The 54,448-nt window shown below is 70.9% G+C and carries 49 protein-coding genes, 4 pseudogenes and 1 riboswitch; of the genes and pseudogenes, 16 read left to right on the top strand and 37 right to left on the bottom strand.

Translation table 11 applies throughout. The annotated features are described in order from the left end of the window. Positions 1-38 precede the first annotated feature (38 nt). Positions 39-791, bottom strand: a complete 753-nt coding sequence (locus KILIM_RS12580) for a cobalt-precorrin-6A reductase (RefSeq protein ID WP_006593078.1) — start codon at positions 789-791, stop codon at positions 39-41. Between the two features lie 201 nt (positions 792-992). Here KILIM_RS12580 and KILIM_RS12575 point away from each other — a divergent pair, with 201 nt between their 5' ends. Next, positions 993-2,183 carry a serine hydrolase domain-containing protein gene (locus tag KILIM_RS12575; RefSeq protein ID WP_006593077.1) on the top strand — a complete coding sequence of 397 codons (1,191 nt, stop codon included), beginning with the start codon at positions 993-995 and terminating at the stop codon, positions 2,181-2,183. A gap of 170 nt (positions 2,184-2,353) precedes the next feature. Beyond that, on the top strand, positions 2,354-3,997 hold the full coding sequence (locus KILIM_RS12570; RefSeq protein ID WP_157551690.1) for a biotin carboxylase: 1,644 nt from the start codon (positions 2,354-2,356) through the stop codon (positions 3,995-3,997). Positions 3,998-4,123: 126 nt separating this feature from the next. Here KILIM_RS12570 and KILIM_RS12565 read toward each other — a convergent pair whose 3' ends face one another. Then, positions 4,124-5,377, bottom strand: coding sequence for a serine hydrolase domain-containing protein (locus KILIM_RS12565; protein ID WP_006593075.1), 1,254 nt, complete (start codon positions 5,375-5,377; stop codon positions 4,124-4,126). A gap of 66 nt (positions 5,378-5,443) precedes the next feature. On the opposite strand from KILIM_RS12565, the gene KILIM_RS12560 reads away from it, so the two are divergent. The 3 genes from KILIM_RS12560 to KILIM_RS12550 all read left to right on the top strand — a co-directional run bounded on the left by KILIM_RS12560 (position 5,444) and on the right by KILIM_RS12550 (position 8,150). Continuing rightward, positions 5,444-6,565: a C45 family autoproteolytic acyltransferase/hydrolase gene (locus KILIM_RS12560; RefSeq protein ID WP_157551689.1), complete on the top strand. Its 1,122-nt coding sequence runs from the start codon at positions 5,444-5,446 to the stop codon at positions 6,563-6,565. Next, a complete protein-coding gene (locus tag KILIM_RS12555) occupies positions 6,544-6,804 on the top strand; it encodes a hypothetical protein (RefSeq protein ID WP_006593073.1) in 261 nt (86 codons plus the stop codon). The genes KILIM_RS12560 and KILIM_RS12555 overlap by 22 nt, the downstream gene beginning before the upstream one ends. Before the next feature lie 98 nt (positions 6,805-6,902). Further along, positions 6,903-8,150, top strand: coding sequence for a cobalt-precorrin-5B (C(1))-methyltransferase (locus tag KILIM_RS12550; protein WP_006593072.1), 1,248 nt, complete (start codon positions 6,903-6,905; stop codon positions 8,148-8,150). 19 nt (positions 8,151-8,169) lie between these two features. Here KILIM_RS12550 and cobM read toward each other — a convergent pair whose 3' ends face one another. The 5 genes from cobM to hisF form a co-directional block, all read right to left on the bottom strand. Then, on the bottom strand, positions 8,170-8,982 hold the full coding sequence (gene cobM / locus KILIM_RS12545; protein ID WP_006593071.1) for a precorrin-4 C(11)-methyltransferase: 813 nt from the start codon (positions 8,980-8,982) through the stop codon (positions 8,170-8,172). Further along, the gene (locus tag KILIM_RS12540; protein ID WP_006593070.1) at positions 8,979-10,364 is read right to left on the bottom strand and encodes a bifunctional cobalt-precorrin-7 (C(5))-methyltransferase/cobalt-precorrin-6B (C(15))-methyltransferase; all 1,386 of its coding nucleotides are present in this window, start codon (positions 10,362-10,364) and stop codon (positions 8,979-8,981) included. Before KILIM_RS12540 ends, cobM begins: the two co-directional genes overlap by 4 nt. A gap of 11 nt (positions 10,365-10,375) precedes the next feature. After that, positions 10,376-11,092, bottom strand: a complete 717-nt coding sequence (locus tag KILIM_RS23330) for a TetR/AcrR family transcriptional regulator (RefSeq protein WP_006593069.1) — start codon at positions 11,090-11,092, stop codon at positions 10,376-10,378. A gap of 56 nt (positions 11,093-11,148) precedes the next feature. Beyond that, positions 11,149-11,937, bottom strand: coding sequence for an SDR family NAD(P)-dependent oxidoreductase (locus tag KILIM_RS12530; protein WP_006593068.1), 789 nt, complete (start codon positions 11,935-11,937; stop codon positions 11,149-11,151). A gap of 259 nt (positions 11,938-12,196) precedes the next feature. Next, the gene (hisF, locus tag KILIM_RS12525; RefSeq protein WP_006593067.1) at positions 12,197-12,970 is read right to left on the bottom strand and encodes an imidazole glycerol phosphate synthase subunit HisF; all 774 of its coding nucleotides are present in this window, start codon (positions 12,968-12,970) and stop codon (positions 12,197-12,199) included. 563 nt (positions 12,971-13,533) lie between these two features. Between hisF and KILIM_RS12520 the strand changes: the two genes are divergently transcribed. Then, positions 13,534-15,051, top strand: a complete 1,518-nt coding sequence (locus KILIM_RS12520; RefSeq protein ID WP_006593066.1) for a uracil-xanthine permease family protein — start codon at positions 13,534-13,536, stop codon at positions 15,049-15,051. A gap of 6 nt (positions 15,052-15,057) precedes the next feature. Here the strand turns inward: KILIM_RS12520 and pflA are convergent, their stop codons facing one another. The 10 genes and pseudogenes from pflA to KILIM_RS12475 form a co-directional block, all read right to left on the bottom strand. Further along, positions 15,058-16,011, bottom strand: coding sequence for a pyruvate formate-lyase-activating protein (gene pflA / locus KILIM_RS12515; RefSeq protein ID WP_006593065.1), 954 nt, complete (start codon positions 16,009-16,011; stop codon positions 15,058-15,060). Next, positions 15,977-18,238, bottom strand: coding sequence for a formate C-acetyltransferase (gene pflB / locus KILIM_RS12510; RefSeq protein ID WP_006593064.1), 2,262 nt, complete (start codon positions 18,236-18,238; stop codon positions 15,977-15,979). The genes pflA and pflB overlap by 35 nt, the downstream gene beginning before the upstream one ends. A gap of 217 nt (positions 18,239-18,455) precedes the next feature. Next, complete coding sequence (locus KILIM_RS12505) at positions 18,456-19,460, bottom strand: SRPBCC family protein (protein ID WP_006593063.1); 1,005 nt, start codon at positions 19,458-19,460, stop codon at positions 18,456-18,458. Continuing rightward, positions 19,460-19,702: a hypothetical protein gene (locus KILIM_RS12500; RefSeq protein ID WP_006593062.1), complete on the bottom strand. Its 243-nt coding sequence runs from the start codon at positions 19,700-19,702 to the stop codon at positions 19,460-19,462. The genes KILIM_RS12505 and KILIM_RS12500 overlap by 1 nt, the downstream gene beginning before the upstream one ends. 79 nt (positions 19,703-19,781) lie before the next feature. Continuing rightward, a complete protein-coding gene (locus KILIM_RS25005; RefSeq protein ID WP_006593061.1) occupies positions 19,782-20,966 on the bottom strand; it encodes an ABC transporter permease family protein in 1,185 nt (394 codons plus the stop codon). A gap of 199 nt (positions 20,967-21,165) precedes the next feature. Then, positions 21,166-22,257 (bottom strand): annotated as a pseudogene (locus tag KILIM_RS25460) (ABC transporter permease); the annotation flags it as partial. A gap of 62 nt (positions 22,258-22,319) precedes the next feature. After that, positions 22,320-23,066 carry an ABC transporter ATP-binding protein gene (locus tag KILIM_RS12490; protein ID WP_051988777.1) on the bottom strand — a complete coding sequence of 249 codons (747 nt, stop codon included), beginning with the start codon at positions 23,064-23,066 and terminating at the stop codon, positions 22,320-22,322. Positions 23,067-23,158: 92 nt separating this feature from the next. After that, positions 23,159-23,824, bottom strand: coding sequence for a response regulator transcription factor (locus tag KILIM_RS12485; RefSeq protein WP_006593057.1), 666 nt, complete (start codon positions 23,822-23,824; stop codon positions 23,159-23,161). Then, entirely contained in the window at positions 23,821-25,002 is a 1,182-nt protein-coding gene (locus tag KILIM_RS12480; protein ID WP_006593056.1) for a sensor histidine kinase, read from the bottom strand. The genes KILIM_RS12485 and KILIM_RS12480 overlap by 4 nt, the downstream gene beginning before the upstream one ends. Positions 25,003-25,075: 73 nt before the next feature. Next, positions 25,076-25,450 carry a hypothetical protein gene (locus tag KILIM_RS12475; protein WP_157551688.1) on the bottom strand — a complete coding sequence of 125 codons (375 nt, stop codon included), beginning with the start codon at positions 25,448-25,450 and terminating at the stop codon, positions 25,076-25,078. 119 nt (positions 25,451-25,569) lie between these two features. Here KILIM_RS12475 and KILIM_RS24995 point away from each other — a divergent pair, with 119 nt between their 5' ends. Then, complete coding sequence (locus KILIM_RS24995; protein ID WP_255247647.1) at positions 25,570-25,704, top strand: hypothetical protein; 135 nt, start codon at positions 25,570-25,572, stop codon at positions 25,702-25,704. A gap of 150 nt (positions 25,705-25,854) precedes the next feature. Then, a complete protein-coding gene (locus tag KILIM_RS12470) occupies positions 25,855-26,790 on the top strand; it encodes a carbamate kinase (RefSeq protein ID WP_040563260.1) in 936 nt (311 codons plus the stop codon). 29 nt (positions 26,791-26,819) lie between these two features. Here KILIM_RS12470 and KILIM_RS12465 read toward each other — a convergent pair whose 3' ends face one another. Next, positions 26,820-27,233: a hypothetical protein gene (locus tag KILIM_RS12465; protein WP_006593053.1), complete on the bottom strand. Its 414-nt coding sequence runs from the start codon at positions 27,231-27,233 to the stop codon at positions 26,820-26,822. Between the two features lie 460 nt (positions 27,234-27,693). Here KILIM_RS12465 and KILIM_RS12460 point away from each other — a divergent pair, with 460 nt between their 5' ends. Both KILIM_RS12460 and KILIM_RS12455 read left to right on the top strand, forming a co-directional pair. Further along, entirely contained in the window at positions 27,694-28,266 is a 573-nt protein-coding gene (locus KILIM_RS12460; RefSeq protein ID WP_006593052.1) for a DUF5655 domain-containing protein, read from the top strand. Between the two features lie 3 nt (positions 28,267-28,269). Continuing rightward, positions 28,270-29,520, top strand: a complete 1,251-nt coding sequence (locus tag KILIM_RS12455; RefSeq protein WP_006593051.1) for an FUSC family protein — start codon at positions 28,270-28,272, stop codon at positions 29,518-29,520. An 11-nt stretch (positions 29,521-29,531) separates the two neighbouring features. Here KILIM_RS12455 and KILIM_RS12450 read toward each other — a convergent pair whose 3' ends face one another. The 7 genes from KILIM_RS12450 to KILIM_RS12420 all read right to left on the bottom strand — a co-directional run bounded on the left by KILIM_RS12450 (position 29,532) and on the right by KILIM_RS12420 (position 37,925). Then, positions 29,532-30,035, bottom strand: a complete 504-nt coding sequence (locus KILIM_RS12450; protein WP_006593050.1) for a PH domain-containing protein — start codon at positions 30,033-30,035, stop codon at positions 29,532-29,534. Then, complete coding sequence (gene hisG / locus KILIM_RS12445) at positions 30,032-30,877, bottom strand: ATP phosphoribosyltransferase (protein ID WP_006593049.1); 846 nt, start codon at positions 30,875-30,877, stop codon at positions 30,032-30,034. Before hisG ends, KILIM_RS12450 begins: the two co-directional genes overlap by 4 nt. A gap of 48 nt (positions 30,878-30,925) precedes the next feature. Further along, a complete protein-coding gene (locus KILIM_RS12440) occupies positions 30,926-31,189 on the bottom strand; it encodes a phosphoribosyl-ATP diphosphatase (protein WP_006593048.1) in 264 nt (87 codons plus the stop codon). A gap of 82 nt (positions 31,190-31,271) precedes the next feature. Then, positions 31,272-33,860 carry a bifunctional FO biosynthesis protein CofGH gene (locus KILIM_RS12435; protein ID WP_006593047.1) on the bottom strand — a complete coding sequence of 863 codons (2,589 nt, stop codon included), beginning with the start codon at positions 33,858-33,860 and terminating at the stop codon, positions 31,272-31,274. Between the two features lie 408 nt (positions 33,861-34,268). Further along, a complete protein-coding gene (locus tag KILIM_RS12430; protein WP_006593046.1) occupies positions 34,269-36,530 on the bottom strand; it encodes an MDR family MFS transporter in 2,262 nt (753 codons plus the stop codon). A gap of 65 nt (positions 36,531-36,595) precedes the next feature. Then, entirely contained in the window at positions 36,596-37,141 is a 546-nt protein-coding gene (locus KILIM_RS22440) for a MarR family winged helix-turn-helix transcriptional regulator (protein WP_051988776.1), read from the bottom strand. A 184-nt stretch (positions 37,142-37,325) separates the two neighbouring features. Further along, entirely contained in the window at positions 37,326-37,925 is a 600-nt protein-coding gene (locus tag KILIM_RS12420; protein WP_255247646.1) for a TetR/AcrR family transcriptional regulator, read from the bottom strand. Between the two features lie 96 nt (positions 37,926-38,021). Between KILIM_RS12420 and KILIM_RS24990 the strand changes: the two are divergent. The 3 genes and pseudogenes from KILIM_RS24990 to KILIM_RS12410 form a co-directional block, all read left to right on the top strand. Beyond that, positions 38,022-38,423 (top strand): annotated as a pseudogene (locus KILIM_RS24990) (MFS transporter); the annotation flags it as partial. Between the two features lie 76 nt (positions 38,424-38,499). Beyond that, a complete protein-coding gene (locus KILIM_RS12415) occupies positions 38,500-39,444 on the top strand; it encodes an MFS transporter (protein ID WP_006593042.1) in 945 nt (314 codons plus the stop codon). A 38-nt stretch (positions 39,445-39,482) separates the two neighbouring features. Continuing rightward, positions 39,483-40,454 (top strand): aldo/keto reductase, encoded by a 972-nt coding sequence (locus KILIM_RS12410; protein ID WP_006593041.1) that lies wholly within the window; start codon positions 39,483-39,485, stop codon positions 40,452-40,454. Between the two features lie 34 nt (positions 40,455-40,488). On the opposite strand, the gene ribH is transcribed toward KILIM_RS12410, so the two are convergent. The 6 genes and pseudogenes from ribH to recQ all read right to left on the bottom strand — a co-directional run bounded on the left by ribH (position 40,489) and on the right by recQ (position 47,272). Further along, a complete protein-coding gene (gene ribH / locus KILIM_RS12405) occupies positions 40,489-40,956 on the bottom strand; it encodes a 6,7-dimethyl-8-ribityllumazine synthase (protein ID WP_006593040.1) in 468 nt (155 codons plus the stop codon). Further along, the gene (gene ribB, locus KILIM_RS12400; protein WP_006593039.1) at positions 40,956-42,386 is read right to left on the bottom strand and encodes a 3,4-dihydroxy-2-butanone-4-phosphate synthase; all 1,431 of its coding nucleotides are present in this window, start codon (positions 42,384-42,386) and stop codon (positions 40,956-40,958) included. Before ribB ends, ribH begins: the two co-directional genes overlap by 1 nt. Next, positions 42,383-43,087 (bottom strand): nicotinamide riboside transporter PnuC, encoded by a 705-nt coding sequence (gene pnuC / locus KILIM_RS12395; RefSeq protein WP_006593038.1) that lies wholly within the window; start codon positions 43,085-43,087, stop codon positions 42,383-42,385. Before pnuC ends, ribB begins: the two co-directional genes overlap by 4 nt. Next, positions 43,084-43,713 (bottom strand): riboflavin synthase, encoded by a 630-nt coding sequence (locus tag KILIM_RS12390; RefSeq protein WP_006593037.1) that lies wholly within the window; start codon positions 43,711-43,713, stop codon positions 43,084-43,086. The genes pnuC and KILIM_RS12390 overlap by 4 nt, the downstream gene beginning before the upstream one ends. A gap of 80 nt (positions 43,714-43,793) precedes the next feature. Beyond that, positions 43,794-44,873, bottom strand: coding sequence for a bifunctional diaminohydroxyphosphoribosylaminopyrimidine deaminase/5-amino-6-(5-phosphoribosylamino)uracil reductase RibD (gene ribD / locus KILIM_RS12385; protein ID WP_246308447.1), 1,080 nt, complete (start codon positions 44,871-44,873; stop codon positions 43,794-43,796). Between the two features lie 155 nt (positions 44,874-45,028). Beyond that, positions 45,029-45,177, bottom strand: a riboswitch (FMN riboswitch). 128 nt (positions 45,178-45,305) lie between these two features. Then, a pseudogene (gene recQ, locus KILIM_RS12380) lies at positions 45,306-47,272 on the bottom strand (DNA helicase RecQ). A 144-nt stretch (positions 47,273-47,416) separates the two neighbouring features. Here recQ and KILIM_RS12375 point away from each other — a divergent pair. Next, positions 47,417-47,872, top strand: a complete 456-nt coding sequence (locus tag KILIM_RS12375) for an SRPBCC family protein (RefSeq protein ID WP_006593033.1) — start codon at positions 47,417-47,419, stop codon at positions 47,870-47,872. 29 nt (positions 47,873-47,901) lie between these two features. Here the strand turns inward: KILIM_RS12375 and rpe are convergent, their stop codons facing one another. Beyond that, positions 47,902-48,585, bottom strand: a complete 684-nt coding sequence (gene rpe / locus KILIM_RS12370; RefSeq protein WP_006593032.1) for a ribulose-phosphate 3-epimerase — start codon at positions 48,583-48,585, stop codon at positions 47,902-47,904. A gap of 65 nt (positions 48,586-48,650) precedes the next feature. Further along, complete coding sequence (locus KILIM_RS12365; protein ID WP_006593031.1) at positions 48,651-49,166, bottom strand: VOC family protein; 516 nt, start codon at positions 49,164-49,166, stop codon at positions 48,651-48,653. A gap of 155 nt (positions 49,167-49,321) precedes the next feature. On the opposite strand from KILIM_RS12365, the gene KILIM_RS12360 reads away from it, so the two are divergent. Both KILIM_RS12360 and KILIM_RS12355 read left to right on the top strand, forming a co-directional pair. Then, positions 49,322-50,101, top strand: a complete 780-nt coding sequence (locus KILIM_RS12360; protein WP_006593030.1) for a helix-turn-helix domain-containing protein — start codon at positions 49,322-49,324, stop codon at positions 50,099-50,101. 112 nt (positions 50,102-50,213) lie between these two features. Next, positions 50,214-50,426: a dodecin gene (locus KILIM_RS12355; RefSeq protein WP_006593029.1), complete on the top strand. Its 213-nt coding sequence runs from the start codon at positions 50,214-50,216 to the stop codon at positions 50,424-50,426. Positions 50,427-50,441: 15 nt separating this feature from the next. Here KILIM_RS12355 and KILIM_RS12350 read toward each other — a convergent pair whose 3' ends face one another. The 4 genes and pseudogenes from KILIM_RS12350 to KILIM_RS12330 all read right to left on the bottom strand — a co-directional run. Then, on the bottom strand, positions 50,442-51,950 hold the full coding sequence (locus tag KILIM_RS12350) for an RsmB/NOP family class I SAM-dependent RNA methyltransferase (protein WP_255247645.1): 1,509 nt from the start codon (positions 51,948-51,950) through the stop codon (positions 50,442-50,444). Between the two features lie 233 nt (positions 51,951-52,183). After that, entirely contained in the window at positions 52,184-53,131 is a 948-nt protein-coding gene (gene fmt, locus KILIM_RS12340; protein WP_006593026.1) for a methionyl-tRNA formyltransferase, read from the bottom strand. Next, positions 53,131-53,676: a peptide deformylase gene (gene def / locus KILIM_RS12335; protein ID WP_006593025.1), complete on the bottom strand. Its 546-nt coding sequence runs from the start codon at positions 53,674-53,676 to the stop codon at positions 53,131-53,133. The genes fmt and def overlap by 1 nt, the downstream gene beginning before the upstream one ends. A 296-nt stretch (positions 53,677-53,972) precedes the next feature. Continuing rightward, positions 53,973-54,448 (bottom strand): annotated as a pseudogene (locus KILIM_RS12330) (hypothetical protein); the annotation flags it as partial.

The raw sequence follows: 54,448 nt of genomic DNA, 5'->3' as shown, positions 1-54,448 counted from the left end.
CGGGGGGCCGGGCGGGGGTCTGGGCGCGGGCGCAGGGATTAGATCGCGGGCAGGGTGGCGGCCACCCAGGCGAGCGCGGCCTCTACGGTGTCGACCACCGGCACGCCCTCGGGTATCGGAGGTCGGTCGACGAGGACGACGGGCAGGTGCAGCTCGCGCGCGGCGGTGAGTTTGGCGGCCGTCGCCTCACCGCCGCTGTCCTTGCTGACTAGGACGTCGACCTGCCACTGCCGCAACGTCTCCCGCTCGCTGGGCAGGTCGAACGGCCCGCGGGCCAGCAACAGCTCGCAGCGGCGCGGCAACGGCGGTTCGGGCGGCTCGATGGCCCGCACCAGGCACCAGGCGTCGACGTCGGCGAAGGCGGCGACCTCCTGGCGACCGATCGTCAGGAACGCCCGCCGCCCCAGCGCGTCGAGCTTCCCGGCTGCTGCGGCGAGGGTCGGCAATCGGTGCCAGACGTCGCCCGCGGCCTGGCTCCAGCCCGGGCGTTGTAGCCGCAGCAGCGGCGTGCCCACACGCGAGCAGGCTTGCGCCGCGTGCTGGCTCATCGTCGCGGCGAACGGATGGGTGGCGTCGACGACCGCGTCCACAGCATGCTCGGTCAGCCACCGGGCCAGACCGCCGACACCGCCGAAGCCGCCGACGCGCACCCGGCCGGGCGGCAGCGCGGGGTCCGCGACTCGACCCGCGAGCGAGGAGGTGACTTCGGGCGGCTGGCCACTCTCGACGAGGGCAAACGCCAGCGCGCGACCCTCTCCGGTGCCACCAAGGATCAGCACGTGCCCGCTCACCCGAGCATCCTCCCAAGGGCCACGCCACCGCCCTGCAGCGCCTCAACGAGCTGCGGCCGGGGGCTGCGGCTCCACGGCAGAGGGCAGCGTCGGCGCGCACCCGGGTCAGCGAGCTCGCCGAGCCCGGTCCCACGCCTTGTCGGTGCACGGCATTAAGTTGCTGATCATGCTCGTGGACGCTCTTGCGACCGGCCGGTCGACGTGACGCCCATCGGCCGGCGCCTGCCGTTCGCCGTCGCGTCGCTGCACCGCCATGCGCCCGAACCCGTCGGCGCCGCCCTGCACGAGGCGCGCGACGACCTGGCAGTGCTCGCCCGCCTCGGCGAGACCGTGCTCGGGCTGCCGGTGCACGGCGTCGACGGGGCCGGCCTACCGCTGCGCCAACGTCTGGAGGCGACCGCCACCGACGCCTTTCTCGTCGTGCACGCGGGCAGCCTCGCCGTGCAGTGGTACCGCGACGGGAGCGTCCCGACCCGGCCGCAGGCGCTGATGTCGATCACCAAGTCGATCGTGGGGTGCCTGGCCGGCTCGCTCATCGGCGCGCGCCAACTCGACCCCGACCGGCTCGCCGCGGATTACGTTCCGGAGTTGCTCGACGGTGGGTACGCGCCGGCCAGCGTGCGTGACTTGCTCGATATGCGTACCGGCGGTCCCGGTTACCGGGAGGACTACGACGACCCCGACGGCGAACTGGCGCACCTGGCGCGCGCCGTCGACGGCACCCCCGGGGCAGCGACCCTGCGCGACCTCATCAGGTTCAACCCGCGGGTGGCCGAGCACGACGGCCCGTTCTGCTACCGGTCGTTGGACACCGACGCCCTCGGCTGGGTGCTCGAACGTGCGTCGGGGGTGGCGATCGCCGACCTCATCGCCTTCTTCCTCGCCCGCCTCGGAGTCACCGGCCCGGTCGACATGGCGATCGACTCCGCCGGCGTGCCGCAGTGTTCGGGTGGGCTGGCGATGACCCCGCTGGACGTCGCCCGTTTCGGGCTCATGGTGCTGCACGGCGGCGCGGTCGGCTCGCGCCAGGTGGTCCCCACGTCGTTCTTCAAGGACACTCGCAGCGGCGGCCCGGACAGCCCCGAGGCGTTCCGGTCGCGGGTTGATCAGCTGCTCGATGAGCAGATCGACACCGATGTCGAGGGCTTGCGCACAGGCCACTATCGCAACCAGTTCTGGGTGCCACGAACCGGCGGACGTGCGCTAATGTGCCTGGGCATCCACGGACAGTGGATTTTGGTCGACCCCGACACCGACGCCGTTGTCGTCAAGCTGTCGAGTTGGCCAGACCCGCAAGACCCGGCGAAGTTCTCCGACGCCGTGGAGGCCGGTCGGGTCGCGACCGCGCATCTTGCCGACAACCAACCACAGGCGGCCCCATGGCTCATCTGACCTGGCTCCACCGACTGCTCTCGAAGCTCACCCGAGCTCGAGTCGGCTCACGTCACGCCGCCCACGCACAGACCGCACTGCCGTCGCGCCACACCACAGCGACCACTACGCTGCTGGCCACCCCGCCCCCCGCCCCGCCCGCATCCTCGACCTCACGGGAGGAACCACCGATGAACCAGCCGCCGGACACGCTCGAGACCACTCACACCGCTACCGACGCCGCCACCGATGCCTCGGGCGACGGCGACAGCCCGACGGGGGCGCGCGCCGAATCCACGCTGCGTGCCGCCGAGGCCGCGCAAGACGGCTCTGCTGAGGCGACCGCCGAGGCCGCTGGCTCGGGCGCGCCTGCCCGCCGCAAGCTCCGCAACATCTCGGAGATCCGGGCGTTCTTCCGCACCAACGAGACCCCGGTGTTCTTCATCGGCGCGACGTCGTTCAACCTGCTGGGCATCGACCGCTGGGTGCGCAACTTCTCCTACATCCCGTTCTACGACAGCTGGGGCGGCTACCACCCGCGCGTGTTCTCACCACCGCTCATCGCGCACGCCGACTTCGAGAGCGGCGAAGACATCAACAACTACCTGCTGGAGCACCCGTCGGTGCAGCAGCACATCGCCCGCCAGATGGAGCGCCACGCCCCCGGCGAGCGGCCCAAGGTCGTGATGGTGTTCTTCGACGAGCGCACCGAGGCGATCTGCGAGCGACTCGGCTACGACCTCATCCTGCCCAGCTTCGAACTGCGCAATCACCTGGACTCCAAGATCACGACGACCCGGCTGGGCAACGAGGCCGGCGCACCGTCGGTGCCGAACGTGCTGACCACCGTCGAGGACTACGACGACCTGCTGGCCCAGGCGCAGGCGGCGGGGCTCGGCGACGACCTCGTGCTGCAGTCGGCCTATGGCGACTCGGGCAAGACGACGTTCTTCGTGGCCTCCCGCGACGACTGGAACAAGTGCTCCACCGACATCGTCGGTGAGCAGGTCAAGGTCATGAAGCGGATCCGTAACCGGGCCACCGCGGTAGAGGCGGTCAACACGCGGCACGGCACGATCGTCGGCCCGTTCATGACCGACCTGACGGGCTACCCCGAGCTGACCCCGTACCGCGGCGGATGGTGCGGTAACGACGTGTACCCCCAGGCGTTGCGTCCCGACCAGCGGGCCCGCGCCATCGAGCACGTCTCCCGGTTGGGCGACCGGCTGCGGGAGGAGGGCTACCGCGGCTTCTTCGAGGTCGACGTGCTCGTCGACCTCGACTCCGACGAGGTGTACCTCGGCGAACTCAACCCCCGCATCTCCGGAGTGAGCTCGCTGACGACGGTGACGGCCGGCGCCTACGCCGACATGCCCTTGTTCCTGTTCCACCTGCTGGAGTACCTCGACGTCGACTACGACATCGAGGTCGAGGAGATCAACGAACGGTGGCGTGAGCTAGCCGCCACCGACGTCTTCAGCCAGCTCATCATGAAGACCTCGAAGTCGGAGCTGCGGCTCATCACCGAGGCCCCCGAGACCGGTATCTACCGGCTGGGAGACGACGGCACCCTGACGTTCGAGCGCAAGACCCTGGACTGGACCTACCTCAACGAACCGGAGGAGGCGTTCTTCCTGCGCGTCTACGGCCCCGGCGAGTACCTGTTCAAGGGCGCCGACCTGGGCATCCTCGTCACGCGGTCGCGGATGCAGACCGAAGAGGGCGAGCTGACCGACGCCGCGCGCGCCTTCATCCAAGGCATCCACAACCGGTACCGCGCCACCCCGGTCGAGACCTCTCCGGCTCCGATGAACTATCTGGCCTACCTCAAGTAAGTCGGCTATTAGCTCGGCCATTAGGTCGGCGCAGCGTTGCGGCCGGGTCGCTCGTTCGGAGCGGCCCGGCCGCCGCGCGGTGACGGCGCCGGGAGGCGGTCGCTGCGGGTGCGCTGTGCCGGGTCGCTACGACTCGCTGTCGAGAACCCGGCCGATCTGGCGCAGGGCCCAGATGGTGCCGAGCAGCTTGGTCGGGTCCTGCGGCAGCTGCCAACTCGACAGCTTGACCGCTACGATGCCGGTGCTGCGCTCGACGAACACCATCTGTCCGTGGATGCCCAGCGCGAGCTGGATCGGCCCGTTGTCGCCGGGCACGAACCAGAACTGGTTGCGGTACCACCCGCCGGTCAGGTACGGCTCGTTGTCGCTGGCCGCGAAGGCTTCCCGCACGTCCGCCGGCGGGTAGCAGGCCGTGTGCATCCACTCGGCGGGCACGACCTGCCGCTCCCCGACGGCGCCGTCGGCGGCGATCATGAGCCCGAAGCGGGCCAGGTCGCGCAGGGTCGTCGACACGCCACCGTCGTGGATGGCGGTGGCCAGCGGGTCGAGTGTCACCTCGGCATCATGGAAGGCGCCGATGGGCTCCCAGATCCGCTCGCTGATGAGGTCGGCCATGCGAGCGTCCGCGGCGCGCTCGCAGATCCAGCCGAGCACGTCGGTGTCGATCGAGCGGTACTCGAAGACACCGCCGCGCTCCTCCTGTGCCGCGATGCTCAGGATGTAGGGGTACATGCCGAGCGGGTCGCCGTGGTTGCGCGGCGCCCAGCCCATCGAGCGCTCCATGACCCGCACCTCCGACATGGGGTCGAGATAGGCCTCACTGAACTGCACCCCGCTGCGCATGTCGAGGATGTCGCGCACGGTGCGGCCGGCGTAGCCGCAGCCGGCGAGCTCGGGCACGTACCGTTCCGCCGGGGCCTCCGGGTCGAGCAGGCCGTCTCCGGCCAGGCTGCCGGCGACGCACGACACGATCGACTTGCTGACCGACATCACGAGGTGGCGGGTGCGGCGCACCATCGGCGGCGTGTACTGCTCGGTGACGATGCGGCCGTGGTGCATCACCAGGAAGCCGTCGGTCTGGGTCGCCCGCAGCAGGTCGGCGACGCTGGGCGCCCACTCCAGCTCGGTCTCCAACCCGTCGAGGTCGAAGTGCCGCTCGGGTAGCGGCCGCGGGTTGTCGTTGCCGTGGATCACCGCGCTGGGCATGAGCTCACGCATGTGCTGAAAGGACCAACGAACATTGTGCGGCTCCTGCCAGTTGGCCAGGGAGACCAGGGGCTCCTTCATGACGAGCAGCGGCTGCCATTGCTCCACTTGGTCCCACGCCGAGCCCGGCTCGGGCTGGTAATAGGGATGCTCGACGTGTGTATCCGGTGCCATGCTCGGCATGTTATGCCCGTCAATTCCAACTTGACGCAGGCCCATCGTCAAGTCACTGTTGACGTCATGGATTGCTTGACGCAGCATCGTTCCGCCCGCCGCCCTGTCGCTCCCGCACGCGCCGATGACTGGGCGGGGTGGATCGCCTACGGCCTGGCCTGGGCCGCCCTCGCTCCTCCCGCTCCGGCGACGGCGACGTCCGGATCGCGCAGACTCACCTTCGTCGGCTACCGCGAGGAGGTGCCGGGCCCCCGCTGGCAAGCGCTCTTCCGGGCGACATGGCCGGCCTACCGTGCCTGGTACCTGAGCCAGGGATGGTCGGCGCTCCCGACGCTCGCCGAGGCCGAAGCGGCCCTGCGCACCCACATGCCGGAGCTGCACGACACCTGGCTAAGCCTGGCCTCCCTCTCCGGTTCTGACCCGGTGGCGGCGCGCATGTTGACGATGTGGCGCATGCCGCTGTTCGCGACCGGCTGTTCGCAGGTCGTCCGAGCCGAGCCCGAGCCACTCCTGATCCGCAACTACGACTATGACCCGCAGCTGTTCGAGGGGGTCGCCGCCTCGACCAACTACTCCGGCTCGCGGCGGGTGCTCGGCACGAGCGACATGCTGTGGGGCCTGCTCGACGGCATGAACGACGCAGGCCTGGCGGTGAGCCTCACGTACGGCGGGCGGCCGACGGGCTCCGACGCCGCACCTGGCTTCGCCATCCCGCTCGTGGTGCGCTACCTGCTGGAGACCTGCAGCGATGTCGCCGAGGCGGCTCGCACGCTGCGTCGCTTGCCCGTGGCGCAGAGCTACAACGTGGCGCTCGTCGATGCCGGTGGGGCGCACGCCTCGGTGTTCGTCGCGCCGGGCTGCGACGCGATCGTCTCCGACCTGGCGGTCACGACCAACCACCGCCTACAAACGGTGGAGCACCCCGAGGTCGCGGGACCGCTGGCCAGCCGCGAACGTCAGCGGTTGCTGCAGAACCACCTGGCCGCTGACAGCGCCGATCTCGTCACGACGTTCCTGCGGGCACCCGTACGCAGCACGGACTACGCGGGCGGCTTCGGCACCCTCTACACCGCGCAGTATCGGCCGGCCGCCGGCACCCTGACCTACCATTGGCCGGATGCGACGTGGAGTCGCGGCTTCGAGGACGGCGAGGGGCAGATCGAGACATGGGTGAGCCAGGGACGGTAAGCGCAGACGAGCCGGGCTCCGCAGACGTGGCGCAGCTGGCGGCGCAGGTCCGGGCGCATCTCGACGAGCTGGCCGCCACCCCCGACCCGGCCGCCTTCCGGGAGCTGCTCGCCATCAGCGAGTACCTCGGCCTGGCCCTGGGCACCTCCGCCCGCACCTTGGCCGCCCAGGGCTCGTGGAGCCGAGTGGCCGAGCAGGCCGGCACCACCAAACAGGCCGCCTGGTCCCGCTGGCACTGACGCCGACCCCCGGCTCTCCCCCTGAGCACCGCCCCCCGTGAGGTGCCGCCGCGTTGGCGACACACGTTGGTGACACGCGTTGGTGACACCATGAGCCGGTGAGCGACTCCGCACGTGGCGACACCCCGACCTCGCACTCGACCCCCGATGCAGCTGCCCCTGCGGCGGGGTCGCACTCGGGAACACCCTCGGGCGCCCCGACGGCTGCGACCCGCGGTGGGCGTTCGGGCCAGCTGGAGCACACCGGTCTGCGCCCCGGGTGGACGACGGGGGCGTGCGCGACCGCCGCCGCCACCAGCGCGTATGCCGCGCTGCTGACCGGCGAGTTCACGGATCCGGTGACGATCACCTTGCCCAAGGGGCAGACCCCGGCGTTCGCGCTGACGACCGAACAGCTCGGCCCGGCCAGCGGGAGCGGCGACCCAGAATGGGCGGCGGCCGCGGTCACCAAAGACGCCGGCGACGACCCGGACGTCACCCACGGCGCGCTCATCGAGGTGCGGGTGCGTGCCGCGACCCCCGGCGCCGGGGTCACCTTCGAGGCCGGCGACGGCGTGGGCACCGTGACCTTGCCAGGGCTGCCGCTGGCGGTCGGCGACCCGGCGATCAACCCGGTGCCGCGGCGCCTGATCACCGAACACCTGCAAGCGGTCGCCGCTGACCACGGCCGCGCCGCCGATGTCGTCGTGCGCATCGGGGTGCGCGACGGCGAGCAGATCGCCCGGGCGACCTGGAACCCGCGGCTCGGCATCCTGGGGGGCCTGTCGATCCTGGGGACCACCGGCGTCGTCGTGCCCTACTCGTGCGCGGCCTGGATCGACTCGATCCACCGCGGCATCGACGTCGCCCGCGCCCTGGGGCACGGGCACGTCGCCGGCTGCACCGGCTCCACCTCCGAGCGGGTCGTCACGCAGCTGTACGACCTGCCTGAAACGTCGCTGCTGGACATGGGCGACTTCGTCGGCGCGGTCCTGAAGCATCTACGCCGGCACCCGGTGGCTCGGTTGACGATCTGCGGCGGGTTCGCCAAGCTCTCCAAGCTCGCGGCCGGCCACCTCGACCTGCACTCTGGCCGCTCCCAGGTCGACCTGGCTCTCCTGGCACGCCTGGCTCGCGAGGCAGGCGCCGACGACGCCCTGACCCGCGCCATCGAGGAGTCCACCACCGGCCTCGGTGCCCTGCAACTGGCCCAAGCCGCCGACATCGCCCTCGGCGACGAGGTGGCGCGTGCCGCCTGCGCGCAGGCCCAAGCGGTCCTGCGCGACGCCCCCGTGACGGTCGATGTCATCTGCATAGACCGAGCCGGCCGCATCGTCGGCCGCCACACCCCGCCTCCACAGCCATAGTTCGCGGCGACATGCGGAGCTACAACTCTGAAGCTGGGCCGAGATCCGAGCTTTCGGCGGGGTGAGGGGTCACCCTTTGCGTGGAGCAGGTGTGGCGCTCGCGGGCGGCGGAGTAGAGGTGGGAATCGGGGAACGTCTCGGCGGCCAGCACGCGACCGACCAGGATGACGGCGCTGCGGACCAGTCCCGCCTCGTGCACCTGGTCGGCGATGTCGGCCAGGGTGCCGCGCAGGACGACCTCGCGGGGTTGACTCGCGTAGGCCACGACGGCTGCCGGGCAGTCCGGGCCGTAGAACGGGGTGAGGCGGGCGACCACGTCGTCGACGGCCTGGGTCGCCAGGTGCAGCACCTGCAGCGCGCCGCTGGCGGCGAAGGCCTCCAGGGTCTCGTTGGCCGGCATCGGGGTGGCGCGCCGGGCGATGCGGGTCAACACCACGGACTGCCCCACGGTCGGCACGGTCAACTCCCGCCCCAACGCGGCCGCGGCCGCCGCGAACGCCGGCACCCCCGGCACCAGCTCGTAGGCGATCCCCAGGGCGTCGAGGCGACGCACCTGCTCGGCGACCGCGCTGAAGATCGACAGGTCCCCCGACTGCAGCCGGGCCACGTCGGCACCGGCGGCATCGGCCTCGGCGATGGTCGCGACGATCTCATCGAGCGTCAGGTTCGCGGTGTCGACGAGCCGGGCCTCGGCGGCGGCCTCGTCGAGCAGTTCGCGCGGCACGAGCGCCCCGGCGTAGAGCACCACCGGGCAGCGGGCGACGAGCCGCTGACCGCGGACGGTGATGAGGTCGGCGGCGCCCGGCCCGGCGCCGATGAAGTAGACGGTCACAGCGCGTCCTCGCCTTCGGGAGTCTCGTCGGTCCAGTCTTCGTGCCGGTGCGGCTTGATGGCGCTCCACTGCGTGACCGGCCGCGCGGGCACCCAGCCGGTGAACCCGCCGATCGCCTCCGCTCGGGCGACCTCGAGGCGCACCAGTCGTCCGCCCAGCCGGGCCTGCAACTGCACGAGCAGCGCCTCCGACTCCAGGGTTACCGTGTTGGCGACGAGCCGGCCACCCGGTCGCAGCGCGGCCCAGCAGGCGTCGACGACGCCGGGCGTGCCCAGGCCCCCGCCGATGAACACGGCGTCGGGTCGGTCGGCGTCGGGTCGGTCGGCGTCGGCAGCCTCGCGCAGGGTCGCCAGCGCTTGCGGCGCAGCTCCCAGCACGACCCGCAGGCCGGGCACGCCGAGCTGTCCGGCGTTGCGGGCGATGCGGGCGGCCCGGTCGCGGCGCCGCTCGAGGGCGATGGCGCGGCAGGAACGGTGGGCGCGCATCCACTCGACGCCGATGGTGCCGGTGCCCCCGCCGATATCCCACAGCAGCTGCCCGGGGGCCGGAGCCAGCGCGGCGAGGGTCAGCGCGCGCACCTCCCACTTGGTGAGCTGCCCGTCGGTGTCATAGGCCTCGTCGGGCAACCCAGGCACCAGGTGCGGACGCGCGGGCGCCTCGGCCGGTGCCCCAGGTGCCGGATCGGCCTGGACGTGCACCGCCACGACATTCAGCGCCGGCACCTGGGTCTGGCCGTCCCAGTCCGCCGCGCCCCCCTCGAACCTCGACTCGTTCGGCGCGCCGAGATCGGCGAGGACCGTCAGCGTGGACGCGCCGTAGCCGCGGTCGCGCAGCAGCCCGGCGACGGCGGCCGGGGTCGTCGCGTCGGCCGAGAGCACGACAATCCGAACGTCCGGATGAAGCACGGCGGCCAGACGCCGCGGGTCGCGTCCCACCGCCGAGACCACCTCGACATCCTCGACGGGCCAGCCCAGCCGCGCGCACGCGAGGGTGATCGACGAGGGGTGGCTGTGCATCTCCAGCCGGTCGGCCCCCAGATGGCGCACGAGCAGCCGGCCGATCCCGTAGTGCATCGGGTCACCGGAGGCCAGCACGCCGATGCGGCGACCCGCGTGCTCGGCCAGCAACCGCGGGACCGCCGGCGGCAGCGGCGACGGCCAGCTCACCCGTTCTGCGGCCAGCTCCTGCGGCAGGAGGTCGAGCTGCCGCCCCGAGCCCAGCAGTACCTCGCAGTCGGCCAGTGCCGCCTGGGCGCTGCTCGTCAGTCCACCCCAGCCGTCGGCCCCGATCCCGACGACCCGCACCAACGGGTCGACGCTCCGGTCCGGTCGCTCGCGCTCACGCGGGAGAACCGGCTGGTCGGGGGCGGTCGCGCTGGTCACGGCCAGCGAGCCTACCCCTCGATCGCGTCGGTCACGGAGCCCACGGCCTCAGCCCGCGACAGCCTCGCCCTCGCCCAGGCACTTCTCGTCCGGATCCTGCTCGCCCTGCTCGTCCAGGAGCGCAGCCGCGGCCAGCCCCTGCTCGGTGAACCACGCCCGTTCGACGGCTCGTCGGTGCTCGGCGAACAGGGCGTCGCCGACGGACGAGCCGCCGAACAGGGAGATTTCGATGGTGACCATGCCGTGCGTCGATGCCCAGATGCTGGTGGCCACCAGCACGAGGGGGCCGGCCGGATGTCGCCGGAGTCGATGAGGTTCGCCACGACGGTCAGCAGGGGCGCGGCCGATTCGGGCATCTGATCCCGTTCGCTCGCCGGGCGGGCGCTGCTCAGCGCCGAGTGCCCGAACATCGCGGCGTAGAACGCCGGATTGGCCAGCGCCCACGCGCGATAGGCCGAGCCCATGCGACGCAGGTCGGCGACGGAATTGGCCTGACCCATCGCCTCCAGCTGCGCCGCCGAGAAGCCGTCGACGGCCTGCTGCAGCACCGCGACGACGAGCTCTGCCTTACCGCCGAACATCGAGTAGACCGCGTTGGTCGAGGTCCCCAAGCTGGCGGCCAGTTCGCGCAGCGACAGGCCGTCGACACCGCCGGCGGCCAGCCGATCGGCCGCGGCACGCAGCAGAGCCCCGCGCAATTGCTCGTCGTACATTTTGGGCCGGGCCACAGTTCGAAGGTAACAGAGGGCAGTTTCGTGCCCCTGACTGTGAACGGGGACGGCGCTCAGACGATCGTGTACCCGCCGTCGATGACGAGGTCGTGCCCGAGCACGAACGCCGCCGCGTCGCTCAGTAAGAACGCGACGGCGGGAGCGATATCGTCGGGCGTACCCAGCCGCCCGATCGGGGTGCGCCGCAGCCACTGCGCGGAGCGCTCCGGCTGCGCCTCGATGACCTGCCGAGTCATGTCGGTCACGACATAGCCCGGTGCCACCGAGTTGACCCGGATGCCGTGCGGCGCCCACTCGATCGCCAGGCTCTTGGTGAGCATCGCGACCCCCGCCTTGCTGGCGTTGTAGGCGGCCTGCGGCTGGGGCAGATTGACGATGTGCCCCGACATCGAGCTGATGTTGACGATGCTGCCCGGGCGCCCCGCGGCCACGAGGCGGCGCCCGAGCTCGCGACACACCAGATACGTGCCGGTGAGGTTGATGTCGATGACCCGCCGGAAAACGGCCGGGTCGGTCTCGTGCGCCGGGGTGTTGTTCGCGATGCCGGCGGCGTTGACGAGCGCGTCCGGTTCGCCGAGCCGATCGGCGACCGTGTCGAAAGCGGCCGCGATGGCGTCGGCATCGGTGACATCGGCGAGCACGCCGGTGCAGCGACGCCCGGTCGACTCCCCCAGCTGATCGGCGACCGCGGCGACGTCCGGCAGGAGGTCGAGCAGCGCGACATCCGCGCCCTGCTGCGCCAGCGTGGTCGCGATCGCGTGGCCGATGCCACGACCGCCGCCGGTCACCACCGCGACGCGGCCCGCCAAGGCCCCCCGCGCCTCCTGCGCTGCGCTACCCACCGAACTTCTCCGTTCTTGTCGAGACCGGCGTCACACCCGAGCTGGGCACTTGACGAAGCCTGTCAGGTCTTTACTGAATGCAGACCAACAGCGAACCATTATGGGGCCGAACGAGACTGGGCCCGCCGATATGGTGAAACCGGTTCGACAGCCTCCCCCCGGCTGAAGGCCACGCGGCCCCGGTCCCCCCCACCGGGGCCGTGATTATTTCCGGGGCGTCAGGCTCTGCGGGGTGTCGGGCAGCGGAGCAACGAGCAGGTCAACGGACGGTGACCCCGGCCGCGCGCATCGCGTCCTTGACCTCACCGATCGTCAGCTCTCCGAAGTGGAAGACGCTTGCGGCGAGCACCGCGTCGGCGCCGGCGTGCACCGCGGGCGCGAAGTGCCCGACGGCCCCGGCGCCGCCACTGGCGATGATCGGGATCGAGACGGCGCCCCGCACGAGCGCGATGAGGTCGGTGTCGAATCCGGCCTTCGTGCCGTCGGCGTCCATGGAGTTCAGCAGGATCTCCCCCGCTCCGCGCCGCGCCGCCTGGGCGCACCACTCGATGGCGTCGATGCCGGTGCCGCGTCGCCCCCCGTGGGTCGTCACCTCGAAGCCGGAGTCGGTGGCCTGCCCGTCGGGACGGCAGCGGCGCACGTCGGCGGAGAGCACGAGGACCTGCGCGCCGAAGCGGTCGGCGACCTCGTCGATGAGCTGGGGGCGGGCGATGGCGGCCGTGTTGACGCCGACCTTGTCGGCCCCGGCGCGCAGCAACCTGTCGACGTCGTCGACCGTGCGCACTCCCCCGCCGACCGTCAACGGGATGAAGACCTCCTCCGCGGTGTGCCGCACGACCTCGTAGGTGGTCTCCCGGTCGCCGCTGCTGGCGGTCACGTCGAGAAAGGTCAACTCGTCGGCGCCCTGCTGCCCGTACCGGCGGGCCAACTCGACGGGGTCACCGGCATCCTGCAGGTTTTCGAAGTTGACGCCCTTGACGACGCGCCCGGCGTCGACGTCCAGGCAAGGGATGACTCGGGTGGCGAGGCTCACCGCGTCAGTCTACGAGCGCCGGTCGCGGGCCTCGAGCCTGCTCGGCCGCCGAGCAGGCACCCACGGCAGACGGTGCGTTCGTGCTCCGCCGCACAGGTCGTTGGGCCCGGGCCCCCCTCCCCTGGGCGCCCGAGCGACAGGCCTGCGCCGACGTAGCGACTTCTCGACGTACTGGGGCGACTTCCGGCGCAGGGCCCAAGTCTCTGACCTGGGGTTATGCAAACCGGCCGCTTCGCGAGTACGTCGAGAATCCGCTACGTCTCAGGTGCCCCGCCCACAGGAGGGGGCCGCGTCCGGGGCTGCGCTTGCAGCCGAGTCGTCACTGTGACGGTCGAGTTGTTCAGTTGCCCTGACCACTCGACCTCGCAACTGACCACTCGGCGATGCCAGCCGCCCACGAACCTGTGTCGTGCGGGCAAGCACTGCCAGGCATGGGGCATGCGCCACGTCGGAATAGGCCGATTCCGGGGACACCGGCTGCGCATAATGTCGAGCGTCAAGGACGCGTACCCGCCGCCGGAGTCGGGCCCGCAGCCACCCCGCACTGACCTAGGAGTGTGCGCATGTCGGCCTTCGGTTGGAAGCTCCACGGAGACGGTAGAACCCCCAAACCCGGCGCGGTCGTTGCCCCCGACGAGCGCCTCAGCTGGGGCAAGACGGTCGGGCTCGGCGCCCAGCACGTCGTGGCGATGTTCGGTGCGACGTTCGTCTTCCCGCTGATCATGGGCCTGAACCCGCAGTTGGCGATCATGATGAGCGGCATCGCGACGATCTGCTTCCTGCTCATCGTCAACGGCAAGGTGCCCAGCTACCTGGGCAGCTCCGCCTCCTTCGTCGGCGGGGTCGCCGCGGTGCACGCCCAGGGCGGCACACCCCAGCAGGTGACCGGCGCGATGCTGGTCGCCGGCCTGGTGCTGGCCCTCGTCGGCCTGTTCATCCACCTCGTGGGGGCCGCCGTCCTGACTCGGGTGCTGCCCCCGGTGGTGACCGGCGCGGTCGTCATGCTCATCGGCTTCAACCTGGCGCCGGTCGTCGCGAACGTCTACTGGCCGCAGGATCAGTGGATCGCGCTGGCCACGATGATCGTCACCATCCTGCTGGCCACCGTGCTGCCCGGCTTCTGGGGTCGCGTCTCGGTGCTGCTCGGCCTGGTCTTCGGCTACCTGGCCTCGTGGCTGGCCGACCTCTTCTTCGGGCAGATCACCGCCTACAACGCCGGCATCGACGCGGTCGACACGCACTACCGGGTCAACTGGGAGGGGGTGGCGAGCGCCCCCTGGTTCGGTCTGCCGCCGGCCACCGACAACGCGACGGGTGTCGTCGGCTGGCACGCCCCCGACATCCAGTTGACGTTCGTGCTGCTCATGCTGCCCGCGGTGGTCGCGCTGGTCGCCGAGAACGTCGGCCACGTCAAAGCCGTCGCGGAGATGACGGGGCAGAATCTCGACCCGTACATGGGTCGCGCGTTGGGCGCCGACGGTGTCGGCACGATGATCGCCACGTCGGTCGGCGGCGCACCCACGACCACCTACGCCGAGAACATCGGGGTGATGGCCTCGACGCGCGTGTATTCGACCGCCGCCTACTACGTCGCCGCGTTGGTCGCGATCGTCTTCGGCCTCTCGCCGAAGTTCGGGGCGTTCGTCTCCGCGGTCCCCGGAGGGGTGCTCGGCGGCATCACCGTCGTTCTCTACGGCATGATCGGGCTGCTCGGCGCCAAGATCTGGGTCGAGAACAAGGTCGACTTCTCCCGCCCGATCAACCTCGTGCCGGTCGCCGCGGGCATCATCATCGCGGTCGGCGACACGTCACTCGACATGGGCGATTTCTCCCTTGCCGGCATCGCCTTCGGCACGATCGTCACGATCCTCGCCTATCACCTCGTGCGCGCGCTCATGCCGCGGTCGATGCGCGAGGAGCAGTTCGGCACTGCGACGCTCGCCGAGCAGCCGGGCACGCAGAACCTCGAGACGCTCGGGCTAGCCGACGACTACGGCCTCTACGGGCACCGCATCCTGGGGCGCACCGAGGAGGGGCACCTCATCGTGGAGGAGCAGCGTTCCACCGGCGGGCGGCCGTAGGCGGCCTCAGTACGCCTGCAGGCCGCGCGACCGGAACACCTCGCGCGCAGCCTGGGTCGCCTCGGGCGTGGGCGGCTCGACATCGCCCAGCCGGTACTCCATCCGCACCTGGCTCCACTTCTCGCGGCCCATCTGGTGGAACGGCAGCACCTCGACCCGCTCTACGACGTTGCTCCAGCGGGCCGCGATGTCGGCGACGCGTTCGATGTTCTCGGGGGCGTCGGTCCAGCCCGGCACGAGCACGAAGCGCACCCAGATCTTCGTGCCCAGCGCCGAAAGGCGGTCGCCGAAGGCGATCGTGGGTGCCAGCTCGCGGCTGGTGACCCGCCGGTAGGTCTCTTCGTCGCCGGACTTGACGTCGAGCAACACGAGGTCGAGGTCGGCCAGGAGCTCGTCGCGGGCGTGCGCCCCGAGGTATCCGGAGGTGTCGAGCGCCGTGTGGATCCCCTGCTCCTTGCACCACGCGGTGACATTCGCGATGAACGGCAGCTGCTGCATCGCCTCCCCGCCGGTGAAGGTGACCCCGCCGCCGCTGGCGGCGAAGATCGACCGGTAGCGCCGCAGCCGCTTGGTGACCTGCTCGAACGTGCGGATCGTGCCGTAGTGGGCCAGCATCGTGTCGGGGTTGTGGCAGAACACGCAGCGCAGCGGGCACCCGGAGAAGAAGATGCTGAGCCGGGTGCCCGGGCCGTCGACGGCGGTCACGAGCTCCCAGGAGTGAACCTGGGCGGCCCGCCCGGCCCGCAGAGCTTCCAGCTCGTCGGACCGGGCACCGAACGGCGCCAGTTCGCCCCGCAACGGCAGCAGGGTAACGTCGCCGAGCGGCTTGACGACCTGCCGCTTCGCCGTCTCGGTCTTGCGCTCGCCGTCGCCGCGGGAGGCGACCGCGGGGTCCGTCGCGGTCGCCTCCCGGTCGAGCGGCTCCTCAGCCTTGATGGAACGTCCGGTTGAGGATGTCAAGCTGCTGCTCCTTGGTCAGCCGCACGAAGTTCACGGCGTAGCCGGAAACCCGCACGGTCAGCTGCGGGTAGTTCTCCGGGTGCTCCATGGCGTCGACGAGCGTCTCTTGGTTGAGCACGTTGACGTTGAGGTGGTAGCCGCCTTCACCGACGTAGGCGTCGAGCAGGCCGACGAGGTTGGTGACGCGCTCGGCCTCGTCGCGCCCCAGGCCGCTGGGCACGACCGTGTTGGTCAGCGAAATGCCGTCCTCGGCGTCGGCGTACGGCAGCTTGGCCACCGACAGCGCGGAGGTCAGCATGCCGTGGGTGTCGCGGCCGTTCATCGGGTTGGCCCCGGGGGCGAACGGCTCGCCGGCGCGGCGGCCGTCGGGGGTGTTGCCGGTGGCCTTGCCGTAGACGACGTTGGAGGTGATCGTCAGCACCGACTGCGTGTGCACGGCCCCGCGGTAGGTCTCGAACTGGCGGATCTTCTCCATGAAGACGCGCACGAGGTCGGCGGCGATGTCGTCGACGCGGTCGTCGTCGTTGCCGAACGTGGGGAACGCGCCCTCGATCGTGTAGTCCACGACGAGGCCGTGGTCGTCGACGACGGGGGTGACCGTGGCGTACTTGATCGCCGACAGCGAGTCGGCCGCGACCGACAGGCCGGCGATGCCGCAGGCCAGGGTGCGTCGCACCTCCCGGTCGTGCAGCGCCATCTCGATGCGCTCGTAGGCGTACTTGTCGTGCATGTAGTGGATGACGTTGAGCGCGTTGACGTAGATCGAGGCCACCCAGTCGAGGGTGCTCAGGTAGCGGGCGTAGACCTCGTCGTAGTCCAGGGGCTTGCTGGGGTCGTTCAGCGGCACCGTCGCCGGCGCGATCTGCTTGCCGCTCATCTCGTCGCGGCCGCCGTTGATCGCGTAGAGCAGCGACTTGGCGATGTTGACTCGGGCGCCGAAGAACTGCATCGCCTTGCCCTGCTTCATCGGCGAGACGCAGCAGGCGATGGCGGCGTCGTCACCGGAGACGCTGCGGATGAGGGTGTCGGATTCGTACTGGATCGCCGAGGTGTCGATGGAGACCTTGGCGCAGAAGCGCTTGAACCCCTCCGGGAGGTCGGTCGCCCAGAACACTGTGAGGTTGGGCTCCGGGGCGGGGCCGAGGTTGTAGAGCGTCTGCAGGAAGCGGAACGAGCTCTTGGTGACCATCGAGCGTCCGTCGTCGCCCATGCCGCCGATCGACTCGGTGACCCAGGTCGGGTCGCCCGCGAAGATCTCGTCGTAGTCCTTGGTGCGCAGGAAGCGCACGATGCGCAGCTTGATGACGAGGTCGTCGATGAGCTCTTGGGCCTGCTCTTCGGTGAGCACGCCGCGGGCCAGGTCGCGCTCGATGTAGACGTCGAGGAAGGTCGAGTTGCGCCCGATCGACATGGCGGCGCCGTTCTGCTCCTTGACGGCCGCGAGGTAGCCGAAGTACAGCCACTGGACGGCCTCGCGGGCGGTGCCGGCGGGCCCGGAGATGTCGTAGCCGTAGCCGGCGGCCATCGACTTCAGCTCTTGCAGGGCGCGGATCTGCTCGGAGTTCTCTTCGCGGTCGCGGATGACGCTCTCGATGGAGGGCTGGGCGTCCAGCTCCATCCGGTCGACCTTCTTGGCGTCGATGAGGGCGTCGACGCCGTAGAGCGCGACGCGGCGGTAGTCGCCGATGATGCGACCGCGACCGTAGGCGTCGGGCAGCCCGGTGATGATGTGGCTGGAGCGGGCGGCTCGAATGGCGTTGGTGTAGGCGTCGAACACGCCGACGTTGTGGGTCTTGCGGTAGGAGGTGAACGTTTCCTTCAGCTCCGGGAGCACCGGGTAGCCGTAGGTGTTCAGCGATTGTTCGACCATGCGCCAGCCGCCGTAAGGCATGATGGCGCGCTTGAGCGGCGCGTCGGTCTGTAGACCGACGATCAGCTCGTTCTCCTGGTCGATGTAACCGGGGGCGTAGGCGTCAATGGCGGAGACAGTTCGATAATCGATGTCGTAGACGCCCTTTTCGCGCTCGACCGGGAACATCTGCGACAGACGATCCCAGATGCCGAGCGTGCGCGAGGTCGGCCCCGCAAGGAACGAATCGTCGCCCGCGTACGGGGTGTAGTTGCACTGGATGAAGTCGCGGACGTCGATCTGGTCCTGCCAGGGTCCGTTGGTGAAATCCGCCCACTGCTGCGCCAAGTGGCCCACTGAAGGCACGGTGCTTGTCATGTTCTGAGGTTCCCTCCACCGATGGCTTGGCGGGCATTGACCGCCGCTGCGCATCAAACGGGTAACGGTGTGATGTGGCTTACATCAGCCTAAACCCGGATTCTCCCTCAGGTGCTGTGGGGTTCAAGGGTGAACGTCACCGTCTCGTACGGCGAACCGACAGGACGCGCCGGGACATTTCGGCTAGGACCATGGCGAGCGCCCAGCGGGCCGGCGATCAGCGGAAGACGCGGCTGATACCGGAGCCGAGCTGGTTGAGCTGGAGCCAGATCACGGCGCGGTGCAGCGGGCGCAGGGCGGGACCGAGCAGGCGTCGGGGCAAGGGGCGGCGGGCGCGGTCGGGGTGGCGCTCGAAGGAGAGCGTGAGGCCGAGGCTGGTGCCGCCGGCCGCGGGTGCGAGGTCGATGCGGACGATCCGCGCGTTGGCCCGGTCGGCGTCCGGGTACGTCAGGCTCCAGGCGATGGTCGTCTGCGGCTCGAAGGCGATCAGCTCGATGCTCAGTCGGCGCCACGCCGGTTTGACCTTCAGCGCCCTGCCGTCGGGGCCGACGCTCGGAGCCAGGGCGCTCCATCGGGCACCCGGCTCAGGCGGCTCAGGCGGCGCGCCGACCAGAACGGAACCCACTCGTTGGTCCCATTCCGGCATCCGGCCGGGGTCGGCCAGCAGGTGCCACACCTGCTCGAGCGAGGCGGGCACGAAGGCTCGCGAGGTGCCCGTCAACGAGTCGGTGTTGGCGCGCGAGGTGTGCACGGGAACGCTCTCGACCTCGTCGAGCCGGGTCAGCACCGCAGCAGGTGAGGAGTCGAGTCGACTCAGGAGGTCTTCGATGAGTCCGCTGGGTTCGGCGACCAACTCGCGCAGCACGGCCGTTGCGTCGCCCCTGCGCCCACCGTCTGCGGAGCGCTTGATGAGGTCGAGCGCTCGCTCGCTCCAGTCGTATCCGTCGGTCTCGTGAAAGACGATGCGGCCCGGTTCGGGCATCGAGGCCTGCACTCCGAGGGCCGCCAGCTGCGCGTCGTGCTGGGCCGACACCGCCGCGCGGGCGGCCGCCAGGGTGATGCCCATGCTGCGCAGCACCTGGCCGGCGCTCTGCTCGTTGACGGTGAGGGCCAGCAGCAGGTGGTCGATGTCGGCGATGCGCTGCCCGGTGCGCGAGGCCTCCTCCATGGCAGCCAACGACAGCGCGTGCGACGTCTTGGCCAGGTCGGTGAACTTGCTCATCAGCTCCTCCTCGGTACGGGGATGGACGGGTCGACCTTCTTGGCGTACTTCTTGTGCACCGCCTGGCGGGTCACCCCCAGGGCGTCGGCGATCTGCTGCCAACTCATCCCGGAGCGCAGCGCCGCCTCCACCTGCCGCAGCTCGAGCACGTCGGTCAAGGTGCGCATCGACGCGACCGCCCGCAACCCCACCCGGGGATCGCTGGTATTAGCCGCAGCCTGCGCCACCTGTGTCGACTCCATGCCGTCAACCTACGTTGCTATTCGGGGCTCGTCAACTTTGGTTGCTATTACGTTGCTCAGTCCGCACCGCAGGGCATGGCTAGGCGCTCGAGCGCCCTCGAATCGTGGCGAGCGATCCGACGACAGCCCACAGCAGACCGGCCGCTCCGACGAGCGACAGCGCCCCCAGCGGATAGGCCCACACCGTCGCCCGTAGGTCGCCGCTCGCCATGGCGAAGGCCATCCACCCCGTGGCCGCCGCGCCGAGCAGCCAGGCGGGTCCGACGGTCAGCGCCATCTCCCACGCGATCATCGAGCGCACCTGCCCCGCGGTGGCATTCAGGCGCCGCAGGGCGCTCACCTCGCCGGTGCGATCAGCAACCGAGAGCCCGAGAGCGTTGGCGGCCGCGAGCACGAGGAAGATGCCGACGAGGACGACGGCGATCGTGCCGAGGTTGTCGACCGCGGCCCGGCGGGTCTCGATGTAGGAGGCGAGGAAGTCCGGCTTGTGCTGCACCGTGACGCTGCCGGGCCCGCCACCCAGGGCGTCCCACAGTGCGTTCTGTAGGGAGTCCTGCTGGGGCTCGCCCTCTCCGGAGACGAGCACATAGTCGAACCAGGCGGCTGCCACGTGCTGCCCAAGGGCCTGCTGCGACACGACCGCACCCTGGTCGCCGCCTTCGGCGCTGAACAGCGCGACGACCTCCAGGGCGACGGGGTGGGCGGCGCCGGGCAGGCGCACCTGCACCGTGTCGCCGAGCGCGACGCCGCCCCTGGCCGCGTTCTCGGCGCCGAGCGCGATTCCGGAGTCGAGTCTGGCCAGGTCGCCCTGAACGTCGCCGAGATCGAGCAGTCTCGCGGCGTCGCCGGTGACGACGCTGCTCCACGTGGCGGTGGCGGGCCCACCGTCCTTTGCGGTCTGCAGCCACGTCTGGCGCAGGCCGGCGGTCGCCACCGCCGGTGTTGCGGAGAGGGCGGCGACGGCCTGCGGTGAGAGGCCGGTGTGGGTGTCGCGCACGATCGGTGTCGTGATCACGTAGTCGGCGTCGAAGCGGTCGGCCACCTGTTGGGCGTTGCTCATGGCGAACAGGGGCAGCCCGGCCAACGCCCAGCCGGCGATCGCGATACCGACGGCCAGGGGTGCCGCCATGCCCGCCAGGCGGCGGTGGGTGAAGCGCACGGTGGCGGCCGCCAGGAAGCCGCCTACCCGAAAGGCTGCCGCGACGGGGCGTTGCAGCAGGCCGGACAGCACCCGGATGGCTGTGGAGCTCAGCAGCGACTCCAAGCATCACGAGCAGGCTCGCGATCATCCCGTAACTGGGCAGCAGCGCCTCCGGCAGGGCCGTGGTCATGCCGGCCAGCTGCAGCGCCCCCGCGCCGAGCAGCAGCACGATTCCAGCGGCGGTCGGGGCCCGCGTGCGGATGGTCGGGCCCGCGCTGAGCTCCCCCTGGCCCGCCAGGGCATCCGCGGGCCGGATGCGCAACGCGTAGCGCGAGGCCCACCATGCGGCCACCTGACCGACCACGACGGTGACCGCCCCGGCGGCCAGCATCGCCGCCAGGCCGACGTGCAGGCGGACGGCAGAGCTGACGACCCCCAACGCTGCGAACCCCTCGATGAGCCCCCACGCCAAAGCGGCACCGAGCAGGGCGCCCGTGACTGCCGCGACCAGCGAGAGCACCAGGGCCTCGCTCTGGCACAACAGCCGGATCTGGTTCGGAGTCGCTCCCACGGCCCGCAGGAGGGCCACCTGCCTGGCTCGGCGGCGCACCGCGGTGATGAGCGCGCCGCCGATGATCGCCACGGCCATGAAGGCCACGATCCACACGAGCATCCGCAGGACTTGCGCGGAGGCTCGATGATCGGGCATCGCCACCTCCAGCTCGCCGCGATCAGTCCCGACGGCGACCCGGTACGACGGTGTCCCCGACGGGACCACCATGTCGCCGCCCAGCGCCCTGGCCACCAGGTCGTGCGCCGCCTGCGCGACCGGGTGCGGGTCGGTGCCCGAGGTCAGCGCCAGGCCCACTGCATCGACTCGGCCCTGCCCACGGCCCGCGACCGCGGCCGCCTGCTGGGGAGCCAGGAAGAGCGCGTGCTGACCCTCGAACGACCCCGCGGCGCGGGCGACTCCGGTCACGACAAGGTGCTCGACGAGTCCGCCGATCTGTACCGGCACCCGCTGCCCGACGCCCGCTCCCGCCCGCTGGGCCAGCGCAGCATCGAGCACTACCTGGCCCGCCTGCGTTGGCGCAGCGCCCTCGACGATCTCGAACGGCGTGAGGGAGGCGCTGGTCCAGGAGTGCGCGAACTGCGCGATCCGCTCCTGCTGCACAAGTGGCGTGCCGTCGGCCCGGAGAACCTGCGCCGGCATGCTCACCTCGCCGATGGCGTGCGCGACCCCTGGGATCGCCTCCAGCTGCGCGACCGTCGCCGGCGTGAACAGGCCCGCGTTGCCGCTGGTCCCGGCAGCGACCACCGGCGCTGCGGCGTAGCGCTCGACCGGCGCGCGGGTCTGCTCCAGCGAGTCGCGCACGAGGAGGAAGGCTGCGATCAATGCGGCACCGACGGTCATCATGACCAGCACCCCGGCCAGCGTGCCGCTCTGGCGACGCACCAGCGCCCAGCCCAGGCCGATCATCGCTGCCGCACCAGGGTCGTCATCGTGCGCGCCACCGACTCGGCGGTGGGGCTGGTCGCCGTGTGGGTGATCGACCCGTCGAGCAGGAAGATCACCTCGTCGGCGTAAGCCGCCACGATCGGGTCGTGAGTCACCAGCACGAGAGTCTGGCCGAAGTCGTCCACCGCCTCCCGGAGCAGGGCCATCACCTGCCGGCCCGACTCCCGGTCGAGGTTGCCGGTGGGTTCGTCCCCGCAGAGCAAACCGGGGCGAGTCAGCAGGGCGCGGCACAGGGCAACCCGTTGCTGCTGGCCTCCGGAGAGCTGGTCGGGCCGATGGTCGAGTCGGTCCTCGATCCCGGCGCGGCGGGTGAGCTGCGCGAACCACTCCTGCTCCGGGGCGCGGCGGGCCAGCCGCAGCGGGAGCGTGATGTTCTCGGCCGCGGTCAACGGCGGCAGCAGGTTGAAATCCTGAAAGACGAACCCCACCTGATCGCGGCGCAGCACGGCGAGTTCACGCTCCGGAAGATCGTCGATCCGCCTCTCCCCGAGGTGCACCTGGCCCCGCGTGGGACTGATGAGCCCGGCGATGGTCTGCAGGAGGGTCGTCTTGCCCGAGCCCGACGGCCCCATGATCGCGGTGAAACTGCCGGCGCGGAACTCACGGCTGATGCCGTCGAGCGCCACGACGGCGGCCTCGTTGCGACCGAAGATCACGGTGACGTTGCTCAGGGCGGCGGCGCAGGCGCAGGTAACGGTCGACATGGGAACAGTCCACGCCGCGCGCGCCCCGCGGCGCAGTAGGGGTTCCCGCCCGAAAGCCGGGTGGAATCCCCCCGGCCGCACTCGTCAGCGGGTCATGGCTCGTCGCGGCGCAGGTAGGCGAGCACGGCCAGGACGCGACGATTGCCCTGCTCACCGCTGAGGTCCAGCTTGTCGAAGACCGCGCTGACGTACTTGACGACCGCGCCTTCGGAGACGTGCAGGGTGCGGGCGATCTGCTGGTTGGTCTCCCCCGCCGACAGCAGCCGCAGCACGTCTCGCTCTCGATCGGTCAGGGCACTCAAGCCGGTGTCTCGTCGGTCCATCAGCGCTGCGACGACCTTGCGGCCCACGACGATGCCGCCGGCCGCGACCGCCTCCACGGCAGCCATGAACTCGCGCACGTGCCCTACGCGATCCTTGAGCAGGTAGCCCACGCCACCGGCGTCGGGGTCGTCGCGAACCGAGTCCATGATCCGTCCGAGGTACTCGTTACCTAGCCATTGCGACAGCAGCAGGATCGGCAGGCGGGGGTGCTCGATGCGGATGGCTACGGCGGCTCGCAGTCCGTCGTCGGTGTTGTCCGGGGGCATGCGGACGTCGGTGACGACGAGGTCCGGCAGATCCGCGCGGTATCGGACCGCTCGGCGCAGCGCGTCTGCGCTGTCGACGGGCGCGACCACGTCGTGACCCGCGCGCTCCAGGAGTGCGGCCAGTCCCTCGCGCATGAGTGCCGAGTCCTCGGCGAGCAGGATTCTCACGGCGCCTCCTTCCACGGAATCCGCACAGTGATCTGTGTGCCTGTGTCGGGAGGTGCTGCTCCGGTCGGGCTGTGCAGGGCGACGGATCCGCCCCACCGCGCGGCCCGTGTGCCGATCCCGAGCAGGCCGGCACCGGTCGGCTTCGCCCCACCGGCTCCGTCGTCGGTGATCGTGAGGGTGACCTGCCGCTCGTCGGCGCGCAGATCGATGGTGGCGCGGGTCGCCCGGGCGTGCTTGACGGTGTTGGTGACCGCTTCGGCAGCGATGAAGTACAGGTCGGCCTCCAGGGCCTCGCCCGCGCGTGGCAGTTCTGCGCGGACGGTCACCGGTAGGGGCAGGTCGCGCACGAGTGCTCGCAGCGCCGGCCCGAGGCCGCGCTCCCGAAGCAGCGGGGGCGACAGGCCCTGGGCCGCGTCGCGGATGGCATCGACGGCGCCGTCCAGGCTCTCGCGCACCTGGGCCAGGGTCGCTAGCACCTGCGGACGATCCTGGTCACCGACTGCGGATTCGAGGTCGTACTCCAGCACCCCCAGTCGCACCCCGGCCACGCTGATCTGCAACTGGGCCCCGTCGTGCAACTGCTGCTGCAGTAGCCGACGTTCGAGCAACAGCTCGTCCTGGGTGCGCACGGCGGCCGCCGCGAGCGCTTGCACCTGCGCCTCCAGCTCCTCGACCCGCGGCGAGAGCAGCCTGGCGGACAGCCACGCGTTGGCGACGGCCGCGGCGCAAAGACCCCACAGGACCAGGGGCGCAGACAGCAGACCCAGCGCGACGGCGACCGGCTGACCGACCGACGCTGCCACCTGCGCGAGGGTGAACCGCTGCGCGCCGGAGACGGGGCTCAGGAGGGTCGAGGCGACCCAGACCGCGAGCGCTCCGGCACCGAGCATCCCGATCGGAGTCAACGACGCCGTCACCAACGCGAGCGCGATCTCCCGCCACGAGACTCCCCCTCCGTGCGGCGCCGGCTCCTGCAAGGCCTCCCGCCCGGCGCACTGCACGAGGCGGCGCTCAACGCGGGCCCATCCCCGGGCCCACAGCGGGAAGAGGATCACGGTGCTGATCGTGATCCAGGTGATCAATCCGCCGAGCAGGTGCGCGAGCAGATACGCCAGGCACAACCAGGGCCATCTGGTGACCAGCAGACGCCACGGCCGTCGCAGCAGGCCAGGGTCCATGGAGCGAGTCTAAAGTCAGCGCGACGATGCGCTGGCGGGTGCGCGCCCGCCCCTGTCACGGGTGCCTCGGGCGTTACGGCGCCCATTCCGCACTGACGCGCCACACCAGGCCCGACTGCTGACTCAACAGCGTGACGCCGGTCGTGAACGGAGTTCCGTCACTGGTGCCGTCGACGACGACGTATTTCATGCTCGGCGTCTCGCCGTCTGCCACGGTGACCCTGGAGATCACCACCGGCGCCGTGCGCACCTGGCCGTGAACGTGCCCGAGGATCTCAGTGGCCGACGTGCCGCCGGGTGAATCGACGACCCCGCTCAGGGCATCCCGGTCCCCCGGCTCGGCAGTCGCGACCACGTACCTCTGCGCGACGGCCGATGGCGAGTTGATCCGCGCGTAGGAGAACATCGCGGCGGCGGCCAGCAGGCCCAGCACGACAACAGCTGCCACTGTTCGTCGCCGCAGTTGTCGCACGCGCGGTCGCTCGATCTGAATCGTTTCCACACCCCAGTGACGCACACCGCAGGCAGTCCTGTGAAGACACTTCGCACGCTCTTGACCAAAAGCGGATGGCGCTGCTCTTGCACCCCGCTCCGCGCGAAAAGATGAACCTGACCCGCCAGGTTCAACTTTTTGCCGAGAAGGGCGAGCACCGTCGCAGCATCCTGCAGCCCAATCCAGCCGGGCCGAAAACGGTTGGGTGATCTAGGCCGGTGACTATCGCTGGCATCTACCCGACCGGCTCAAAGGACCCGATCTCTCTCTTGGCGACGACACTCGCGAGCTGCTCGAATGACTTTCGGCGGGAAGATCGGCAAGAGACGACGAAGCGCAACGCGTCGAAGGAGCAGGACATGAGGATTGTCGTGGCCCTGGGGGGCAACGCGATGAGCGGCCCCGATGGAGCGTCCCGTCCGCAGGATCAGCAGGTGGCGATCGAGTTGGCAGCCGGGCACATTGCGGAGCTCGTCGCGGCCGGTCACGACGTGGTCGTCACGCACGGCAACGGACCGCAGGTCGGCAACATCCTGCTGAAGAACGAGCTGTCGGCACACCTCCTGGCACCGGTGCCCTTGGATTGGTGCGGCGCGCAGACCCAAGGCACTCTCGGGTTCACGCTGGTCAACGCGCTCGAGCGGGGGTTGGCGGCACACGGAGACCACCGGGACGTCGTTGCCCTGGTCACCCGAACCCTCGTCGACCCGGACGACCCGGCGATGTCGACACCGACGAAGGCCATCGGGCCGTACGCCTCCGCCGAACGCGCCGCGCGAGGCACGGCGGACGGGCAGGCGTGGCGCGACGAGGGCGAGCGAGGGTGGCGGCGGATTGTTGGCTCACCCGAGCCGCAGGACATTCTTGAGGGCGCCGCCATTGCTGCGCTCGTGTCCTCGGGCTTCCTGGTCATCGCGGCGGGGGGCGGCGGCATTCCCTGCGCCCCGGATTCCCGCGGCGGCTACCGCGGCATCGAGGCCGTCATCGACAAGGACCTCTCCGCGACGCTCCTGGCGCGCGCCATCGACGCCGACACCCTCATCATCGCCACCGACGTCGAGCACGCCGTGCTCGGCTGGGGCACCGACGACGAACGCCCAATCGGCCGCGTCACCACCGGCGACATGCGCAGATACCTCGACGCCGGCCACTTCGGCGTCGGCTCCATGCTCCCGAAGATGGAGGCCGTGACCCGGTTCGTCGAAAGCGGCGGCCGTCGCGCCGTCGTCACCTCACTGGCCAATATCGCCGCCGCCGTCGACCGCGACGTCGGCACCGTCATCCTCCCGACCTGAGCGCCCCGTCCTCCCGGCGCTGGCACGCGTCAGGGGCTGGTGCGGCGGCGGATCAGGCTCACCACGGCGAGCCCCAGCAGGCAGGCGGCCACCAGCGGCAGGGTCAGGCCGACCTCACCGGTGCCCGCCGAGCCCGGCGATGTAGCCTCGGCGACCCAGAATGTGAACGGCAACGTGACCACGGCGCCGACCGCCGCATTCAGCAAGGCCCACTGGAGAGCGCCTAGCCGGGACGGCAGATAGCCGCGGCGCCGCATGTACCGCGCACCGCACACAAGGGCGAGGCACCAGAGCAGCCAGGGCCCGGCTACCCAGAGGGCAGTTGCCCCATCTGTGTGGTGGAGCACGTCGGTGCGCAGCGCCGGCCGGACGAAGAAGACAGCAAGCGTCAAGAGAATCGGGCACGCCACCGCCAGCAGGTACCGCTCGCTTGCCCCTGCCACGCTAAACCGCCCACCGGCCACGATCGAGTGGCCCCTGTGTGAACGCACCCGCCCCCGTTCAATGATGCGGTCATAGCTGCCGGTTGTGGTCCCCTCCGCAACCGGCTGGCCGGACGTAGCGGATTCTCGACGTACCTGCGGCGGGTCGCCCGCCGACGCGTTTCCTATCGCTGCAGGTCAGCGACTTGAGGCTGCTCGGGGCCGAATCCCCAGTACGTTGAGAATCCGCTACGCCTGCCGGCATCGGTGGGGTGGGTGAGCCACGCGAGATCGTGATCGACCGTCTGCGACCGGGAAGCACCTCGAGGACACCCGCCGGCTCGTCGACCTCTGGCACGCCATGGTCGACAACGGGCGGCACCCTGCGTCTCGAGGGCGGGCAGCTCGACCCAAGGGGATGACTTTCGGCGGGCTGGGCGGGCCGCGCACACGGGCGCCGGTCAGGGGCGAGAATGATCGCATGGAACCGGCGGACATGATGGCGGCCGTGGTGACGGGCCTGAAGCAACGAACCGGACGCGACCTACCCGACTGGTTGGAGGCGGTGAGCGCGGCCGGTCTCGACCCGCTGGATCAGCAGGGGGTGCGCGCCTGGCTGCGGGAGCAGGGGGTGCCGCAGAACTCCCAGTGGGCGATCGCCGACGCGGCGGCTCGGGAGGCCGGCTGGGTGCCGCCGGATGTGCAGGACGCCACCGACTCCCTCTACAGCGGCCCGAAGGCGGCGCTGCGGCCGCTGCACGACGCGATCTTCGAGATGACCCACGCGCTCGGCGAAGACATTCAGGCCCAGTCGCGCGCCACCTACATTCCGTTCGTGCGCCGCACCCAGTTTCTGGCGCTCGCGCCGGGGCCGCGCGGCACCCTGCGGGTCGGGCTGCGCTTTCGCGCAGACGTGCCAGACGACGACCGCCTCTCCCCCGCCAAGGGATTCGCGCAGGCCACGCACTGGGTGCATGTCGAGGCGGACGCCCTCGACGAGGATCTGCTGACCCTCGAGCCGCTCATCGCCACCGCCTACGACCAGAACGGCTGAGGCGTGACCGACTCGCCCTCCCCGTCGCGCACCCCAGTGGAGCGGGCGTGGCGCGGCTTCGCCGCCGAGTTCGCCCCGCGAATGGCCCGCCGGTCGGCCAGCTCACTGCAGGACCGGTGGCGGCGCCTGGCGGACCGGGCGTTCTTCATCGTGCAATGCGGAATCTCCGCGGGCATCGCCTGGTTCGTCGCCGGTCATCTGGTGGGCAACCAAGACCCGTTCTTCGCGCCGATCGCGGCCGTCATCACGTTGGGGATGTCGTTCGGGCAACGGATCGAACGGGCGGTGCAGGTCGTCATCGGCGTCGCGGTCGGCGTGTTCGTCGGCGACCTGTTCATCCACGTCTTCGGGTCCGGGTACTGGCAGGTGGCGCTCATCGTCGTCATCGCGATGTCGCTGGCGACGATGCTCAACGCCGGCGTGCTCATGACGACGCAGGCCGGGGTGCAGGCCATCTTCGTCACGCTGCTGGTGCCCGCCACGGGGGCCGCGTTCTCTCGGTGGACCGACGCGGTGATCGGGGGGCTCGTGGCCCTGGCCGCCGCGACGGTCACCCCGGCCAGCCCGCTGCGCAAGCCGCGCCGGCACGCCGCCCGCATCGTCACCGAGATCGCCGACGTGCTCAGCGTCAGCGCCGCGGCCCTGCGCAGCCGCAACCTGGAGGACGCCGACGCGGCCCTGGAGCGGGCCCGTGCCTCGGAGCAGGCGCTGACGACCTTGCACGACCTGGCCGACGACGGCCTGGCCGTGGTGCGCCAGTCCCCCTTTCGCCGGGGCCACCTGCCGGCGGTGCAGGCGATCGCCGACCTGCTGGTGCCGCTGGACCGCGCGATCCGAAACATCCGAGTGCTGGTGCGGCGCGTCAACGTCGCCATCCGCGAGGGCGAGGACGTGCCCAAGGCCTATCTCGACCTCATCGACGACCTCGCCGCCATCGCTCAGGGCATGGCCGACGAGCTGCAGGAGCGGCACCTGCCGCGCATCTCCCGCGCCGGTCTGGCGGATCTGGCCGAGCGCAGTTGTTATGTGACCGTCCATCCGAGCCTGTCCAGCGAGGTCATCCGCGCCCAGGTGCGCTCGGCGATCGTCGATCTGCTGATGGTGACCGGGCTGACGCACGAGCAGGCGCTGGCGTACCTGCCCGTCTCCTACTCCCTGGAGCCCGAGTACGACGCGGAGCAGGACGACGGCACCGACCTGCCCACCCAGACCCTGCACCGGATGGAGGACACCGACGACGAGGACCCGACCTAGGAGCGCAGGCTCTACTCGGCGGGTTCCGCCGCGGCCTCGCCGCCGTCACCGTCGCCGCCGTCACCATCGTCACCGTGGAACTCGATGAGCGCGGCCAGCCGGGCGGCCTGGGCGCGGCCGTGGGCGCCGTCGGCCTTCTGGATCGCCATGACGGCGACCGTGTCGGTGTCGGTCAGATCGAGACTCACCCACGGGGCGCCGCCGCCGAACTGCATCCGCAGCACCTGCGCCCACTCCAGCCGACGCGTCAGAAACAGGTTGCGGATGACGATGCCTTCGCGGGAAGGGCGCGCCATGATGCGCGAGTAGCGCCACAGCAGGCCGGCGATCATCGCGCCGAGCGCGAAGAAGAAGAACCGGTCGATGATCGACCAGGTCACGCCGGGGATCGTCGCGCCCCCCACTGCGGAGGCGACGAAGATGACGATGGACAGCACCCGCGGCACCCGGTAGCCCCAGCGGGGCCGGAACGGCGCGTACGGGTCGCCCTTGCGCGCGCGGGCGGGGCCGGTCATAGGCGACAGGCCCGGATCTCGGTGACGAGGATGCCGCGGGCGCCCAACTCGTACAGGGCGTCCATGACGCGGTTGACCCCCTGGCGCTTGACCATCGAGCGCACCGCGACGTAGCCGCGGTCGTGCAGCGGGGAGACCGTCGGCGACTCCAGCCCGGGGGTGATGGCGCACGCTTCGTCGACGAGTTCGGCGCGCACGTCGTAGTCGACGAGCACGTAGGTGCGGGCTGTCACCACTCCGCCGAGCCGACGCGCCAGCACCCGCAGCCCGGGCAACTCCGCGTCGTCGTGGCGGGCCACGAGCACCGCCTCGGAGTGCAGGATGGGCGCGCCGAAGGTCTCCAGGCCCTGGTTGCGCAGGGTCGTCCCGGTCTCCACGACGTCGGCGATGACGTCGGCGACACCGAGGGTGATCGAGGTCTCGACGGCGCCGTCGAGCCGCACGACCTCCGCCTCGACGTCGTGCTTGCCCAGGTGCGCCCGCACGAGACCGGGGTAAGAGGTGGCGATGCGCTTGCCGCCGAGGTCGCGTACGTCGGCGGCGGTGTTCGGGCGGGCGGCGAAGCGGAACGTCGAGGAGGCGAAGCCCAGCGGCATGATCTCGATGGCCTCGGCCTGGGAGTCCAGCAGCAGGTCGCGGCCGGTGATGCCGGCGTGCAACGTGCCCGAGCCGACGTAGACGGCGATATCGCGGGGCCGCAGGTAGAAGAACTCGATGTCGTTGTCAACGTCGGTGATGACGAGCTCTTTGGTGTCGCGGCGCACTCGGTAGCCGCACTCCTTGAGCATCGTGACGGCGGACTCCGACAGGGAGCCCTTGTTCGGAATGGCGATCTTCAGCATGGTTCTGGCGGTCCTTCGGCGGGTCGGGGCAGCGGTCGGCGGGCGCGCCTACAGATGCTCGTAGACCTGCTCGAGGGTGATGTCCCGCTCGACCATGAGCACGGCCAGGTGGTAGAGCAGCTGGCTGATCTCCTGCGCGGCGCTCTCGTTGCCCTCGTGCTCGGCGGCCATCCACACCTCGGCAGCCTCCTCGACGATCTTCTTGCCGATGAAGTGCACGCCGGCGTCGAGTTCACGCACCGTGCCCGACCCGTCCGGCCGGTTGACGGCCCGGTCGGCGACGAGCGCGTAGATCTGGTCGAAGCTGTTCACGATGCTCCACTGTAGTCAGCGCGCCCGCAGCGCCCGACTGGCGTCTCGCCGGTGGCCTGCTCCGGCACCGGCTTGCCCGGGCTCAGGCGGCGACCCGTTCATACAGGGTGCCGCGTTGCACGGCGGGTCGGCCGATGCCGGCGGCGATGTGCGCGATCTCCTCCGGGGTCTTGGCCGAGCCGTGTTGCGAGCCGGCCATGCGGCTGATCGTCTCCTCCATGAGGGTGCCGCCGAGATCGTTGGCGCCGCCGCGCAGCATCGTGCGGGTGCCGTCGACGCCGAGCTTGACCCAACTGCACTGGATGTTGTCGATGCGCCCGTGCAGCATGATCCGCGCGAGGGCGTGCACGGCGCGATTGTCGCGCAGCGTCGGCCCGGGCCGGGCGATGCCGGCGAGGTAGACGGGGGCGTTGGTGTGCACGAACGGCAGCGGGACGAACTCGGTGAAGCCGCCGGTCTCGTCCTGCACCGCGGCGAGCGTTCGCAGGTGGGCGACCCAATGCCGAGGGTGGTCGACGTGGCCGTACATCATCGTCGACGTGCTGGGGATGCCGAGGCGGTGCGCCGTGCTGACGACGTCGATCCACGCGCTGGTGGGCAGCTTGCCCTTGGTGAGCACCCAGCGCACGTCGTCGTCGAGGATCTCCGCCGCGGTGCCGGGGATCGAGCCCAACCCCGCCTCCTTCACCTCGCTGAGCCAGTCGGTGATGGAGACACCGGCCTTGGCGGAGGCGGTGACGATCTCCATCGGTGAGAACGCGTGCACGTGAATGCCGGGTGCGCCCTCGCGTACGGCCCGGACGATGCCGGTGTAGGAGTCGCGGCCGAGTTGGGGGTCAATCCCGCCTTGGAGGCACAGTTCGGTGGCGCCGACCGATTGCGCCTCGCGCGCGCGGTCGGTGAGTTGTTGCAGGGAGAGGCGGTAGGCGTCGGCGTCCTGCGCGCGTTGGGCGAACGCGCAGAACCGGCAGCCGACGTAGCAGACGTTGGAGAAGTTGATATTGCGGTTGACGACGTAGGTTACGTCGTCGCCGACCGTGTCCTTGCGCAGGCCGTCGGCCAGCGCGCAGACGGCCTCCAGTCCGGCGCCCTCGGCGGTCATGAGGGTGAGGTAGTCGTCGTCGGAGAGGCCCGCCGGGTTGGCTTCGGCGCGGCGCATGGCCGCCGCAACGTCCGCCTCGACGTACCTGGCGAGGCGGGTGGGGTTGCCTGCGTCCTTACCCGCCGCTTCGGTGCCGATGCGGCGGGAGGCTGCGGCGACCGCCGCCCAGTCGCCGTAGACCGAGTCGAAGTCGCTGCGGCGGTCGTCCGTGCGGCCGGAGGTGTCGACCTCCTGGTGCAGGTCGACCCGACCTGACGCTCCGTCTCCGAAACCACCGTCGGGCTCCTGCCACGGCCGCCCCTGCGGGCGGGCGCCGTCGGCGAGCAGCCCGTCAGGACTGGCGAGGGCGGCGACGTGGGCGTGCAGCCGCGGATCGATCCAGGGACGGGTGCCGTTGAGGCTGTCGCGCACATATCGGGCGTGAGCGGTCAGCCGCGGCTTGAGCTGCAACCCGGCAGCTTGCACTTGGGCGGCGAGGGCGTCGAGCTGGGGCCAGGGCCGCTCGGGATTGACGTGGTCGGCGGTCACCGGGGAGATGCCGCCGAGGTCGTCGACGCCCGCGGCGAGCAGGTCGGGCAGCTGCGCCAGGCCGGAGAGGTTCGGCGGGGCCTGCACCGACACGCTCGGGCCGAGCAGCAGCCGGGTGACCGCGATCGTCGCGAGGTACGCCTCGTGCTCGAGATCAGGCGTGCCGCGCATCGCGGTGTCGCCTTTGGCGCGGAAGTTCTGCACGATGCACTCCTGGATCGCGCCGGACTCGCGGGCGGCGGCACGGATCGCCAGGATCGTCTCGACGCGCTCGGCCGGGGTCTCCCCGATGCCGACGAGCAGTCCGGTCGTGAACGGGATGCCGATGCGCCCGGCGTCGGTCAGCACCCGCAGCCGCACGTCGGGGTCCTTGTCCGGGGAGCCGAAGTGCGCCTGCCCGGGAGTCTCGAACAGCCGGCGCGAGGTCGTCTCCAGCATCATTCCCAGCGAGGGTGCGACGGGCGCGAGGCGGGTCAGCTCGGCCCAGCTCATGACGCCGGGGTTGAGGTGCGGCAGCAGACCGGTCTCCTCGAGCACGAGGATCGCCATGGCGCGCACGTAGGAGAGGGTGTCGTCGTAGCCGTGGGCGTCGAGCCATTCGCGGGCGGGTTTCCAGCGCGTCTCGGGCCGGTCGCCGAGGGTGAACAGCGCCTCGGCGCACCCGGCGGCGGCCCCGGCGCGAGCGATCTGAAGTACCTGCTCGGGGGCGAGGAAGGGCTCCTCGACGCGGCCGGGTGTGGTGGCGAACGTGCAGTAGTGGCACCGGTCTCGGCACAACCGGGTCAGCGGGATGAAGACCTTGGGCGAGTACGTGACGACGCCCGGGCGCCCGGCCGCGACCATCGCGGCGTCCCGCACCCGGGTCGCCGCCGCGCACAGTCGAGCGAGGTCGTCCCCGCGCGCGTGCAGCAGCACCTGCGCCTCACCGGCATCCAGTGCCTTACCGTCCCGCGCCCGCGCCAACGCCCGCCGCATCTCCTGCGGAGTCGGCTCCTCGGGGCGGGCCACCGAACCCGGGGTCAGCCTGCGCTTCCCGGACATTCCGCCTGTTCTCCCGGAATCCACCATGACGCCAGGCTAGGCCGCGCCGTTTGGTGGCTGCCGCAGGGCCTTCAGGCGGGTACGGGCTTTGTCTTTGTGGCGAACTAAGTACGTGCCCCCTCGAGCCGTTTTCCGTCGAGTCGCTGACCTGCAGCGTTGCTGACGCCAGGCAGCTCGGCCCCGGGGGCACGTAATTAGTTCACCACAACTACAAAAACTGGCGACCCACCCTGGGCGCCCGCGGGCCTCCAGCGAGGCGAAAGCCACCAGCCCCGGCAAGCCCGGACCGCCCGAGCCCCAAGAGGCCCACCCAGCCGACCTTTCGACGGTCGAGACACACTGTGCGGCGACGTTCAGAGCAATCACTCTGGACGCCGCCGCACAGTGGTGACTTCGGGAAGGTGGGGGTCAGTGCTCCGAGTGGTCGGGGGCGTCCCGGTGCTCGGCGCACTGCAGGTGTTCCGAGTCGTCACTCTCGGCCCAGGCGGCGGGGACGGCCAGGGTCGTGAGGAATGCACCGAGGCGGCTCGCCTCCTCGTCGGTGAGGTCCTCGGGCAGCGCGAGCCGAGCCTGCAGGCCGGGGCGCAGCGGGAACGGGTAGTCGAGCATGTTGTCGGGCCCGCTGACGGGCTTGTGATCGGCGGACATGGCGCTGCCTTCCGGGAGGGGTGTGGTCAGGGCGGCGGCGGCCCAGGGGTCGCGCGCAAAGAGGTCGGGCGAGGTATCGACATCGCTCTCGTCGGCACCGGGACGGGCCGGCGGCGAGACGATCGGCGCGACGTGGGTGGTCGCCGCGACGGCTGCGGCAGCGTCATTCGCAACAACGCCGTTCGCACCTGCCGCGCCGTTCGCACCTGCCGCGTGGTTCGCACCTGCCGCGTGGTTCGAGCCACCGGCATTGTGTGCAACGGCTGCGTGGGAACCAGTTGCGGCCGACCCATCGGCTTCCGACTCCACCTGCTGGCCCTCCTGGGCACGGGTGGCCAGCGGCCGCTCGGGGATGAAGAGGGTGAGCACGGTGGTCACGAGCAGCACGACGATCGCCATCGTCAGCACGAGGCTGATCGAGTCGGAGAAGCCCGCCTTGAACGGCTCCGTCAGTCGCGGGTCGGCGGTGTTGAGGAATGCGGTGTCCGAGAGCATCGAGCCGCCGGAGCCGCCGCCGTCGAGCATCCCCAGGATCGGCCGGTTGGCCGGGTTGCTCAGCACGGCGGGGTCGTGAATCGCGGCGACGAACTCCGGTGTCGCGGCGGCGGCGCGGTAGGCGTCGGCGATCTTGTCCTGCACCGTGGAGAAGAGCACGGAGAGGAAGACGGCCGTACCGAGCGTGCCACCCATCTGTCGGAAGAACGTCGCGGCGGAGGTGGCGACCCCCATGTCGGTGCGCGCAACGGCGTTCTGCACCGCCAGGGTCAGCGGCTGCATGCAGTTACCGAGACCGAATCCAAAGACGGCCATCGCGACGCAGACGTACCACATCGAGGAGTCGACCTCGACGCGCGAGAGGAGGAAGGCACCCAGCGTCATCAACGCGGTACCGATGATCGGGAACGCCTTGTAGCGCCCGGTGCGCGAGATCAGCTGGCCGGAGATGAGCGAGGCGGTCATGATGCCCGCGGTCAGCGGCAGCATGGCCAGGCCGGACTGGATCGCCGAGTAGCCGTGCACGATCTGCAGCCACAGCGGCAGGGTCATCATCGCGCCGAACATGCCGAAGCCGACGAAGACGCCGACGAGAAGCGGCATCCCGGACGCGGGGTTGGAGAAGAGCCGCATCGGGATGAGCGCCTCGACCCCGGCCGACCGCTCGGCGAGCAGCAGGGCGATGAGGCCGACGACGCCGATGACGTAGCAGGTGATCGCGGCCCCGGAGGTCCAGCCCCATTCGCGGCCCTGCTCGGCGACGATGAGCAGCGGCACCAGCGCGGCGACCAGGGTGACCGCGCCCCACCAGTCGATGCGGTGGTTGACGCGGGTGTGCGAGGTGTGCAGGTTGATGTAGACGCCGATGAACGCAGCGATGCCGATCGGCACGTTGATGAGGAAGACGTAGCGCCAGCCGGCGATGCCCAGGATCGAGCTCTGGTCGGCGAGGAAGCCGCCGACGACCGGGCCGAGCACGCTGGAGGTGCCGAAGACCGCCAGGAAGTAGCCCTGGTAGCGGGCGCGCTCGCGCGGCGGAACGATGTCGCCGATGATCGCCAACGCCAGCGAGAAGAGGCCGCCGGCGCCGATGCCCTGTACCGCGCGGAACGCGGCGAGCATGTACATCGAGGTCGACATCGTGCACAGCGCCGACCCGACGACGAAGACGGCGATGGCGAAGAGGAAGAACCGGCGCCGACCGTAGATGTCGGACAGCTTGCCGTACAGCGGCGTCGCGATCGTCGAGGTGATGAGGTAGGCGGTCGTCGCCCACGCCTGGCGGTCCAGGCCGCCGAGGTCGTCGGCGATCGTGCGGATCGCAGTGGAGACGATCGTCTGGTCGAGCGCGGCCAGGAACATACCCGCCATGAGGGCGAGCAGGATGCGCATGACCTGCGAGTGGTCGGGATAGGTGAAGCTGTCCGCCGCCGGTTCGGGCGGGGCCGAAGGGCGCCCCGCAGCGCGGTGGGCGCCGGCGTCGGCGGTGTGGGCGCCGGCGTCGGCGGTGTGGGCAATGGTGCTCATCGAGGCTCCTCGGAAGGTGGGACGCCGCGGTGTCGAACCCACGGTCGGGCTCGGGCCACCGCGGGTCAGACTGACGGCCCGCTGATGTCGGTCGCGCCGGGAAAACGGGCGTGAACGTCGCTGTTGAGACGCCCGAGGAGGGCGGACAGGGTGCGCAGGTCAGCGACGCTCCAGTCCGCCAAAAGGCCGTTCAGGGTGCTGCCGATGGTCTGCAGGTGCTGCGTGAGCGCCTGTTCGCCGGTGTCGGTCAGATGCACGAGGGAGGCACGGCCGTCGTCCGGGTCGGCGAGTTTCTCGACGTACCCGGAGCGGGTGAGGGTGTCGACCTGACGGCTGACCGTCGAGGGGTCGAGGAAGAGTTTTGCCGCGAGGGCGGTGGTGCGTTGCGGTCCGAGCCAGTGCAGCATGCCGAGCATCGGCAGGCCCGAGGGTCCCAGGTCAGGGTGCGCGGTATTGGCTCGCAGGAGGTTCAGCGTGCGCTTGAACAGCACGAACTGCGAGCGCAGTTCATTGACCGACGCGAGGTGGTCGGCGGAGTCCGCAGGACCCTCCTGCGCGGTGGCGTCTGCTGCAGCCGATGACTGCAGAGACCCCTGTGGAGTGTTCGTCACAAGCAGCGACCATACGGTTGCTTGGCACATGCAACCAAATGTCCGTCGCCCATTCTCAGGGGAGCTTCATCTACGGCCCGACCAGCCGCCGACCGCCCTGCGACACCCGCGTCGTCACTTCCGCCTGGGGCGAGTCGTCACTTTCACACCCGAGACGTCACATAAGAACGACAACTCGGCCCCACTAACGACAACTCGGACTCCCGGCCGGCCGGGCGAACGCGGGCTCGGGCTCGGGCTCGGGAACGCCGAGAAGCGGGAGGAAGACGTCGTCGACGATCTCCTCGATTTCGGAGCGGGGCAGAGGTGCCAACCGCATCATGAGCCCATGGCGCACGAGGTCGATCGGCACGGCGAGTACGCGCGCGCGCACCCGCTGCGGATCGACCTCGCCGCGCTCGACGGCGCGCGCCACCACGGTGCGTAACGGGTGGACGGTGTTGCCGCGCAGAAACCGGTCCCTCAGGTCGGCAGGTGTGACGTCGGTCTGGGAGTACAGGACACCGAGGCGCGCCACGAGCATCGCGGAGAAGTCGGCTCGGGTCTCATTGAGGTCCAGGAGCACCTGGATGACGTCGCCTCGGAGCAACCCCGTGTCCGGAATCGTGCGCCGCACCTGGCGCCCGCCGTGCTCCACGGCGGCCAGTACCAGCTCTTCCTTCGTGGCCCACCGGCGGTAGAGCACAGGCCGACTCGTGCCCGCCCGGGCCGCAACCGAGGCGAACGTGAAGTTGGCGTAACCCTCCTGCGCCAACTGCGCCCAGGCGGCATCGAGGATCGCCACCTCCAGATCGGCCCCACGACGCCTGCGACGGGGGGCATCAACCCTTTGCTCAAGAGTCACTTGTGTATCTTAGCAGCCGAGGCGCATATTAGATACGTGAGTGCATCTAACCCGTCGAGCTCCACGCCGCTCGACCCGGCAACCCGGCACGTGATCGCCACCCTCGTCCTCGGCGGCATCGCTGCGATTCTCGACACCACGGTAGTGACGATCGCACTGCATTCCCTGGTCGTCGACCTGCACAGTTCCGTCGGCGAGATCCAGTGGGTCGCCACCGCCTACCTCCTGGCGTTGACCGGCGTGATCCCGACCGTCGGCTGGCTGGAGGCTCGCGTCGGCGGCAAGCGTCTCTGGATTCTCGCTCTGACGGTCTTCCTCACCGGCTCGGTGCTGTGCTCGTTGGCCTGGAACCCGACGAGCCTCATCTGGTTCCGGGTGCTCCAAGGCCTGGGCGCCGGCGTGCTCATGACCTTGATGCAGACCCTGGCCGTGCGAGCCTCCGGGGGTCGATCGACGGCCCGAGTCACCGCGGCGATCAGCCTGCCGCTGGCCGTCGGACCCGATCCTCGGGCCAGTGCTCGGCGGCATCCTGCTCGCGCTCGGCGACTGGCGCTGGGTGTTTCTCATCAACGTGCCGTTGTGCCTCGTCGGCATCGTCGCGGCGTGGCGGGTGCTTCCCGCGGACCCGGAGGCGACCGGCCCACGGCCCGGCCTGGACGCCCTGGGGTTCGCACTCCTGGTCCCCGGCATCACGGCGGTCGTGTACGGCTTCTCGCAGTTCAGTGAGGCACAGTCCCCGGCGCTGGCCTGGGGCGCGCTGGCGGTGGGGGCGCTGCTCGTCGCCGGATTCGTGCTCTGGGCGCTGCGCCGCGGCGAACGGGCCCTCATCGATCTCACCCTGCTCGCCCGACGCAACATCGGCTCGTCGACGCTCATGATGTTCCTTCTCGGCGTGACCCTGTTCGGCGGCATGTTCCTGCTGCCGCTGTACTGGCAGATGGAGCGCGGCCAAGGTGTGCTCGCCGCCGCCCTCCTGCTCATCCCGCAAGGCATCGGGTCGCTACTGACTCGCCTCGTCATCGCCCGCGTCGTCGAACGCCTCGGAGCGCGGACCACCACGATGGCATCGTTCCTGCTGGTCGGCGTGGCCACGCTCCCCTTCGCGTTCGCCGGCGAACACACCAGCGAGGTGCTGCTCGGAGCCACCCTGCTGGTGCGCGGGCTCGGCCTCGGCGCCCTGATGGTGCCGATCATGGCCAACGCCTTCGAGCAACTGGAGCCCGAAGCGGTCGCGCAAGTGTCGATGCAGACCCGCATCATGCAACAACTCGGCGGAGCGCTCGGCACCGCCGTGGCCGCAGTCATCCTGGCTGCGCTGACCACCTCGGTCGGCCTCGAAACCGCCTTCCGGATCTCGTTCGCGGTCTCGGTCGCCGGCTGCGTCATCGCGGCGGTCGCGAGCCTGACCATGACATCGGGGACCTCCCGCACACCCGCCCACGCATCCGCCGCGGCGTGAAACCGACACCCCACCTCACCTCACCTCGGAGGACACACATGAGCAACCTCATTCGACTCGGCACGTCCGGATTGCGCGTCTCGCCCGTCGCGCTCGGCTGCATGAGCTTCGGCGCCCCACCGGCCGGCGGCACCGGATGGATGATCGGTGAAGACGACGCCGATGCGTTCTTCCGCACCGCCCTGGAGTCGGGAATCACGCTGTGGGACACGGCCAACTCCTACGGGCACGGCGCCAGCGAAGAGATCGTCGGCCGCGCCATCCGACGGCTGACGCGGCGCGAGGAGATCGTCCTGACCACGAAGGTCTTCTTCCCGATGGGCAGTGGGCCGGGCGAGAGCGGGCTCTCCCGTCGCGCAATTTTCGAACAGGTCGAAGCCTCCCTGCGGCGACTCGACACCGATTGGATCGACCTGTACCAGATCCACCGCTTCGACCCGCACACCCCGGTCGAGGAGACGATGCAGGCGTTGCACGACCTCGTGGCCAGCGGCAAAGTGCGCTACCTCGGTGCTTCTTCGATGCACGCGTGGCAGTTCGCCAAGCTCCAGCACGCGGCGCGGCTGCACGGCTGGACTCCGTTCGTCTCCATGCAGAACCAGTACTCGCTGCTGCAACGAGAGGAGGAGCGCGAGATGTTCGGGCTGCTCGCCGACCAGGGCGTCGGCAGCCTGCCGTGGAGCCCGCTCGCTCGCGGCCGCGTCGCCCGCCCCTACGGCACGACGACCACACGCTCGGAGCAGGACGCCAACGGCAAACGGTTCTTTGGCGATGGCGACCCCGAGATCATCAACGCCGTCGAGCGGATCGCCCGTGAGCGCGGGGTCCCGATGGCCCAGGTCGCCCTGGCCTGGGTGATGCGCCATCCCGTCGTGACAGCCCCGATCATCGGCGCCACGCGCCTGGAGCACATCACCGACGCTGCCGCCGCCGTGGCCATCGAGCTCACCGACGATGAGGCGGCCGCCCTCGAGGCCGGCTACACTCCCCGCGATCCGACGGGCTACTGAGGCAACGACCCTGCGCCCCTCGACATAGCGGGTATCAGGGGAGGTCGCGCAGGGCTACGGCGGTAGCGATCGCGGCCTGGGCGGCTTCGTAGCCCTTGGACTCGTGAGAGCCGGAGAGGCCGGAGCGGTCACGGGCCTGCGCTTCGTTGTCGCAGGTCAGCAGGCCGAAGCCGACCGGCTTGCCGGAGTCGACGGCGATGCGGGCGAGCTGCTGGCTCACCGCGTCGGCGACGAAGTGGAAGTGCGGCGTGCCGCCCTTGATGACGACGCCCAGCGCGACGACCGCGTCGTGGGTCCGGGCGAGATGGGCGACCGCGACCGGCAACTCGAAGCTGCCCGGCACGCGCACGACAGTCGGGTCGTTGACGCCCGCCTCGCCCAACGCCCGAGTGGCGCCGTCGAGCAGACCGTCCATGAACGCCTCGTGCCAGCGGGCCGCCACCACGGCGACCGACAGGCCGCTCGCGTCGACGCTGAACTCCGGCGATCCTGCTCCTACCATCACTGCCTCTCCCGCGGCGCGCCGTTCGCGCGCGACTCACTCGACCTATCGGCTGCCATCGCAGGGCCCGACACCAAGCCCTGCGACGGGTTCGACACACTGTCTGACTCACCGCCACCGACCAGGCCGAGCACAAAGTCCGACCCGCCGGCGCTGACCAACTGGTGCCCCATCCGCGCCGCTTTGGTGTGCAGATAGGCGATGTTCTCCGGGGTGGCGCCAGGGCCGACCGGCCGAGATGCGCAGACCTCGATGCCGCCCTCCCCCAGCGCCGCGATCTTCGCGGGATTGCCGGTCAGCAACTCGACGCGCAGCAGATCCAGGTCGTGCAGGATCGCCACCGCCGCGTCGTAGTCGCGCGCATCGACCGGCAGCCCCAGCGCGGTCTGCGCGTCGACGGTGTCCAGCCCCTCGTCCTGCAGCGCGTAGGCCGCGAGCTTGGCCAACAGACCGACGCCGCGGCCTTCGTGCCCGCGCAGGTAGACGACCGCGCCGCCGTGCCGGGCGACCAGCCGCATCCCCTGCTCCAACTGCGGCCCGCAGTCGCAGCGTGCCGAGCCGAAGGCGTCGCCGGTCAAGCACTCCGAATGCACCCGCACCAGCGGCGGGACGCTCGTAGCCACCGATCCTCCGTCGTGCACCAGGGCGACGTGCTCGGCCCCGGTCAGCCGGTCGCGGTAGCCGTGCATCGTGAACCGGCCGTGGCGCGTCGGCAGCGACGTGGTGGTGATTCGCTGCACCCGGTCGTGCCGCCGCCGCCACGCGATGAGGTCCTCGATGGTGATGACCGGCATCTCTGCCTCGCCGCCGAGTTCAAGCACGGCGGGGCCGCGCATCATCTCCCCCTCGTCGTGCACGAGCTCACCGATCACCCCGACCGGAGGCAGCCCGGCCAGCCGGCAGAGGTCGACCGCCGCCTCGGTGTGTCCGCCGCGCACGAGCACCCCACCGTCGCGGGCGCGCAGCGGCACGAGGTGCCCCGGGCGGATGAGGTCGCCGGGCCCGGCCTGCGGGTCGGCCAGCACCCGGGCCGTGCGGGCCCGGTCGGCAGCGCTGATGCCGGTGGTCACCCCGGTGCGCGCGTCGACGGTCACCGTGTAGGCGGTGCGCAGGTCGTCCTCGTTACGAGTCACCATCTGCGGCAGCTCGAACCGGTCGGCCAGTTCACCGGTCAGCGGCGCGCACAGGTAGCCGGAGGTGTGTCGGATCGCCCAGGCGCAGGCCGCGTCGCTCATCGTCGCCGCGGCGAAGACGACATCTCCCTCGTTCTCTCGGTCGGCGTCGTCGAGCACGAGCACTCCGCGCCCCTGTCGCAACGCCGCCAAGGCCTGCGGAATCGTCGCCAACCCCGTCAGGCGATCGGGCTGTCCCACCGCGACGGCCTGCGGCCCCTGCGTCGGCCAGTCGGCCCGGATCGGTTCCGCACTCATGAGAAGACCTCCTGTTCCTCCGGCGATCTGCGTTCCGCACGCGCGGCACGCAGCCACACGATGAAGCCGCAGATCACCAGCACCCCGTAGACGATGTAGAGCACGGCGCTCGGGTAGTAGGCGCTGTGCCACAGCAGCGGCACCCCGACCAGGTCGACGGCGATCCACGCCAGCCAGAAATCGACCCAGCCGCGAGCCATCGCGAACGTCGCGACGATCGAACCGACGAAGATCCACGCGTCGGCCCAGAAGTACCAGCGCGGCGCGTCCCAGCCCGCCCCGACGCTCGCAAACACTTGTTGGCAGACTACGACGCCAAGCACCCAGACCGCCACGAAGGCCAGGCGTTCGCGCGCCGTCGCCCAACGCGGCACGATCGCGGGCGCCTCCTTGCGCTTGCCGACGCGCGCACGCCGCCACATCCACCAGCCGTAGATGCTGGTGATGATGAAGAAGATCTGCCGGAACGCCTGCCCGTACAACGGATGCCGGTCGTCGGGGACGCTCAGGGCCACCCCGAAGAACACGGTGAAGAGGATGACGTTGCCGATGATCCCCACCGGCCAGGCCCACACCCGGCGCCGCAGCCCGCCAATCGCGGAGGCGAATCCGAAGCCGTTGCCGATGATCTCGCGCACGAGCAACGGATAGCCGGCGATGACGAGGTGGGCCTCGAAGAGCCGCAGCAAGAAGTCGCTCACGCGGGCACCTGCGCCGACCCGCCCTGCGCGGGCAGCTCACCGGCAACCAGTAGCCGCTCGACGTACTTGGCCAGCACGTCGACCTCGAGGTTCACGCGGTCGCCGACGGCCGCAGCACCCAGGGTGGTCGCCTCCAGCGTCGTCGGGATGAGGCTGACGCAGAACCCGCCGGGCACCAGTGCGGAAACGGTCAGCGACACTCCGTCGACGGCGATCGACCCCTTCTCCACCACGTATTTGGCGAGCTGCTCGGGCAGTTCGATCGTCACGACCTCCCACCGGTCGCCGGGCTCGCGGGCGGCGATGACGCCGGTGCCGTCGACGTGGCCCTGCACGATGTGCCCGCCGAGGCGCCCGTCGGCGCGGACCGCTCGCTCGAGGTTGACGCGAGAGCCGGGGCGCAGATCGCCCAGGGCGGAGCGCTCGAGGCTCTCGCGCATGACATCGACGCTGAAGGCGTCCTCGCGCAGGTCGGTGACCGTCAGGCAGACGCCGCCGACCGCGATGGAGGCGCCGTGGGTCGCGTCGCTGACCACGAGGGGGCCGCGGACGCGCAGCACGGCGGAGTCGGCCCCTTGCGTGACCTCGAGGATCTCGCCGACCTCCTCGACGATTCCGGTGAACATGACTGAGGTGCTCCTTGGCTTCGGGCTGTGCTGCGATCGGTTCTGCGATGGCGGCTCTGTGGCGCAGTGCTGCGGCGACGTCACTGGCGCCGCGGGATTTCGAGGGTCAGGCGTACGTCGGGACCGAGGCGGGTGACGTCGCGGGTGTGCAGCCGCAGCACGTCGTCCATGGCGGTGATGCCGAGGTCGCCGATGAGGGAGCCGCCCGCGCCGAGCAGGGCCGGGGCGATATAGGCGACGACCTCGTCGACGAGGCCCTGGCGCAGGAAGGCTGCGGCCATCGTCGGTCCGCATTCCAGCAGCACCCGACGCACCCCCTCCTCGTGCAGCCGCGCCAGGGCGGCCCGCGCGTCGCGGGAGCGCAGCACCAAGGTCGGCGCGGCGTCGTCGAGCAGGTGCGCGTCGGCGGGCAGGGCGCGCTCGCCGAGCACGACCCGCAGAGGTTGCCGGTCGGCCAGTTCACCCTCGGGGCGGCCACCGTCGCGCACGGTGAAGTGCGGGTCGTCTGCCAGGGCGGTGCCGGTGCTCGTGATGACGGCACCGCAGCGAGAGCGCAGATCGTGCACGTCGGCGCGGGCCAGCGCGGAGGTGATCCACCGGCTGGTGCCGTCGGCGGCGGCGATGCGCCCGTCCAGGGTGGACGCGGTTTTCCACGTCACCCACGGTCGGCCCAGCGCCATGGCCCGCCGCCATCGGCGGGTCAGCGCAGCCGCGGCGTCGTGGTGCCGCAGCTCGGTGAGCACCCCGGCCTGGGTCAGATACCGGGCGCCGCCACCGGCGACGGGATTGGGGTCGGGCGCTGCGTAGACGACGTGTGCGACCCCGGCCTCGAAGAGAGCGTCGGCACACGGTCCCGTGCGTCCGGTGTGGGCGCACGGCTCGAGGGTGATGTACGCGGTCGCGCCGCGCGTCTCGTGGTCGCCGGATCGAGCGCGATGGAGCGCGTCGATCTCGGCATGCGACGTCCCGGCGCCGCGGTGGTGCCCACCGCCGATGAAGCGGCCGTGAGCGTCCAGGAGGACTGCCCCGACGCGGGGGTTCGGATCGGCTTCTGGGCCGTTGGCCCCCAGCTCGGCCGCCAGGTCCATGGCCTGGGCGGGCATCAGCGGCGCCAGATCGCGCGGCATGGAGGCAGGCCCTACCCCGTGCAGTCCGCTCATGATGTCTCCCGGCTCGGCGAATTCGTCCGAGCTCCGGGGTGCGCGAGGACGCGCATCGCAACGACAGCGAACTCGCCGACCAGCACGTCGTCATCGACACGCAAAGGCCGGTCGCCGCCGCTACCGAACACTGCTCGGTAGCGAATGCCGTCACCGCACGTGCTGCCTCTCATCCGGACTTTCACCGTCGGTTCTGGAATTTCACCAGATCAACCGCCCCACCGACCTCCGGTTGGAGGCCCGTGGCCGCGGGTCGCGGACTATCACCGCCGGTTCGGAATTACACCGACCCCGGAGCACGTGCGGCTCAGTATGCCAGGCACACCCCACCGCGCGCACCACCGCGTTCGAACGAGCAGCCCGGGGCGAGCGCCGGGACGAGCGCCGGACGAGCCCCGGACGAGCAGGCAGGCGAGCAGCCCTGCGAGCGGGCTACCCTCCGGGGCCCGCCTGCGCTGTTTCGGCCGCGTCGCTGGTGAGCGTGGCCAGCACACCCGGGCCGTACCGCTCGAGCTTGGCGGCGCCGACCCCGCTGATGGCGCTCAGCTCGTCGAGCGTGGTGGGCGCGGCGGCGGCGATACCGCGCAGCGTGGCGTCATGGAAGACGACATAGGCGGGCACCCCCTGCTCCTTGGCGGTCGCGGCACGCCAGGCGCGCAGGCTCTCGAACACCGCCGCGGACTGCGGGTCGAGGTCGGCGGCAGCCTTCGAGCCGCCCGAGCCACTGGGCCCGCCCGAACTACCTCCGGCGCGTGAGCCGCCGCCGGCGCGCCGTGCCTTCGGCAGCTCGCGTCGCAGCATGATCTGCCGCTCGCCCCGCAACACCGCACCGCTGGCCTGCGTGAGCCCGAGCGTGCCGTACTCCCCCTGCACCGCCAGCAGCCCGCCGGCCAGCAGCTGGCGCACGACCCCGCGCCATTCGGGCTCGGAGCACTCGGTGCCGATGCCGAAGGTGCTCAGGTCGGAATGGCCGAGTTGCTCGACGCGGGCGGTGCGCTTGCCGAGCAGAATGTCGACGAGGTGCCCGGCGCCGTAGCGCTGCCCGCGGCGGTCGAGGCGCACGACGGTCGACAGCAGCTTCTGGGCGGGGACCGTGCCGTCCCAGGAGTCGGGCGCGGCTGGGTGCACGTGTCGCAGTTGCCGCAGGCCGCGCGTCCCTCCTGCCCGAAGTAGGCCAGCAGCTGAGAACGACGACAGGTGACGGTCTCGCAGAGGGCGAGCATCGCGTCGAGGTGCTGGCCTTGGCGGCGACGGTGCGCGGCATCGCCCTCGCCGCTCTCGATCATCCGGCGCAACTGGACGACGTCGGCCAGGCCGTACGTCATCCAGGCCGTGGAGGGTAGGCCGTCGCGGCCCGCGCGACCCGTCTCCTGGTAGTAGCCCTCGACGGACTTGGGCAGGTCGAGGTGCGCGACGAAGCGGACATCGGGCTTGTCGATGCCCATGCCGAACGCGATGGTCGCGACCATGACCAGGCCCTCCTCGCGCAGGAACCGCGCCTGATTGCTCGCCCGCGTGTGCCGGTCGAGGCCGGCGTGATATGGCAACGCCGGAACGCCCGCAGCGGCCAAGTACTCGGCGGTCTGCTCGACGCTGTTACGGCTCAGGCAGTAGACGATGCCGGCCTCACCGGGGTGCTCATCGCGCAGAAAAGCGAGCAACTGGGCGCGCGGGTTGTCTTTGGCCACGATCCGATAGGTGATGTTGGGCCGGTCGAAGTCGGCGACGAAGTGGCGGGCGCCCTGCAACTGGAGGCGGTGAGCGATCTCCGCGTGCGTCTCGCGGGTGGCGGTCGCGGTGAGCGCGATGCGCGGGACGGTGGGCCAGCGTTCGTGCAGCATCGAGAGTTGCAGGTAGTCGGGGCGAAAGTCGTGGCCCCACTGGGAGACGCAGTGCGCCTCGTCGATGGCGAACAGGGCGATCCGCCCGGAGTCCAGCAGACGGGCCGTCTCTTCGCCGCGCAGCCGCTCCGGCGCCAGGTACAGGAGATCGAGTTCGCCACTGCGGTAGGCCGCTTCGGTCGCGCGGCGCTGCTCGTGGGTCTGGGTGGAGTTGAGGAAGCCGGCGCGCACACCCAGGGCCGCGAGCGCGTCGACCTGGTCGGCCATGAGGGCGATGAGCGGGGAGACGACGATGCCGGTGCCCTCGCGAACGAGGGATGGGACCTGGTAACACAGCGACTTGCCGCCGCCGGTCGGCATGAGCACGAGGGCGTCGCCCCCGTCGATCAGCGTGTCGACGATCGCGGCCTGGTCGCCGCGGAAGTGCTCATATCCCCACACCCGCCGCAGCTCCGCAAGGGCAAGCCCGTCGGCGGCGCGGTCGTCGGGCTCGCCGACAAGCGTCGGCTGCTCTGCCGGCACAGCGGACTGCGCCGGCAGCACGGGCTGCGCCGGCATCACGGAGGGCTGCACCATGGGCCCCACCCTAAGCGGCGCCACCGACAGGCTTCGCCGGTCTTCCACAGCCCGCGCAGCCACCTGGTGTGTCAGTGGCCCGGCGCGGCTGTTCCGCCGCGGTCGTCGGCTTTCTAGAGTGTGGCCATGGCCGAGTTCAGCGTCGCCCGCAGCGTCCACATCGAGGCGCCGCCCAGTCGCGTCCACGACCTCATCGACGACCTGCGCCACTGGGAGCACTGGTCACCCTGGAACGACCTCGATCCCGACATGCGCCACCACTACACCGGCCCGGAGCGCGGCGTCGGCGCCCGGCACACCTGGACCGGCAACAAGACCGCCGGAGAGGGGTCGATGGAGATCACCGCCTCCAGCCGCAGCGAGGTCGACCTGCAACTGGTGTTCGTGCGGCCCTTCCCCGCCCGGCAGCGCGCCCGCTTCGACATCGTCCCCGCCGGCGGCGGCACCGATGTGACCTGGACGATGACGGGCCGACAGAACCTCGTCGGCAAACTCTTCTTTGTGGTGATGCGGATGGACAAGCGCCTCGGCGGCGACTTCGAAAAAGGCCTGGCGCGCCTGAAAACCCTGGCGCAGAGCTGAGCGGGAGCGCCGGAGCGGGCTGCGGCGCCTCAGCCGTGATTGTGGGCGTGGTGGTCGGCGTGGTCGTGGGCCCGGGCCAGGGCGCGCAGGGCCTCGACGGCCAGCTCGGGGTTGTCGGCGCCGTAGACGGCCGAGCCCGCGACGAAGACGTCGGCGCCGGCCTCCGCGCACTGCTCGATGGTGTCGGCGGCGACTCCCCCGTCGACCTGGATCCAGATCTCCCCGCCGTGGCGGCGCACGGCCTCCCGCGCCTGGCGCACCTTCGGCATCATGTCGGCCATGAACTTCTGACCGCCGAAGCCGGGCTCGACGGTCATGATGAGCACCATATCGAGCTCGGGCAGCAGCTCCTCGTAGGGCGCGAACGGCGTCCCCGGCTTGATCGCCATCGCCGCCCGGGCGCCCTCGCCACGGATCGCGCGCGCGAGCCGCACCGGGTCGGTCGCCGCCTCGATGTGGAACGTGACGCTCTGCGCGCCGGCCTGCGCGTAGCCCGGCGCCCAGCGGTCGGGGTCGTCGATCATCAGGTGGCAGTCGATGGGGATCGGGCTCACCTTGAGCAGCGCCTCCACGACGGGCAGACCCAGGGTCAGGTTCGGCACGAAGTGCGCGTCCATGACATCGACGTGGGCCCAGTCCGCGGTGGCGATCGCGTCCAGCTCGTGCTGCAGGTTGGCGAAGTCGGCCGACAGGATGCTCGGTGAGATCTGCACGCCCCGAACCTACCCGCAACCGCTGGTGGGCGGCGTCGGCGCGGGCCGGCGCCCGGGCCAGACTTTCAGGCTTGCTGGGCAGCCCACTCGCGGACGCGCGCCTCGCTCTCGTGCTCGCTGAGGTCCTCGACCCGAGTCATCACCGACCACCGCACCCCGAACGGGTCGAGGATGCTGCCGAAGCGATCGCCGCTGACGAAGGTGACGACCGGCTCGCGCACCTGCGCGCCCGCAGCCTCGGCGGCGGCGACCACCGCGTCGACATCCGGCACGTAGATGGCCAGGGAGTAGCAGACGTCGTCGGCGCCGGTCAGGCTGCCGGGAGGCGGCACCAGCCCGTAGTCGGGGTTCGGCTCGCCGAGTTGGAGGCGGCCGTTGCCGAAGTCGAGCTCGGCGTGCACGACGACGCCACCCATCTCGGTCACGCCGAGGACGCGAGCGCCGAAGACCTGCTCGTAGAAGGCGATGGCGTCGGTGGCGCGCGGTACCACGAGGAAGGGGGTGAGCCGGGTGTAGCCATGCGGGGTTCCGTCGGTGGTGTGTCGGCCGTCAGCGGGGCGGGGCGGGGTCTCGTTCGTCATAGCCATGACGCTAGGCGCGGGCCGGGTCGGTGGAATTGAACATTCGCGTCAGCCTGCATTCGCTGACCTCCCCCGCTGCGCTGCCTCGAATAGCTGCTGGCTCGTATGACTTCAGAGGCGCCACCTGGGCCCGCGGCCCAGCTAGCGTCGGTGACGTGGCGTCGACCCGCGGGATCCTCTACCCAAACCAGCTGCCCTCCTTCTCTCGGCACGCCCCGAGCCCGGCGGTGGGGCACCTCGTGCGGTGGTTCTGGGTCTCCCGCTGGGACATCGCGCCCGGGCGCATCTCGCGCCAGGAGTTGCTCGCGTTTCCCGCGCTCAACCTCGTCGTCGAGGACTCCTGCGTCGGGATCTCCGGCCCGACCACGACGCGCAGCCACCGTGACCTGACGGATCGTGGCTGGGGCGTCGGCGCGTTGCTGCGCCCCGCCGCGACGCCGGGGATCTGTCCCGACCCCGCGCGGGTGCGCGATCGGTACGAGCTCGTGACCGAGCCCGACCTGCACGCCCGCGTCGCAGCCCCGATGGCCCTCGATCCTCCGGAGCCGGAGCAAGCGTGCAGAGCCTTCGAGGCGTGGCTGCTCGAGCGCGTGCCCACGGTGACGCCCGACGACCTGGCGGCCAACGACCTGGTGTCCCGCATCGAGGAGGACGCGACCCTACGCAGGGTCGAGGACGTGGCCGCAGCGATGAACCTCTCGGTGCGCACCGTGCAGCGCCTGACCCAGCGCTATGTGGGGCTGACGCCGCTGACGATGATCCGGCGGCGCCGCCTGCAGGAGGCGGCCGTCGTGGCCCGCGAAGACCCGGACGTCACCCTGGCCGCGCTGGCGGCCGACCTCGGCTACGCCGACCAGGCCCACCTCATCCGCGACTTCCGCGACGTCCTGGGGTTCACTCCCGGGGCGTACCGGCGCTCCAGCCACGGCTCCTGACTGGTGCGATCGCGCGGCGCGCCGTCTAGGTGCACCCCCATTAGGCTCGGGCGGATCATGTCCGTTGGGGCCGGTCGCGGCCGACCCCAGTGCACCGGTGAAGGAGCAGCCCGTGTCCGAGAACGTCTACTCGATCAGCGAGATCGTCGGCACGTCCAAGACCTCGGTCGACGACGCCATCAAGAACGGCATCGAGCGCATGGCCAAGAGGGTGCAGAACCTCGATTGGTTCGAGGTGACCAGCATTCGCGGCCACCTGCAGGACCAGAGCGTCGAGCACATCCAGGTGACGATGAAGGTGGGCTTCCGCTACGACGAGGTCTGACACGACGTCTGAAAGCTACGACGTCGCAGAAGCCGTCGCCGCGGAGCGCTTGCGCAGCAGCGCCAGGAACATCGCGTCGGTGCCATGCCGGTGCGGCCACAGCTGCACGTAGGGGGCCTGGCCGAGGTCGGACACCGGTTGACCGGAGGCGTCCCGCACGTACGGCTGGGCGTCGAGCGCCTCCAGGTTCTCGTGGCGAGCGACGGCGTCGGCGACGACGAAGCGGGTCTCGGCCGGGTGCGGGCTGCAGGTGATGTAGGCGATGAGCCCGCCGGGCTTCGTCGCGGCCACCGCGGAATCCAGCAGTTCGCCCTGCAGCTGCGAGAGGGAGCCGACGTCCTCCGGGGAGCGCCGCCACCGGGCCTCCGGACGTCGGCGCAGCGCCCCCAACCCCGTGCACGGAGAGTCGAGCAGCACCAGATCGAACGAGTCCGGCTCCTGCTCGCCGATCTCACGGCCGTCGCCGGTGCCGACGAAGACGTCCGCGCCGGCATCGATTGCCGCACCGACCGCCTGGTCAACGAGGCGGGTGCGGTGTTCGGAGGCGTCGTTGGCGAACAACGTCGCGCCCGCGCCGATCGACGCGGCGGCGAGCAGAGCGGCCTTCCCGCCGGGCCCGGCGCACAGGTCGAGCCAGCGCGCGCCCTCCGGCTCGCCGGTGGGCTCGTCATCGCCTCTGTGCTCGTCGGGACGGTCGTTGTCGGGCTCGTGCAACGGCTGCCCGCCGTCGGGCTCGGTCGGCCGGGCCTCCACGGTGCCGTTTTCGGCCGCTGCCGCCAGCGCCGCGAGGGCGACGAGCTGGGATCCCTCGTCCTGCACCGCGGCTCGGCTCGAGCGCACCGCCGCGATGCGGCCCGGGTCGCCGCCGGACTCCAGGAGCGCCGCGATCGGCGAGAGTTGCGAGCGGGTCGCGCCGGCTGCCACGAGTTCCTCGACGTCCGCCAGGCCCGGCCGCGCCACGAGGGCAACGGTCGCGGGCGCGTTGTCGGCCTCCAGGAGGGCCTCGATGCCGCCGCCGGAGTCGGCATCCTCCCCCAGGTGCGCCTCCAGAGCAGCACGCAGGGCACGGACGACCCAGGCGGGATGGGAGTGGCTGACGGCCAGCGCCTCGTCGGAGCCGGGCTCAACGCCCTTGAGCAGGATGTCGCGCCACTGCTGCGGATCCTTCTCGCTGACGCGCCGCAGTACCGCGTTGACGAAGCCGGCCCGACCCGTGCCGAGCAGTTCGCGCGTCAGCGCGACGCTGGAGTCGACCGCCGCGTAGGAGTCGACCCGCATGCCGAGCAACTGGTGGGCGCCCAGGCGCAGCACGTCGAGCACCTCGGGGTCGATGTCCGTGACGTCGCGGCCCGCACCGCGCCCGATGATCGGGTCGTAGCGTCCGCGCAGTCGCGTTGCGCCGTAGACGAGTTCGGTGACGAACGCCGCGTCTCGGCCGGTCAGCCCGGCCCGCCGCAGCGCGCGCGGGAGTTCGAGGTTGGCGTACGCGCCGTCGTCGATCGCCCGCATTACCTCGAACGCCACGAGGCGCGCGTCATCGGCCGAGCGGGAGCGTTGAGAGGGCGCGGTGGCCGTGCGGCGCTGCGGACGGCCGGCCCGCAGGTCCCGGCGATCCGCGCGCGACCGGCCACCTTCGCCACCACGATCTCGGCCGCGATCCCGCCCGCCCGCGCCACCGCGAGCACTATCGCGAGCACCGTCACGAGCACTGTCGCGATCACGGCCTCGATCGCGGCCGCCGTCACGTCGATCCTGCGTCACTCGAATCGCTCCCCGTCGGTGATGCGCGCGCCGCGCGCCCAGTCGGCCGCCGCCATCGGACGCTTGCCGGGCGGCTGCACGGCCTGCAGTTGCACGGGCGTGCTGCCGGTGCCCACCAGAACGGCGCGCTTGCCGGCCCGCACCTCTCCGGGCGCGAGCGGTTCGGCCGCCGACTCGTCGGCACCCTCCGCCACGGCCAGAGTCACCGGACCGAGTTTGACGCGCTCGCCGCGCAGCGTGCTCCACGCACCGGGCGCCGGCGTGCACCCGCGGATGCGCCGGTCGATCTGGGCGGCGGTGTGCCCCCAGCGCACCCGCGCGTCATCGACGGTCAGTTTCGGCGCCAGGCTGACACCCTCGGCGGGCTGCGGGCGGGCCTCGAGCAGGCCCTCCTCCAGCGCGTCGAGGGTGTCGGTCAGCAGCCGGGCGCCGGCGTGCGCGAGCCGGCCGAGCAGGTCTCCGGCGGTGTCGGTGGCGCCGATCGGTTCGGTGCACAGGCCGAGCACGGGCCCGGTGTCCAGGCCCTCCTCCAGCCGGAAGGTCGTGGCGCCGGTCAGTTCGTCGCCGGCGATGAGCGCGTGTTGCACGGGCGCGGCGCCGCGCCAGGCGGGCAGCAGGGAGAAGTGCAGGTTGATCCAGCCGTGCGCCGGGACGTCGAGCAGGGCGGGTGGGATGAGCCCTCCGTAGGCGACGATCGGGGCGGCATCGGGAGCCAACTCCGCCAGTCGGTCGGCGAACTCGGGATCGCGGGGCCGGGCCGGAGTGAGTACCTCCAGGCCGGCGTCGAGGGCGACCTGTTTGACGGGGCTGGGGTGCAGAGATCGGCCGCGGCCGGTGCGCGCGTCGGGGCGGGTGAGCACGGCGACGACCTCGTGCCGGGAGGCGAGCAGCGCCTCCAGGGCGACGACGGCCGGGTCGGGGGTGCCGGCGAACAGCAGCCGCATCACTGCCCCGTGCCACGGGTCGGGTGCGGGCTGACCTTGACGATCGGCCCCGGCAGCCCGGCCCACTCGGCGCTGCGGATCGCCTTGAGGGCCTCCTTGCGCGCGGCTCGGTCGAGGCGGTCGATGAACAGGATGCCGTCGAGGTGGTCGGTTTCGTGCTGGATGCAGCGGGCCAGCAGCTGCGAGCCCTCGATGGTGACCGGCTCGCCGTGCTGGTCGAAGCCGCGAGCGACGACCCGCAATGCCCTGGGCGTGTCGGCGACGAGCCCGGGGATGCTCAGGCACCCCTCGTCGCCGTCCTGCTGCTCGTCCGAGAGGCGCAGATCGGGGTTGATGAGGTGGCCCAGCTCCCCGTCGACCCACCACGTGAAGACCCGCAGGCTGACACCGATCTGCGGTGCGGCGAGCCCGGCTCCCGGGGCGTCGCGCATCGTGTCGGTGAGGTCTCGCACGAGGGTGCGCAACTCCTTGTCGAAGTCCACGACCGGGGCGGCAGGGGTGCGCAGTACGGGATCGCCGAAGAGGCGGATGTCCTGGATGGCCACGTGATCCTTCAGGTCGAGGTCGTCGGCTAGGCGGCGGATGCAGCAGCCGCCAGTCTAGGCGGGGACCCATCGCCCCGCCCCGCCCGACCGTCGCGCACCCTGCCGACCGTTGCTGTTGCGACCGCAACCGTCGGCAGGACCCGCACCGCCCAACATGTGAGACCGCAGCCGCCCGGCTCACCGTTGCGCTCCCTGCCGAGCGATGCCGTTGCGACCGCAACCGTCGGCAGGGACCACACCGCCCAACATGTGAAACGGCAGTCGCCCCGGCCAGTCGCGCCAACCGTGCCATCGGGTCAGCCGCCGAGCTCGTGGGCGCCGACCCGGACGCTCACGCCCCCGCCGTCCTTGCGGACGCTGCGCAGTCGGCGCCAGCGGCTCAGGGCTGCGGTTGCCGCGGCGGCATCGGCGGGGTCAGCGCGCAGCAGCACGTGCGCGGGCCGCTCGGCCTCCGGCGTCGGGGGTACCGAACCCAATGTCGCACCGGAGATCATCGCCACAGAATTGTGTGGACTCTGGTCCAGCAGAACCGGCCCGATGTGCTCGACCGACGGCGGCAGCCCCACGGCCGGCAGCGCGGCAAGCGCGTCGCCCAGGGCGCCCTGCGGCCCGGAGAGGCGCGCGGTCCAGACCGTGGGTGGCAGTCGCAGGGCGGTGCGTTCGGTGAGCTCGCGGTCGGCGAACCACTCCGGCGCCCACCGCACGAGCGCCTCCACGGGCGGCAGTCGGTCGTGGGTCGGCGCGCCGGCGAGCACGACGACGCCCCCGCGGT

The organism is Kineosphaera limosa NBRC 100340 (assembly GCF_000298215.1).
GTDB classification, from domain to species: domain Bacteria; phylum Actinomycetota; class Actinomycetes; order Actinomycetales; family Dermatophilaceae; genus Kineosphaera; species Kineosphaera limosa.
This window is presented reverse-complemented; position numbering and strand designations above follow the sequence as displayed.

Bases quoted from the DNA above. Each gene is read 5' to 3' on its own strand.
- KILIM_RS12570 (WP_157551690.1), top strand. From the start codon at position 2,354: ATGAACCAGCCGCCGGACACGCTCGAGACCACTCACACCGCTACCGAC.
- KILIM_RS12565 (WP_006593075.1), bottom strand. From the start codon at position 5,377: ATGGCACCGGATACACACGTCGAGCATCCCTATTACCAGCCCGAGCCG.
- KILIM_RS12560 (WP_157551689.1), top strand. From the start codon at position 5,444: ATGGATTGCTTGACGCAGCATCGTTCCGCCCGCCGCCCTGTCGCTCCC.
- KILIM_RS12555 (WP_006593073.1), top strand. From the start codon at position 6,544: ATGGGTGAGCCAGGGACGGTAAGCGCAGACGAGCCGGGCTCCGCAGAC.
- KILIM_RS12520 (WP_006593066.1), top strand. From the start codon at position 13,534: ATGTCGGCCTTCGGTTGGAAGCTCCACGGAGACGGTAGAACCCCCAAA.
- pflB (WP_006593064.1), bottom strand. From the start codon at position 18,238: ATGACAAGCACCGTGCCTTCAGTGGGCCACTTGGCGCAGCAGTGGGCG.
- KILIM_RS12505 (WP_006593063.1), bottom strand. From the start codon at position 19,460: ATGAGCAAGTTCACCGACCTGGCCAAGACGTCGCACGCGCTGTCGTTG.
- KILIM_RS12500 (WP_006593062.1), bottom strand. From the start codon at position 19,702: ATGGAGTCGACACAGGTGGCGCAGGCTGCGGCTAATACCAGCGATCCC.
- KILIM_RS12490 (WP_051988777.1), bottom strand. From the start codon at position 23,066: ATGTCGACCGTTACCTGCGCCTGCGCCGCCGCCCTGAGCAACGTCACC.
- KILIM_RS12480 (WP_006593056.1), bottom strand. From the start codon at position 25,002: ATGGACCCTGGCCTGCTGCGACGGCCGTGGCGTCTGCTGGTCACCAGA.
- KILIM_RS24995 (WP_255247647.1), top strand. From the start codon at position 25,570: ATGGCGCTGCTCTTGCACCCCGCTCCGCGCGAAAAGATGAACCTGACC.
- KILIM_RS12470 (WP_040563260.1), top strand. From the start codon at position 25,855: ATGAGGATTGTCGTGGCCCTGGGGGGCAACGCGATGAGCGGCCCCGAT.
- KILIM_RS12460 (WP_006593052.1), top strand. From the start codon at position 27,694: ATGGAACCGGCGGACATGATGGCGGCCGTGGTGACGGGCCTGAAGCAA.
- KILIM_RS12450 (WP_006593050.1), bottom strand. From the start codon at position 30,035: ATGACCGGCCCCGCCCGCGCGCGCAAGGGCGACCCGTACGCGCCGTTC.
- hisG (WP_006593049.1), bottom strand. From the start codon at position 30,877: ATGCTGAAGATCGCCATTCCGAACAAGGGCTCCCTGTCGGAGTCCGCC.
- KILIM_RS12435 (WP_006593047.1), bottom strand. From the start codon at position 33,860: ATGTCCGGGAAGCGCAGGCTGACCCCGGGTTCGGTGGCCCGCCCCGAG.
- KILIM_RS12430 (WP_006593046.1), bottom strand. From the start codon at position 36,530: ATGAGCACCATTGCCCACACCGCCGACGCCGGCGCCCACACCGCCGAC.
- KILIM_RS12410 (WP_006593041.1), top strand. From the start codon at position 39,483: ATGAGCAACCTCATTCGACTCGGCACGTCCGGATTGCGCGTCTCGCCC.
- ribH (WP_006593040.1), bottom strand. From the start codon at position 40,956: ATGGTAGGAGCAGGATCGCCGGAGTTCAGCGTCGACGCGAGCGGCCTG.
- ribB (WP_006593039.1), bottom strand. From the start codon at position 42,386: ATGAGTGCGGAACCGATCCGGGCCGACTGGCCGACGCAGGGGCCGCAG.
- KILIM_RS12390 (WP_006593037.1), bottom strand. From the start codon at position 43,713: ATGTTCACCGGAATCGTCGAGGAGGTCGGCGAGATCCTCGAGGTCACG.
- ribD (WP_246308447.1), bottom strand. From the start codon at position 44,873: ATGAGCGGACTGCACGGGGTAGGGCCTGCCTCCATGCCGCGCGATCTG.
- KILIM_RS12375 (WP_006593033.1), top strand. From the start codon at position 47,417: ATGGCCGAGTTCAGCGTCGCCCGCAGCGTCCACATCGAGGCGCCGCCC.
- KILIM_RS12365 (WP_006593031.1), bottom strand. From the start codon at position 49,166: ATGACGAACGAGACCCCGCCCCGCCCCGCTGACGGCCGACACACCACC.
- fmt (WP_006593026.1), bottom strand. From the start codon at position 53,131: ATGCGGCTGCTGTTCGCCGGCACCCCCGACCCGGCCGTCGTCGCCCTG.